This window comes from Pseudomonas putida, from assembly GCF_028682475.1.
Taxonomy (GTDB): domain Bacteria; phylum Pseudomonadota; class Gammaproteobacteria; order Pseudomonadales; family Pseudomonadaceae; genus Aquipseudomonas; species Aquipseudomonas putida_AG.
Genome location: NZ_JANHLE010000019.1, coordinates 57,672 through 112,940 on the forward strand (window position 1 = coordinate 57,672; position 55,269 = coordinate 112,940).

The following is a 55,269-nucleotide window of genomic DNA, read 5'->3' on the forward strand; positions in this document are numbered from 1 at the left end:
TCTACCGCTGGCTGCTGGCCGGTCTGTTGTTCACCCCGTTTCTGCTGCGACCGATGCTGCGCAGCTGGCCCGAGATCCGCCGCAACCTCGGCAAGATCTTCATCCTCGGCGTGCTGGGCATGGCGGTGTACCAAAGCCTGGCCTACTTCGCCGCCGCCATCACCAGCGCGACCAACATGGGCATCATCCTCTCGCTGATGCCATTGATGTCGCTGGCTCTGGCGATCATCAGCCTCGGCCAGCGCCTGACCTTCGGAGCGCTGATCGGTGCCGTGGTGTCCTTTGTCGGCGTGCTTGTGGTGGTGTCGGCGGGTGACCTGGGCGCCTTGCTGCAACACGGGGTCAATGGTGGTGATGCGCTGATGCTGATCGCCACCCTGGCCTACGCGCTGTACAGCACCTTGCTGAAGAAATGGCAGCTGCGCCTGGCTCCGCTGGTGCTGCTCTATCTGCAGGTGCTGGTGGCGATCATCGTGCTGTTCCCGCTGTTTTTGTTCTCCGAGAAGACCGGCCTTGGCCCGGGCAACATCGGCCTGGTGCTGTATGCCTGCGTGCTGGCCTCGATGGTCGCGCCGCTGGCCTGGATGCAGGCCGTCAGTCGTCTGGGCCCCAGCCGCACGACGCTGTTCTTCAACCTGTTACCTGCCATCACCGCGGTGATCGCTGCCCTGGTACTCGATGAGCAACTGGCGTTGTATCACCTGTTCGGCGGCCTGCTAACCCTGGCCGGGGTGATTCTGGCCGAACGCTGGAAAACCCCGATCCGCCCGCTCGCGGTTACAGCCCCGCAGCCTTGAGCCGCGCCGCATGTTCGGTGAACAGCCGTACCGGGTCAGCGCCCTTGCCCACCGCACCAAGTGACTGATTGACGATGTCCAGGTGGTCGAGCGGATAGTCATCGCCGATCACCTGGCCCAGGTGCGAGCTGTAGCGCCCGACCATGCCATCGCAGTGCCCGGCCTCATCGACGAAGGTCCGGGCAAACAGGCGACAGAAACGATTGCTGCCATCCAGGCGGTTCAGGCCCTGGTCGGTGAGCCCCGGCTGCAAGGTGCCGGACCAGGAGTAGTAACGCACACCGTTGACCTCGGCCGGTCCCTCTCCCCCCCAGGTGCTGGGCAGGCCCTGTGGATAAGCCTGATTGAACAAGGCCACGCCAGCGCGGGTCATCGAATGGTGCGAAGCGTGCACATCAATCGGCAGCGTTGGCCCGCGCCAGCCGGTTTCCAGCCAGCCCATCAATACCCCCAGGCCATGCAGCAAAGCCTTGAGCAAGCGCCCACGGGCGGAATCAGCGGGGTAATGCTCATGCAGATAGTCCGCCAGCTCCGAGCCGTGATTGGGCCCGGCAATCGACGTCACCGAGGCCACCCATTGCGGTCGCTTGGCCGCCGCATAACGCGCGGTCAGCGCGCCCTGGCTGTGGCCGAGCAGGTTGACCTTGTCGGCTCCGGTGCGTTGGCGGATGTCGGCGATGATCTGCAGCAACTGCTCGCCCCGCACCTCGGTGGCATTGAGCGGCGACACCTGAATGGCGAAGACCCTCGCCCCACCCCGGCGCAAAGCCGAAACGATGCCAAACCAGTAGGGATAAAGCAGCAGGCGGACGAAACCGAGCATGCCCGGCACCAGTACCAGTGGATACCGCGTAGCAAGCGCTTGGGCCATGGCTGCATTCCCCATTCCGTGGACAGTCGCCCCACCCTACAGGCACTTCGACTGCAATCGCAATCGAACTCCCGGGGCGTGCTGCGGTTCCAACCCTGTAGACCCTCAGCAAGGAGCTGGACCATGTACAGACAGACCCTGGCAATTCTCCTGACCACCACGGCCCTGAGTGCCTGCGGCAGCCGTCCGGAGAACCCGGTTGATTACGTCACCTACCGCGACGAGCCACTGGTCAAACAGGTGCAGGACGGCATGACCATGCAGCGGGTGATCGCCATCGGTGGCCGTCCGTCCACGGCCATCGACCTGCCCCACGGCGGCATCTGCAACAACTACATCCTCAACCGCGACGGTCATCAGCAGGCCTACTACGTGCGCTTCGACGCCACCGGCCATGTCGATGCCAAGGGTTTCAAGACCTGCGAACAACGCCAGACCGACGATAACGCCGTCGAGAAGGCCAAAGCCGGCGTATAGACAGCCAATGACGACATCCCGTGATCAACCTGGAGATGACAATGAGCACTGTTGAACTGACCGATGTGAAGACCTTGCGTGAACGCGCCCGCCACCATGTCGAGCAAGGCGCCGTGACCGAGGGCTACAACGCTGACCGGGAAAAGATCCTGCGCCTGCTCAACGAGTCGCTGGCCACCGAGTGGGTCTGCGCGCTGCGCTACAAACGCCACTACTACATGGCCAGCGGGATCAAGGCCAGTGTCGCCGCCGAGGAGTTTCTCGAGCATGCCACCCAGGAATTGGAACATGCCGACAAGCTGGCCGAACGCATCGTGCAGCTGGGCGGCGAGCCGGACCTGAACCCGGATCACCTGAGCAAGCATTCCCACGCCCAGTACGTCGAGGGCAAGAACCTCAAGGAGATGGTCCTCGAAGACCTGGTTGCCGAACGGATCGCCATCGACAGCTACCGCGAGATCATCCAGTTCATTGGCGAAGCAGACCCGACTACCCGACGTATTTTCGAAGACATCCTGGCTCAGGAAGAAGAGCACGCCGACGATATGGCGGATCTGCTCAAAGGGCTTTGAGTGTGACCTGTGGGAGCCGGCCTTGCCGGCGATGACATCGATGCACTGTCAGGTGTTGCGCGACGTCTGCATCGCTGGCAAGGCCAGCTCCCACAGTTAACCAGGTGGCAAAGGTTTAGCCCGCCTTCACCGTCCGCGGCGCCTTGCCGGCCTTCATCTGTTCAAGTAACGGCGTGCATTGATTCGGCACATCACCGCCAGGCGCCACCAGCGCCAGCAGCCCCGCCGCAGGACCGATCACCACCCCCAGCGCGACCATACCCGCACCGCGCAAGGCCAGCGGCACCGCCTGCACGCCCGCACTGGGCTTGGCAAACGGCCCACGCACATACAGCGGCGAACGCAACGAAAGCAGGCGCACGCCCTTGGACTCGGGATTGATCTTCAGGTCCAACTGCTCGCTGGCGAAGTTGGCGGTGCCATTGATGTAGATGATCGCGTTCTCGGTGTCGAAGACGAACAAGCGGGTAGTCGCCAGACCCTCCTTGATACCGAAATCGGCAGCGGCGCAGTTGATCTTCACTTCCTTGTCACCGAACAGCTGGCCCACAACATAATTGCCCACGTTCAACCCGGCAATTTCCATCAGGCCACGGCTGATGGCGCCATCGTTGATCAGCATCTTCAGGTCGCCATTGGCAGTGGCCAGCAACGCCGCCACCGAATTGCCCCGGCCGCTGAGGTCGGCGTCGCCATTGAGCTGGCCAAAGCTGGTTTTCATCGGTTCGAAGGTCGGGAACAACTGCTTGAGCTTGAAGCCCCGCGCGCTGAGTTGGGCGCGGCCTTGCAACGGCGCGGTGCGGCCATCCAGGCGAATCTGTGCATCGAGGGTGCCGCCTGCCACGCCAAAACGCAGCGGTTCCAGGCGCAGCACGCCATCATCGAGAACTAAGTGACTGGAGAGATCGTTGAACGGTAGCTCCTGACTGTGCACGATGCGCTTGCCACTGAAGGTCACGTCGGCGTCCATGCTCCGCCAGCGTTCGGTGCGAAACTCCTCGACCGGCAGGACCTTGCCTGCCGGTTGCTTGCTGGCGCCGCCACGGGCTTTCTGTGCGGCGTTGGAGTCGGCACCGATCAACGGCGCGAGGTCTTTGAACAGCAACTGATTGGACACCAGCTTGCCACTGAGCTTGGGCCGCGGCTGGCTGGAGACGAAGGTCAGATCGCCATGGATATCACTGTCGCCGATCTTGCCGTTGAAGCCTTCGTAGCGAAACAGTGCGCCACCGGGTTCATGCAGCTTGGCCACCAGGTGACCGTCGGTGGAGTACGCCGGTGAGTCCGGCAGGGTCACCCCGGTCAACGGATACAGATTACCCAGGCTCGCACCCGACAGGCGCAGGCGCAGGTCGAGGGCGCCCAGGTTGCGCGGGTCGGTCAGGGTGCCGGCCAAGGCGATGCGGGTATCGGCAATCTGCATGTCGGCCTGCAGCGGAAACGGCTGGCTGGCATCCTGCAGCGCCAGCAGTCCGCCGATCTTGCCGTCGCCTGCGAGTGGCTGGCCCTTGTAGCGTCCTTTGACCTTGAGGCCGAAGGCGTAGTCCTGGGCGGTACCGGCTTTCTGCGCCGTGGCCTTGCCGGCAATCTCGGCGAACGGAATCGGCTTGCCCAATGGATCAATGACCACATCCAGTGTGGTTTTCAACGTCTGGTCGTCAAGGCTGACCTGGCCTTTGTCGAAACCGATGGCACCGATGTCCAGCACCCATTTCGACGGTTCGGCCTGTTTATCCTGGGGGCCGAAATCAAACGTCCAGTTGGCCCGGCCATCGGCCAGACGTTTGAGCGTGGCGCTGGGCTGGTTGAGATCAATGCGCGGAATGACGATTTGCTGGAACAGCAGCGGCAACGGCGCCAGGCGAAATTCGACACGCTTGAGAGCAGCCATCTGTGGCTCCTTGAGCCAGTCCGGGTTGCCCAGGGTCAGGTCCTCGGCGATGAAGCGCGGCCAGGGAACCCAGGCCCGCCAACCACCCTGCTCCGGCTCGCGCTGCCAAACCACCGCAAGATTGCCGTTGATGGCGAAAGGTCGCTGCAGCGCTTCGGAGACCTTGGCATTGAGGGTCGGCTTGACCCGGTTCCAATCGAACGTCGCGATGACGATTACCAGCAAGGTCACGATCAGCAGCAGGCTGGCGAGGGTCCAGGTGAGGATTCTGGCGGGACGCGTCATTGCATGATTCTCCTGACGCCCACAAGGCACAAATGGGCGAATTGATGGCACTTGGTTATCGGACTGATGAAACGCCGAGGGGTTTAACTGATGATGAGAATTCCGGCGTTTTTTCCTCGTTTCCCATCACTACGCGCAGGGTCAGAACCCCGCAATCACGCCCGAACACGGCCTTGGAGCGCTCTGAAAGCATCGGTCTAGAGCCATCGCGCCAAAGCATCAATTCCATCGATTGTCACCATTATCTTTATGAACTTTTATCTGGCGCCCCCGAGCGTAGCATTGGCTCCGTACCCACTTTCCAGCCCCTCCAAGGAGCACCGAACCATGAAACGCCAATTGCTGCTGAGTCTGTCCCTGTCCATCCTGGCCGCCAACGCTTTCGCCATTCCGGCCAGCGAACAACGCCTGACCGCCGAGTCCCGTTCCAGCTCCACCGTGATCTCGCAACCGCTGAACACCCTGGCCGAAGGTGGCTCGGATCGTCTGCTGGAACGCAGCAACCGCGTAGCCGAAGGCGGCGCTGATCGTCTGCTGGAGCGCAACAATCGTGTAGCCGAAGGCGGATCTGATCGTCTGCTGGAGCGTAACAATCGCGTAGCCGAAGGTGGCTCGGATCGTCTGAAAGAGCGTTATCAGGTTGCCGAAGGTGGTTCTGACCGCCTGATCGAAAAGAACCAACGCGTGAGCTGAAGCCTATGCCAGACAATAAGAGATCCCAGCCTTGCAACGGTTCCCCTCCAAGCCCGGTCAATTGACCGGGCTTTGTTTTTCCTGGCGTAGGCTATTAGAGTGCAGGGCTGTTTCACTGCCGACCGATACTCGCCATGCTGCCGCGCGCCGAACAAAAGCAACAGACCCGCCAAGCCCTGCTGGATGCCGCCCGCCACCTGATGGAAAGTGGCCGAGGCTTCGGCAGCATCAGCCTGCGTGAAGTCAGCAAATGCGCGGGGATCGTACCCACCGGGTTCTACCGGCATTTTTCCGATATGGACCAGCTCGGCCTGGCGCTGGTCAATGAAGTCGGCGAAACCTTTCGTCAGACCATTCGCCTGGTCCGTCACAATGAACTCGAACTCGGCGGCATTACCGACGCCTCGGTGCGTATCTTCCTCGACGTAGTCACAGCCAATCGCCCGCAGTTCCTGTTTCTCGCGCGTGAGCAATACGGTGGCTCGCAACCGGTGCGTCAGGCCATTGCGACCTTGCGCCAGGGCATCAGCTCAGACCTTGCCACCGACCTTGAGCGCATGCCGCGCTGGCAGCACCTGGATAACGCCGCCCTCGCGGTGATCGCCGACCTGGTGGTGAAAACCGTGTTCGCCACCCTGCCGGAACTGATCGACGAGCCGGCTGACGACGCCGGACAAACGCTGAGCGCCCAGGACAAGATCACCCAGCAATTGCGCTTCATCTTCGTCGGCGCCAAGCATTGGCAGGGGCTCAGTAGCCTGTAATAGCGCCGTTTCCTGCTACCATGCGCGCAAACGCACCGATCGCGACGATTCTTCTCCATGCCCGACCTTCGTACTGCCCAGCCTGAACTGCCCGCCCTGCTCGAACAGGTGCAGACGCACTTTACCCAGCGCATCGTGCCACTCTGGCAAGGGCCAGGCTGGAATGCAGAAATGGCCCTGCCTTACGAAGCGCTGGATGCACAGCAGCAGCCGCTGCCGGTGCAACGCTACCGGGCCATGGCCTGCGCCCGTCAGCTGTACCTGTTCAGCAGCCGTATCGAGCAACCCGGCGCCCGTGAACGCGCAGCGGCGCTATTTCGTTCGCTGCAACGGCACTTCCACGATGCCGAGCATGGTGGCTGGTTCTACAGCATCGATGCCCAGGGCAAACCGCTGGATCGGCGCAAGGACCTCTACACCCACGCCTTCATCATCTTTGCCTGCGCCCACTACTGGGGGCAAGTTCGCGAGCAGCTGGTCGAGTCCACCCTCAATGCAGCACTGAGTGTGGTTGCCGAACGATTTGCCCGGGACGATGGTTTGTATGAAGCCAGCCTCGATGAAGACTGGTCGGACCTTGGCAGCGGCCCGTTGCAGAATCCGCTGATGCACTTGGCTGAAGCGTTCCTTGCGACCCTCTCGGTGCGCGAGGACGAAGCCGTACAAAATGCCCTGCAGACCTTGGCCAAAGCCATGCAGGAGCACTTCATCGATTCCGATCACGGGGTGATGCTGGAGAAACCGCGCGGCGCTGTGGATAACTGGTTCGAACCGGGCCACCAGTTCGAGTGGTTCTTCCTGCTGGAGTCTTCAGCGCTGCTGCACGGCAGCGAGTTGCACGCGTCCCTCGACCGGGCGTTCGCCTATGCCGAGCAATACGGGGTGAAAGACACTGCGGTGTTGGCCATGCTCGGTGCCGACGGTGAAGTCCGCGATGCCACCCAGCGCATCTGGGCCCAGGCCGAGTACTTGCGCGCCCTGGCTTTGCGCCCGGACACCGCCGCCAAGGTGCTCACCCAGCTACAGGCGCTGCAGCAGCGTTTCCTGCATGCCGGTGGCTGGTACGAGTGCCGTGACGCCAGTGGCGCAGTCAGTCGCAGCGATATGCCATCGACCACGCCTTATCATCTGGCGACCTGTCTGGAAGGCTTGCTGAAGCAATCGCGGGGCAAGCCCGCTCCCACAGAGTAAGGCCCGGTGGGAGCGGGCTTGTCCCGCGATTGGACACTCAAGCCTTGCCGGAACGATCTATCGAAAACCCGGCCCACGCCTGGCTCACCGGCATCAGCTCGAGGCTGTTGATATTGATATGCGCCGGCTGGTTCATGATCCAGAAGATGGTCTCGGCAATGTCCTGCGGCTGGATTGCCTCGGCGCCTGCATAGGTCGCGTCATAACGTGCCTGGTCACCACCAAAGCGCACCAGCGAAAACTCGCTTTCACACAAGCCGGGCTCGATGTTGCTGACGCGCACACCAGTACCTTGCAGGTCGCAGCGCAGACTCAAGGAGAACTGGCCGACAAAGGCCTTGGTGCCGCCATACACATGGCTGCCCGGATACGGATAGTTACCCGCCACCGAACCGACGTTGAGAATGGTCGCACCACGACCATGGGCGATCAGTCGTGGCAGCAACAGGCGGGTGCTGTACATCAGGCCCTTGATGTTGGTGTCGACCATGGTTTCCCAGTCATCCAGGTCGCACTTGGGCGCCGGGTCGGCGCCCAGGGCCAGGCCTGCGTTGTTGATAAGCCCGCGCAGCTTGGCGAACGACGGCGGCAGGTTGGCTATCGCTGCTTCCATGGCTTTGCGATCACGCACGTCCACCACCAGGCCGTGTACTTCGGTTTGCTTCGACAGCTCTGCACATAGCGCGTCCAGGCGCTCCTGACGGCGACCGGTCAGCACCAGCGACCAGCCTGCTTCGGCAAATCGACGGGCACAGGCTTCGCCGAAGCCGGAGGTCGCGCCAGTGATGAATACGGTGGAAGTCATCGGTTACTCCTTGCAAGGTCGAGATCTCGGATCAGCAGAATGCCCGCCAGTCCCCGCGCCAGCAAGCACAGATCCACTGTACAAAAAACAACCAAACGCGCCAACACCTTGATCCATATGGCCTGGAGCAAGCTTTGCTCACCTTATCCACAGGCTCTTGCACAAACTCTGGGGGCAACTCCGGGCCCAGCAGAAGCGGCTTGGCGCCTGGTTTTGCAAGTATTTTCCTTGACCACAGGCGTGCAGTTTGACCTCAGTGCGCTACGACTTGAGGTGGTCGTAATTCCCATGATGGCCCAAGGCCTGTGAGGACGGCGCTTGCAGCGTTCTTTCCAACGCTTGCCCACAGACTTATCTACAGGCTATAGCGCGTATTTCCAGGTCGGTTGCACCGACGACAAAGGACTTGACAACGGACGCTGAAAATCTTTATTGAACACTTGATCAAAAAACAACCACATGACTGAAAGCCTTGTAATCAAAGGCGTTCAGCAAAGTGCCACCAAGTTACCCACAGCCGCCTCCACACCAATGGTGGACAACTCGAATACCCGTAAAAACATCCGCTTGTAGCGACTTTGTGTCGCGCCCCAGAGAAAGTCCTCGTAAGGTTTTCCACAAAGCTGTGGACAAAAAAAAGGCCCTGCAATGCAGGGCCTTTTTGCCAGGTCGAATCAGTGCCCGCCCAGATAAGCGTTGCGCACCTCCTCGTTGACCAGCAGCTCCTGCCCGCTGCCGGTCATGCGGATCTGGCCGTTGACCATTACATAGGCGCGATCCGAGAGCTTGAGCGCATGGTTGGCGTTCTGCTCCACGAGGAAGATGGTCATGCCGGTCTGCGCCAGTTCGCGCAGGGTGGCAAAGATCTGCTTGACCACAATCGGCGCCAGCCCCAGCGACGGTTCGTCGAGCAGCAACAGCTTGGGCCGGCTCATCAACGCGCGGGCGATGGCGAGCATTTGCTGCTCGCCACCGGACATGGTCATGGCGCGCTGATTACGCCGCTCCTTGAGCCGCGGAAACAGCTCGAACATGCGCTGCATGTCTTCGTTGGCGAATTTGTCGCCGATGGGGATGGTGCCCATCATCAGGTTCTCTTCCACCGACATGTCCGGGAACACCCGGCGCCCCTCCGGCGACTGGGCGATACCGTTGGAGGCAATGTAGTGCGAGGACTTGTGGGTGATGTCGGTCCCGCGATAGACAATCTGCCCGCTCGCCGCCCGCGGTTGGCCGAAGATCGACATCAGTAGGGTCGATTTGCCGGCACCGTTGGAGCCGATCAGGCTCACCGTTTCGCCTTCATTGATGTGCAGCGAGACTTTTTTCAGGGCCTGGATCGGCCCGTAGAACACATCGATCTCTTTCATTTCGAGGATCGCTGAACTCATACCAGTTCCTCTTCATCGGCGCCCAGATAAGCCGCAATCACCGTCGGGTTATGACGGATCTCCTGCGGTGCGCCTTCGGCGATCACGTTGCCGTGGTCCAGGACCACAATATGGTCGGAGATGCTCATGACCATGCCCATGTCGTGCTCGATCAGCACCACGGTGATGTCGTGCTCGTCACGCAGCACGCGGATCATCTTGCTCAGCGCTTCGGTTTCCTGCGGGTTGAGGCCTGCCGCCGGTTCATCCAGGCAGATGATCTGTGGCCGGGTGCACATGGCCCGGGCAATCTCCAGGCGGCGTTGCTGACCGTAGGACAACTCGCCAGCCAGACGGTTGGCGCAGTCGACCAGGTCGACCACTTCCAGCCAGTAGAAGGCATGGTCCAGGGCATCGCTTTCAGCCTTGCGGTACGCCTTGGTGTTGAGCACACCCGACAGCAGGTTGCGGTTGACCCACATGTGCTGGGCCACCAGCAGGTTCTCCACCACCGACATTTCCCGGAACAGGCGAATGTTCTGGAAGGTCCGCGCCAGGCCTGCGCGGTTGACCAGGTGGGTACCGCCGAACATCTTGTAGTGCAGGCGGCTGATGAAGCGCTTGGGCGAGACGAAATCGCCGAGTTTGAAGCGCTCGCCCAGCAACTGGATCACGTTGGTGCGGGTACCGCGCATGTTCAGTTCGATCCTGCCGCCACTGGCTTTGTAAAAGCCGGTCAAGCAGTTGAACACCGTGGTCTTGCCCGCGCCGTTGGGGCCGATCAGGGCGAAGATGGAGTTGCGTTTGACCTTGAGGCTGACATCGCTGAGCGCCTTGATCCCGCCAAACTGCATCATCAGGTTGTCGACCGAGAGAATCACGTCATCGCTCATGGCGCTACTCCTTTACGTGGCACTACACCGGTACGGCTGATGCGAATCAGCCCGCGCGGTCGCCAGATCATCATCAACACCATGAGTACACCGAACAGCAGTACCCGGTACTCGGAGAAGCTGCGCAGCAGCTCCGGGGCCACGGTCAGGACGAACGCGGCGATCACCACACCGACGGTCGAGCCCATGCCACCGAGGACCACGATGGCGAGGATCAGCGCCGACTCGAAGAAGGTGAACGAGGACGGGTTCACAAAGCCCTGGTAGCTGGCGAAGAACACCCCGGCCAAGCCTGCGGTAGAAGCACCAATGGTGAACGCCGAGAGTTTGACCAGCACGTGGTTCAGGCCCATGGAGCGGCAGGCGATCTCGTCTTCACGCAGCGCTTCCCAGGCGCGACCGACCGGCATACGGGTCAGCCGGTGCTTGATGTACAGCACCGCCAGCACCACGAGGAACAGCACGATGTAGATGAACAGGAATTTCAGGTTGGGGTTGTAGTCGATGCCGAAGAACTCGTGGAACGGCACGCCGCCGTCCTTGGCCCGACGCCCGAACTCCAGGCCCATGAAGGTCGGCGATGGCACCGGCATACCGTTCGGACCGCCGGTGAACGACAGCCAGTTGTTGAGTATCAGCCGAATGATTTCACCGAAGCCCAAGGTCACGATCGCCAGGTAGTCACCGTGCATGCGCAGGACCGGGAAGCCCAATATGCACCCGGCCAACGCAGCGGCAAGCGCGGCCAGCGGCAACACGGTCCAGAAGCCCAGGCCCAGGTACTGGTAGCCCAGCGCCAGGCCGTAAGCACCGATGGCATAGAAGGCCACGTAGCCGAGATCGAGCAGGCCGGCCAGGCCCACCACGATGTTCAGGCCAAGCCCGAGCAGCACATAGATCAGGCCGAGGATGACTACCGTCAGCAGGTACTTGTTGGCAAAGAACGGGAAGACGATGGCGATCACGATCAGCGCCGGAATGATCCAGCGCAGCCGCGATTTGTAGTCCGGCGCCAACACGTGCACACCGGAGCCGCTACCCTCGAAACCCTGCAGGATCGCCTGGCCCTTGGGGGTCTGCAGGAACAGGCTGAGGAGGAAACGCCCGACCATCACCCCGGCCACCAGCCAGGCCACGCGGGTCGGTTGCATGTTGAAGCTGTAGCCATCGAGCACCACACCAACGATGGGGCCGAAGACAATCAAGGAAATCAGCCCGGCGAGAATCGCGTCAATCAGGCTGCGTTTGAGATCGAATGCAGTGGATTTGGCAGCAGACATACTTACACCTTCGCCACGAGTGGGCGACCCAGCAGGCCTTGGGGACGGAAGATCAGAATCAGCACCAGCAGGGAGAAACTGAACACGTCTTTGTAGTCGGAGTTGATCAACCCGGAGAACAGCGACTCGGAGATGCCGAGGATGATCCCACCGAGCATGGCGCCCGGCAGCGAGCCGATGCCACCCAGTACCGCTGCGGTGAAGGCCTTGATACCGATGATGAAGCCGGCATAGAAGTCGAAGGTGCCGTAGTTCATGGTGATCAGCACACCGGCCAGCGCGGCCATCACCGCACCGATGACGAACACGTAGGAGATCACCCGGTCAGTGTTGATACCGAGGATCGAGGCCATCTTGCGATCCTGCTGGGTAGCACGGCACATGCGCCCCAGTTTGGTGAACTTGATGATGTAGGTCAGCGCGGCCATACCGACGAACGCGGCAACCAGGATGAAGATCTTGGTGTAAGTCAGCTGGACGAAGCCGGTGCCCACTTCCAGGCGCCAGGCGCCTTCGAGCAGAGTCGGCACGCCTTGCTGGCGTGCACCCTGGCTGATCTGCGCGTAGTTCTGCAGGATCAGCGAGATGCCGATGGCACTGATCAGCGGCGCCAGGCGGGTGGAGTTACGCAGGGGTTTGTAGGCGATGCGTTCGATGGTCCAGCCATACACGCCCGTGACCACGACAGTGAAGATCAGCGTCCCGAGCATCAGCAGCGGGAAGGACTCGATACCGAAGTACGCCAGCAATGCCAGACTGATCGCCGCCAGGTAAGCGGAGATCATATACACCTCGCCGTGCGCGAAGTTGATCATGCCGATAATGCCATAGACCATTGTGTAGCCGATGGCGATCAGGCCATAGACAGACCCGAGGGTCAGCCCATTGACCAGTTGCTGCAGAAAAATACCATCCATAACGCAATCTCACGTATTTGAGATTGCACAAGCGCCGACTACGGTGAGCCCCGGATGAAGCGGCCCTCGCAGCGCAGGGTTGTGCAGATCTACGAGAAAAGACAGGTACGGCGCAGAACCGGGTAGCGACCCGGGCACAGGCCCGGGTCGGATACCGTTGTTATTTTTGTTTTTCCAGTTGGTGGTACTTGCCGTCTTTATCCCACTGGTAGACCACATAGTCGGAAACAGTCAGGTCGCCCTTGCTGTCCCATTTCTTCTCGCCCATCACGGTTTGTACCGGGTTGGCCTTGAGCCACTTGGCAGCGTCTTCACCCTTGTTCGACTTGGCGCCGTTGAAGGCGGCAGCCAGGGCCTGGACCGAGGCGTAGGCGTACAGGGTGTAGCCTTCAGGTTCAGTGCCGGCCTTGCGGAACTCCTCTACCACCGCCTTGCTGTCGGGCAGCAGGCGCGGGTCGGCGCCGAAGGTCATGTACACGCCATCGACGTACTGTGCGCCACCGGCGGTGGTGACCAGTTCGTCGGTAACGATGCCGTCATCGGACATGAACTTGGCGTCTTTCAGGCCTTGCTCACGCATCTGCCGAACCAGCGGGCCGGCCTCCGGGTGCAGGCCGCCGAAGTAGACCACGTCGGCGTCGGCGGCGCGGATCTTGGTGACCACGGCGCTGAAGTCTTTCTCGCCACGGGTCAGGCCCTCGTACAGCACGGGTTTTACCCCGCGTTTTTCAAGCTGGGCCTTGGTCGCGTCGGCCAGCCCCTGACCGTAGGTGTCCTTGTCGTGCAGGACCACAACCTTCTTGCCCTTGAGCACGTCGACGATGTAATCGCCGGCGACGATGCCCTGCTGGTCGTCGCGTCCGCACATGCGGAACATCGCGGTCAGGCCGCGCTCGGTAACCGCTGGGTTGGTCGAGCCCGGGGTGATGGCGATGACCCCAGCCTCGTCATAAACCTCCGAGGCCGGGATGGTATTGGACGAGCAGAAGTGCCCGACCACGCCGGCAACCTTGTCCTGGTCGACCAGACGGTTGGCCACGGCAACGGCCTGCTTGGGTTCGCAGGCATCATCGCCCTTGACCAGGACGATCTTCTCGCCGTTGATCCCGCCCGCGCTGTTGATTTTATCGGCTGCCGCCTGTGCACCTTTCATGTACTGCTCGCCAAACGCTGCGTTGGCACCGGTCATCGGGCCTGCTACACCGATCTTGATGTCGGCCTGAACATACGAAGAAACACCCAGCGCCGTAGCTACGGCAAGGGCCAGAAAGCCTTTCTTGTAAAACGTCTGCGACATGAGGTGGTGCTCCTTGGAATTTTTTTTGGTTGGCACTACAACTTTCAGCAATTGCTCTGAGCAAGGGCCGTGCCATTGGATTTTTATTCTGGAAAAACTCATGAAGAAGTTGCCGGGGCCTGGGCCGCGTCCTTTTTTTACTGGCTGTGCAACCGTCTGCGGCAAGCTAAGCGCCACCGCACCAGGAGAAAAAGAGCAACCACCGAGTGCCATCATTGCAACCCCGGCAAGTGTTTACGTGCAACTAGCCTGTAACAGGATGCGTAACCGAACTGCACATCCTTGGTGCGCGACTGCTACAGCGGGCACCACTACAGGCTAGCCGCTGACCGCCGAAAGCGCTGCTACCTGTAGGCTGCTACCGATGTACCCGGGGCCAGCCTGCCCACCTGCGGAAAAAGGCTGGCACAATGACGGGGTCTGTGCGTCGTTGCTGGCAATTGATGGCGCGCGCCCCTTACGGAGCCCTTTATGAGCGAGAGCGCCTTCGCCGATCGCATCGTGCAGAACCTGCTCGACACGGATTTCTACAAGCTGAGCATGATGCAGGCCGTGCTGCACAACTATCCCAATGTCGACGTCGAATGGGAGTTTCGCTGCCGCAATGGCGAAGACCTGCGCCCCTATCTGGCGCAGATACGCGAACAGATCGACGCGTTGTGTGAGTTGAGCCTGGCTAACGGCCAACTGGGCTTTCTCGAACAGATCAGCTTTATCAAGCCGGATTTCCTGCGTTTTCTCGGCCTGTTTCGCTTCAATTTACGTTACCTGCATCTGGGCATCGAAAACGATGAGCTGTACCTGCGCATACGCGGGCCGTGGCTGCACGTCATCCTCTTCGAGGTGCCGCTGCTGGCGATCATCAGCGAAGTGCGCAACCGCCATCGCTATCCCCAGGTCAAACTCAGCGAGGCGCGCGACCAGCTCTACCGCAAGTTCGACTGGCTCAAGGCCCACGCCAGCAGCGATGAGCTGGCTGAATTGCAGGTAGCCGACTTCGGCACCCGTCGGCGCTTCTCCTACAAGGTCCAGGAAGAAGTCGTGCGGGTACTCAAGGAAGATTTCCCGGCGCGTTTCGTCGGCACCAGCAACGTGCACCTGGCCCGCAAGCTGGATATCAAACCCTTGGGGACCATGGCCCACGAATGGATCATGGCCCACCAGCAACTGGGACCCCGCTTGATCGACAGCCAGATCGCCGCCCTCGACTGCTGGGTCCGCGAATACCGTGGCCTGCTCGGCATTGCCTTGACCGACTGCATCACCATGGATGCGTTCCTTGGCGATTTCGACCTGTTCTTCGCCAAGCTGTTCGACGGCCTGCGCCATGACTCGGGCGACCCGGTGCAATGGGCGGAAAAGGCCATCGCCCACTACCGCAAGCTCGGCATCGACCCGATGACCAAGACCCTGGTGTTCTCCGATGGCCTGAACCTGACCAAGTCGCTGGAGATCTTCCGTGCCCTGCGCGGGCGGATCAACGTCAGTTTCGGAATTGGTACCAACCTGACCTGTGACATTCCCGGGGTGGCACCGATGAACATCGTGCTTAAAATGACCGACTGCAATGGCCAGCCTGTCGCCAAGATTTCCGACGAGGCCGCCAAGACCCAATGCCGCGACGAAAACTTCGTCGCCTACCTGCGCCACGTCTTCAAAGTGCCCAAGGAGTAATTCATGCAAGCCGTCCAGCGAGAGATTGCGCAAGCGCTCAAGGTCCAGCCGCCGTTCGCCGACCGCGCCGCGCTCGATGCCGAAGTGACCCGGCGCGTGGCCTTCATCAAGCAGTGCCTGAACAATGCCAGGCTGAAAACCCTGGTGCTGGGCATCAGTGGCGGTGTCGATTCGCTGACCGCTGCGCTGCTGGCGCAACGGGCGATCAATGAGCTGCGCAGTGATACCGGCGATGCGGCCTATCGCTTCATCGCCGTACGTCTGCCTTACCAGGTTCAACAGGACGAGCACGACGCCCAGGCTTGCCTGGAAGTGATCAAGGCTGACGAAGTACACACCGTGGACATCGCCCCGGCCGTTCGCGCCCTGGCCGCCGAGGTCAAGGCGTTGGAAGGAGGCGCGCCAGCAATGGTCGACTTCGTGGTGGGCAACACCAAGGCGCGCATGCGCATGGTCGCCCAGTACACCATCGCTGGTGCGCGTCAGGGCCTGGTGATCGGGACTGATCACGCCGCCGAGGCGGTGATGGGTTTCTTTACCAAGTTTGGTGATGGTTCCTGCGACTTGGCGCCTTTGAGCGGGCTGGTGAAAAACCAGGTACGGGCAATCGCGCGCAGCTTTGGCGCCCCGGAATCACTAGTGGAAAAAGTGCCGACTGCAGATCTGGAAGACCTGGCCCCGGGCAAGCCGGACGAAGCCTCGCATGGCGTGACTTATGCGCAGATCGATGCCTTCCTGCACGGCGATCCGGTGAGCCAGGAAGCGTTCGACATCATCAGTGGCACTTACCGCAAGACCCAGCACAAGCGCGAGATGCCGTTCGCGCCCTGAAATGCATCGCGGGGCAAGCCCGCTCCCACCGGCTCTACATCAACCCGGTGGGAGCGGGCTTGCCCCGCGATTTACCGCCAACGCCTTACTTCAGCGTAACAGTGCCTTTCATCATCGAGATGTGGCCTGGGAACGAGCAGAAGAAGCCGTACTTCTCGTTCGCATCAAGCTTGGACACATCGAAGGTCACCGAAGCGGTTTCCTTGGCGCCGATCACTTTGGTGTGAGCAATCACGCGCGCATCGCCTTCCTTCAGGTAGTCCTTGTCGATACCTGCGCTCAGACCGTCAGTCGCGATCGGCTGCATGTCAGCTTCTTTGCTGATTACCAGGTTGTGGCCCATGACGTTCTTCGGCAAGGAACCGGAGTGAGTCAGTTCAACGGTGAAAGTCTTGCAGCTCTTGTCGATTTCGATGGCCTTGGTGTTGAAGGACATCTGGTCGGTGGAGTCGACAGTAACCTTGCACTCGGCGGCAAAAACCTGAGTGCTGGCGAGGGTCAGCAAGGATACGGCTACAACTTTGGCAAACATCGTGAATCTCCTTGGCAGGGTTTTGATCAGTTTGCAGACTGCCTGAATCCCTTCAGCCGTTCCCTGATATGCATCAAGGGGCTGGCCAAAGGCCAGGTAGTAGTATTGTTCTATCGATTGTATACAGCCAATCTAAGTGCACATCATGCGCCATTAATGGACGATGAGACAACCTCTCATTCAGGAGCACAAAACATGTTCTTAGGTAGCTTGATGAACAGCCTGCTGGCCGCCTACGCCTGTGGTGCCAGCGGTGCGACCTGCGAGTCTGCCCGAGCGGAGTAACAGGCAACCTGCAGTTAATGCCACATTACCGACTTGGAAGCTACCGGCCAGCCGCTTACTCTGTGTCCGCTTGTAACCGGAGAGAAGCAATGCCAGTACGTTCCATTTGTGTGTTCTGTGGCGCCAGCACCGGCGTCACCCCGGCCTACCGGGAAGCGGCCATCGCCCTCGGCCAGGCCATTGCCCAGCGCGGCCTGAACCTGGTCTATGGCGGCGGTGCCGTCGGCTTGATGGGTATCGTCGCCGACGCGGCCATGGCCGCTGGTGGTGAAGTGATCGGCATCATCCCTCAGGCCTTGAAAGATGCCGAGGTTGGCCACAGCGGCCTGACCCGCCTGGAAGTCGTCGATGGCATGCACGCGCGCAAAGCGCGCATGGCCGAGCTGAGCGATGCCTTCGTTGCCCTGCCCGGCGGCCTGGGTACGCTGGAAGAATTGTTCGAAGTCTGGACCTGGGGCCAGTTGGGCTACCACGCCAAACCGTTGGGCCTGCTCGACGTCAACGGTTTCTATAGCAAGCTGGGCAGCTTCCTTGACCACGTCGTGGAGGAAGGTTTCGTGCGCCCGCAGCATCGCGCCATGCTGCAACTGGCCGACAGCCCCGCCGAGCTGCTGGAGGCCATGGACAGCTACCGGGCACCGGTGCTGCCCAAGTGGGTCGACAAAAAACCTGACTAGTGGGAGCGGGCTTGCCCCGCGATGAGGCCCGCCCTGACAGCAGCAGATTGGCAGCCTGGACGGGCGTCTTCGCGGGGCAAGCCCGCTCCTACCGGGTCAGATCAGCGCGGCAGGACCGGTTGGCGGGCGGGCTTCTTCTTGCCCTTGCCGCCGCCCTTGGCAGCTTCCTTGCGCTCCTTGGCCGCCTGCTGGTTGCGGGCAAACGCCGCCGCCTTGGCCTGTTCGCGCTTGTCCCACGGATTGGAGCCATCGCTGCCACGGGGCGGCAAGCCGGTGTGCTGGGTGAGGATCTTCTGATCCTTGCCAACCTTGTGGCTGCCGGCCGGCGTCGAGTTCTTGCGCCGGGCACTCTGGTAGCTGTCGGTGGCAGGCTGATGCAGCGGAATCAGCTGGTGCTTACCCGGGCCGATCAGGTCGGCACGGCCCATGCGCTCCAGGGCTTCACGCAGCATCGGCCAGCCCTTCGGATCGTGATAACGCAGGAAGGCCTTGTGCAGGCGGCGCTGCTGCTCGCTCTTGACGATGGTCACCGGGTCGCTCTTGTAGGTGACCTTGCGCAGCGGGTTCTTGCCCGAGTGGTACATGGCCGTGGCCGAGGCCATCGGCGACGGGTAGAACGCCTGCACCTGGTCGGCACGGAAACCATTGCCCTTGAGCCACAGGGCGAGGTTCATCATGTCTTCGTCGGTGGTGCCCGGGTGCGCGGCGATGAAGTACGGGATCAGGTACTGTTCCTTGCCCGCCTCTTTCGAGTACTTCTCGAACATGCGCTTGAAGCGGTCGTAGCTACCGATGCCCGGCTTCATCATCTGATTCAGCGGACCTTCCTCGGTATGCTCCGGGGCAATCTTCAGGTAACCGCCGACGTGGTGGGTCACCAGCTCCTTGACGTACTCCGGCGATTCCACCGCCAGGTCATAGCGCAGGCCCGAGGCGATGAGGATCTTCTTCACCCCCGGCAAGGCACGCGCGCTGCGGTACAGCTTGATCAGCGCGGAGTGATCGGTGTTCAGGTTCGGGCAAATGCCCGGGAACACGCACGATGGCTTGCGGCACGCCGATTCGATCTCGGGGCTCTTGCAGGCGATGCGGTACATGTTCGCGGTCGGGCCGCCGAGGTCGGAAATGACCCCGGTAAACCCAGGCACTTTGTCGCGGATCTCTTCGATTTCGCGAATGATCGACTCGTGGGACCGGTTCTGGATGATCCGCCCTTCGTGCTCGGTGATCGAGCAGAAGGTGCAGCCGCCGAAGCAGCCACGCATGATGTTCACCGAGAAACGGATCATGTCGTAGGCCGGGATCTTCTCCTTGCCATACACCGGGTGCGGAATGCGCGCATAAGGCATGCCGAACACGTAGTCCATTTCTTCAGTGGTCATCGGAATGGGTGGTGGGTTGAACCATACGTCCACTTCACCGTGCTTCTGCACCAGGGCACGGGCGTTGCCCGGGTTGGTCTCCAGGTGCAGCACGCGGTTGGCGTGGGCATAGAGCACGGCATCACCGCGCACCTTCTCGAACGATGGCAGGCGAATCACCGTCTTGTCACGGGTCATGCGCGGGCTGGCCAGGATCTGCACGACCTTGGCTTCGTTCGGGTCCTCGACCGGGCCCTTCTCCTGCTCGATGGCGCAGGCCTGGGTGTCCTGGGTATTGACGTACGGGTTGATGATCTTGTCGATCTTGCCCGGACGGTCGATACGTGTGGAGTCGACTTCGTACCAGCCTTGCGGCGTGTCACGGCGAATGAATGCAGTACCGCGGATGTCGGTAATGTCTTCGATCTTCTCACCGAACGCCAGGCGCTGCGCCACTTCAACGATGGCCCGCTCTGCGTTGCCGTACAGGAGGATATCGGCGCAGGCGTCAATCAGGATCGAATGACGAACCTTGTCCTGCCAGTAGTCGTAGTGAGCGATCCGGCGCAGGGAAGCCTCGATGCCGCCGAGAACGATCGGCACATGCTTGTAAGCTTCTTTACAACGCTGGCTGTAGACCAGGCTGGCGCGATCCGGACGCTTGCCGGCCAGACCGCCCGGGGTGTAGGCGTCGTCGGAACGGATTTTCTTGTCGGCGGTGTAGCGGTTGATCATCGAGTCCATGTTGCCGGCCGCGACGCCGAAGAACAGGTTCGGCTCGCCGAGCTTCATGAAGTCGTCTTTGGACTGCCAGTTCGGCTGGGCGATGATGCCGACGCGAAAGCCCTGGGCTTCCAGCAGACGGCCGATGATCGCCATGCCGAACGACGGATGGTCGACGTAGGCATCACCGGTCACGATGATGATGTCGCAGGAATCCCAGCCGAGCTGATCCATCTCCTCCCTGCTCATTGGCAGGAAAGGCGCTGGTCCGAAGCATTCGGCCCAGTACTTGGGATAGTCGAAAAGTGGTTTGGCTGCTTGCATGTCAGTGACCGGTGGCTAATCGATGAAAAATCGCGGGCGCGGAATATAGCACAAAAATTGACCAATTCCGACGCTAAAGGTCGGAATAGGTCAATTTGCCTTATTCGTCGTCGTCGAAGTTGTAACTACCCGGCGCCAGGTTTTCGAAGCGCGTGTACTTACCGATGAAGGCCAAACGGATAAAGCCGATCGGGCCGTTCCGCTGCTTGCCGATGATGATCTCGGCGATGCCCTTGTGCTCGGTTTCCGGGTGATAGACCTCGTCGCGGTAAACGAACATGATCACGTCGGCGTCCTGCTCGATTGCACCGGACTCACGCAAGTCGGAGTTCACCGGACGCTTGTTCGGCCGCTGCTCGAGGGAGCGGTTGAGCTGCGACAAGGCCACCACCGGGCAGTTGAACTCTTTGGCCAGGGCCTTGAGCGAGCGGGAGATCTCGGAAATCTCGTTGGTGCGGTTGTCGCCGCTGGAACCGGGGATCTGCATCAGCTGCAGGTAGTCGATCATGATCAGGCCGACTTCGCCGTGCTCACGCACCAGGCGCCGGGTACGGGCGCGCATTTCCGACGGGCTGATGCCGGCGGTATCGTCGATGAACAACTTGCGGTCGTTGAGCAGGTTGACCGCCGAGGTCAGGCGCGGCCAGTCGTCGTCTTCGAGCTGACCGGAACGCACCTTGGTCTGGTCGATGCGGCCCAGGGACGAGAGCATACGCATGATCAGCGATTCACCTGGCATCTCCAGGGAGTACACCAGCACCGCCTTGTCGCTGCGCAACACGGCGTTCTCCACCAGGTTCATGGCGAAGGTGGTCTTACCCATGGACGGACGGCCGGCGACGATGATCAGGTCGGCCGGCTGCAGGCCGCTGGTCTTCTCGTCGAGGTCGGTGTAGCCGGTGGACAGGCCGGTGATCGCACTGTCGGTGTTGAACAGCGTGTCGATACGGTCGATGGCCTTGGTCAGCAAGTCGTTGACGCCCACCGGACCACCGGTCTTGGGCCGCGCTTCGGCGATCTGGAAGATCTGCCGTTCGGCTTCATCGAGGATCTCGGCGGCGTTACGCCCCTGAGGGTTGAAGGCGCTGTCGGCGATCTCGTTGCTGATGCTGATCAGCTGGCGCAGGGTCGCACGCTCGCGGATGATCGCGGCATAGGCCTTGATGTTGGCCACCGACGGGGTGTTCTTGGCCAGTTCGCCCAAGTAGCCGAGGCCACCGATTTGCGAGCTCAGCCCTTCCTTGTCCAGCTGCTCGTGCAGCGTCACCACGTCGAACGGGGCGTTCTGATCGGCGAGCTTGTGGATGGCGCGGAAGATCAAGCGGTGGTCATGCCGGTAGAAGTCGCCATCGGAGACTTGATCGAGCACTCGCTCCCAGGCGTTGTTGTCCAGCATCAGGCCACCGAGCACGGCCTGTTCGGCCTCGATGGAATGCGGCGGCACCTTCAGGGCAGAGGTTTGCAGATCATATTGCTCGGGGGCGGTTATCTCGTTCATGGCCACGCAGGAATCAGGGTGATGAAAAAGACAAAGGGCACGACCTGCAAAGCAGGATCGTGCCCGATGTTAACCGGCTGACACGCAGGGTGCCAGCCGATTGGTCCAGCTTAGGCTGCGACAACAACCACGCGAACGGTGGCTTCAACGTCGCTGTGCAGGTGCACGGCAACGTCGTATTCGCCGACGTTACGGATGGTGCCGTTCGGCAGACGAACTTCAGCTTTGGCCACTTCAACGCCAGAGGCGGTCAGGGCGTCAGCGATGTCGTGGGTGCCGATCGAACCGAACAGCTTGCCTTCGTCACCGGCGGTGGCAGTGATGGTCACTTCCAGCTCAGCCAGTTGGGCAGCGCGAGTTTCGGCCGAAGCTTTTTTCTCTGCAGCGATTTTTTCCAGCTCAGCACGACGCTCTTCGAACGCAGCCAGGTTGGCAGCGGTAGCAGCGGTGGCTTTGCCGAATGGCAGCAGGAAGTTACGACCGTAACCGGCCTTAACATTTACCTTGTCGCCCAGGTTGCCCAGGTTGGCGACTTTTTCCAGCAGGATCAGTTCCATTTGGTAATAACCTCTTAACTTTTAACCTTCACCGTTCGCGGAATCGTTATCGGCACCTTTTGGGGGCGCCTTGCGACCGCGAAAATCAATCAGGCTGTCGACAATGGCCAAAACCACGAGCAACGGATAAGTCAGCTGCATGAACAGCAGCAGCGTCACGTACATCCCGACCAACCAGAATTTGCCCAGTCGTCCTTGCGCCACCAGCCCATGCATCAGGGCAAGCCCTGCAAACATCAGCGGTACGCTGCACAGGGGCGTCAACATCGCCAGCTCAGGACCGAAATTCGGCCCCACCAGCATGAGCACCACCAGTACCAGCGTCGGCACCAGGGGAAGCCTGACCGCTTGAAACTCGCGACCAAAACCTCCCGGGTTATACAACACTGCCTGCCAGTAACGACCCAACATCAGGGCCAGCACACTGACGGCTTGCAACAATGCCGCTATCAGGCCGTTGAGCACCGGTGCGATCAGGCTGCCCAGGCGGGCCCGCTCCTCTACCGACAACTGCTGGTAGAGACCGTCGAGCATCTGCGGCAGGGCTTTTTCAAGCGCTCCAGCCAGAGCTTCGATCGGTTCGCGGAACACCGAACCCAGAACCACGCCATACACCAGGCCCATGGCGATGCTGAACAACAGCACCCGGTTCCAGGACTGCCCGGCGCGCAACAGCGCAGCCAGCCCCAGCGTCCCCAGCAACACCATCAAGGTGCGCGGCTCGCCGAAGAACCACCAGGCCATCGCCGGCAATAATGCCCAGGCGAGGACTCCGGAGGCGTCCTTGAAACCGCGCCGCAGGAACACCAGGCTCCCGGCGGCGGCACTCAACCAGAACAACAGCGGCAACGCCGCACAACCCACCACCACCAGGGTGGCTTGCACGCGACCGCGCATGATGAAATCAGCTAAGGCGCGCATGCATTCTATCCTTTGCTACTTGTCGACGACCCGGTCTCAGCGGCCGTGGCTGTCGGTGTAGGGCAGCAGGGCCAGGAAGCGGGCGCGCTTGATAGCGGTAGCCAGCTGACGCTGATAACGAGCTTTGGTACCGGTGATACGGCTTGGAACGATCTTGCCGGTTTCGGATACGTAAGCTTTCAGGGTGTTGAGATCTTTGTAATCGATCTCTTTCACGTCTTCAGCAGTGAAGCGGCAGAATTTACGACGACGGAAGAAACGTGCCATGTAATAGGCTCCTCAAAAGGTCCGTGGATTACTCGTCAGCGTTATCGCTGTTGTCGCTGTCATTGCTGTCGTCGCCATCGGCGCTGTCAGCATGCTCAGGACGGTCGCGACGCTCACGGCGCTCACTGCGGTTTTCTTCAGCCTTGAGCATCTCGGACTGGCCGGTGACGGCTTCGTCGCGACGGATGACCAGGTTACGGATCACGGCATCGTTGTAGCGGAAGTTGTCTTCCAGCTCGGCCAGGGCCTTGCCGGTGCACTCAACGTTCAGCATCACGTAGTGAGCCTTGTGAACATTGTTGATTGCGTAGGCCAGTTGACGACGGCCCCAGTCTTCCAGACGGTGGATCTTGCCGCCGTCTTCTTCGATCAGCTTGGTGTAACGCTCAACCATGCCGCCGACTTGCTCGCTCTGGTCAGGGTGGACCAGAAAGATGATTTCGTAATGACGCATGAATGCTCCTTACGGGTTGTAGTCTGCCACCAGAGTGGTCAGACAAGGAGTGAATGACACTGTATGTCTTGCCTTGGGTGAAGGCGCGTGAACGCCTGCCAACATGGCAAGGGGCGCAATTGTAGAGAAGCGCCAGGGGACAAGCAAGGGAATTGGTGAATTATTGAGCAGCACCGCGTTGATGCTATCGCCGGCAAGGCCGGCTCCCACAGGGGCAGGTGCAGCCCATTCTTGTGGGAGCCGGCATTGCCGGCGATGGGCTGCAAACGCAGCCCCGGGAAGATCAACCTTTGGCTTTGGCGTTACGCTGACGAACGGCTTCAAACAGGCAGACACCAGTCGCCACCGACACGTTCAGGCTGCTGACGCTACCGGCCATCGGCAGTTTGACCAGAAAATCACAGTGTTCACGGGTCAGGCGGCGCATACCCTTGCCTTCGGCGCCCATGATCAGGATGGTCGGCCCGGTCAGATCTTGCTGGTACAGCTCCTGCTCGGCCTCTCCTGCGGTACCGACAACCCACAGGCCACGTTGCTGGAGTTTCTCCAGCGTGCGTGCAAGGTTGGTCACGGCCACCAGCGGTATCACTTCAGCAGCGCCGCAGGCAACTTTGCGCACCGCCGGGGTCAGGGTTGCCGACTTGTCCTTGGGCACGATCACCGCCAGGGCACCAGCAGCATCGGCGGTACGCAAGCATGCACCAAGGTTGTGCGGGTCGGTTACACCGTCGAGCACCAGAATCAGCGGCGCGCCTTCGCTGCGATCGAGCAGCTCTTCAAGCATCGCCTCGCCCCACACCTGGCTCGGGCTGACCTCAGCCACCACACCCTGGTGCACGCCTTCGACCCAGGCGTCCATCTCACGGCGCTCGGCCTGACCAACGGCAACCCGGTTCTGCCCGGCCAGGTCAACAATGACCTGCACGCGCGGATCGCTACGCCCCTCCGACAACCAGATCTGCTTGACCCGCTTGGGGTGGTGACGCAACAGGGCTTCTACGGCGTGAACGCCGTAGATCTTTTCCAACTGACTCATGACTTGGCCTTGGGTTTACGGGATCCAGAGCCTGCCTTTGGCGGCCCCTTGCGATGCTTGCTCGGTTTCTCCGACGACTTGCCGCCTTTGGAAGCCGGCTTGCCGCTGGCGTGCTTGGCATCGGACATCAGCGCCTTCTTCATTTCCCGGCTTTTGCGTACTTCGGCGTTTTTCGCCGCGGCATGCGAAGGGAAGTAAGCTTCGGCGGTTTCGTTCTTTTTGCTCCGGCGCGCAGGCTCGGCCTTGGTCACTTCGGTCTTGTCGAGCACCGGCACAGACTTGCCGTCTTTCGGGCTCACGCCTTCAGCACGCTGCTTGCGGCCAATCGGCGCCTTCAGGGTGTTCTCGGCCATCTCGAAGTCGATCTTGCGCTGCTCGAGGTCGACGCGCATTACCCGCACTTCAACGGTATCGCCCAGGCGGAAGCTGCGACCGGTGCGCTCACCGGCCAGGCGGTGGTGCACAGGGTCGAAGTGGTAGTAATCGCCCGGCAAGGCGCTGACATGCACCATGCCTTCGACGTAGATGTCGGTCAGCTCGACGAACAGGCCAAAGCCGGTCACTGCGGTGATCACACCCGGGAAGCTCTCGCCAACGCGGTCTTTCATGTACTCGCACTTGAGCCAATTGACCACGTCGCGGGTGGCCTCGTCGGCGCGGCGCTCGCTCATCGAGCACTGCTCGCCGAGCTGCTCCAGGGTCGGCTCGTCGTACGGATAGATGCGTGCCTTGGGGATGCTCATGGCACCGGCGCGCTTGACGTGCGGGGTTTCCTGGCGCGAACGGATCACGCTGCGGATCGCCCGGTGGGTCAACAGGTCCGGGTAACGGCGAATCGGCGAGGTGAAATGGGTGTACGCCTCGTAGTTCAAGCCGAAGTGGCCGTTGTTCTCGGCGCTGTACACCGCCTGGCTCAGAGAGCGCAGCATCACGGTCTGGATCAGGTGGAAGTCCGGACGACCGGCGATACCTGCCAGCAGCGCCTGGTAATCCTTCGGCGACGGACCGTCTTTGCCTTTGTGCAGCGACAGCCCCAGCTCACCGAGGAAGGCGCGCAGTTTTTCCAGACGCTCCGGCGGCGGACCGTCGTGAACCCGGTACAGCGCCGGGATTTCGTGCTTCTTGAGGAACTCGGCGGTGGCCACGTTGGCCGCCAGCATGCATTCCTCGATCAGCTTGTGGGCGTCGTTGCGCACGGTCGGCCGAATTTCGGCAATCTTGCGCTCGGAGCCGAAGATGATCCGGGTTTCCTGGGTTTCGAAGTCGATCGCGCCACGGGTATGACGGGCCGCCAACAGCACCTTGTACAGCGCATAGAGCTGCTTGAGGTCCGGTACCACGTCGCTGTACTGCTCGCGCAGGGCTTTGCCTTCACGGGTACGGGCGTGCTCGAGCATGCTGCTGACCTTGTTATAGGTCAGGCGCGCGTGGGAGTGGATCACCGCTTCGTAGAACTGGTAATCAACCATCTGCCCGGACTTGTTGATGGTCATTTCACAGACCATCGCCAAGCGGTCGACGTGCGGGTTCAGCGAGCACAGGCCGTTGGAGAGTTCTTCTGGCAGCATCGGAATGACGCGCTCGGGGAAGTACACCGAGTTGCCACGCACCTGGGCTTCGGCATCCAGGGCCGAGCCCAGGCGCACGTAGCTGGACACGTCGGCGATCGCCACGTACAGGCGCCAGCCACCGGAGAACAGGCGCAGTTTGCCCAGGCTCTCGCAGTACACCGCATCGTCAAAGTCGCGCGCGTCTTCGCCGTCGATGGTGACGAACGGCAGGTGGCGCAGGTCGACGCGATGCTCTTTGTCTTTCTCTTCGACTTCCGGCTTGAGCTTGCGTGCTTCCTTGATCACGGCCTCTGGCCAGACATGCGGAATATCGTAGCTGCGCAGCGCAACGTCGATTTCCATGCCCGGCGCCATGTAGTTGCCGATCACTTCAGTGACATCGCCCTGGGGCTGGAAGCGCGGGGTTGGCCAGTGGGTGATCTTCACCTCGACGAACTGACCGATCTTCGCACCACCGTTACGACCCGGAGTGATCAGCACTTCCTGCTGAACCTTGGGGTTGTCCGGGGTGACGAAGCCGATACCGCCTTCTTCGAAGTAGCGGCCAACGATGCTTTCGTGGGCACGCGAGATCACTTCGACCACCACACCTTCGCGGCGGCCACGACGGTCCAGGCCGGAGACCCGGGCCAGGGCACGGTCGCCATCGAACACCAGGCGCATCTGTGCCGGGCTGAGGAACAGGTCGTCGCTGCCGTCATCCGGGATCAGGAAGCCGAAGCCGTCGCGGTGGCCGGCAATGCGGCCGAGGATCAGGTCGAGCTTGTCTACCGGGGCATACGTGCCGCGCCGGGTATAGATCAGCTGACCGTCGCGCTCCATCGCGCGCAGGCGGCGGCGCAGGGCTTCGATCTGGTCTTCGGTGGTAAGACCGAACTCTTCGACCAGTTGCTCACGGGCAGCCGGCGAGCCGCGCTCGTCCAGACGCTGCAGGATCAGCTCACGGCTAGGAATAGGGTTTTCGTATTTTTCCGCTTCACGAGCGGCCTCGGGATCGAGGGTCTGCCAATCGGCCATTAGGAGGGGTTCACCTTGTCTATATAAGGGTTAGTTTGGCATAGGCGTATTGAAACCGGAAATTTCAGGCTTGGACAGCCCTCTCAGAGCCCCCTGGATGCTGCCAAAACCATCATAAGGAACAACGACTTGAATTTTTTAAGATTTTTTTTGAACGGGGCTTTACAGCGCTCAGAGGCATCCGTATAGTGCGCACCACAACGACGGACACCGTCGTTATAGTTGAGATGCAACCTGATGTGAAGCATCATGTGACCTCAGCGAAATGCCCAGATGGTGAAATTGGTAGACACGCCAGCTTCAGGTGCTGGTGACCTTACGGTCGTGGAAGTTCGAGTCTTCTTCTGGGCACCAATTTCAAATCTTAGAACTGCCCCGCGCTTCTGAGATTTAATGCAACACGCTACACTGTTTTCGTTACAAGCTACACCGCTTCATTTTGCCCAGATGGTGAAATTGGTAGACACGCCAGCTTCAGGTGCTGGTGACCTTACGGTCGTGGAAGTTCGAGTCTTCTTCTGGGCACCAATTTAGATCAAACCCGCGAAAGCGGGTTTTTTCGTTTCTGCCCTCCGCATTTTCCTCCCTGTCGCTAGACACAAGCGGGCTTGCCCCGCGATTACCTGCTGCCCGTCACATCGCATCGCGGGCCAAGCCCGCTCCCACCGAAAGCCGATAGCCTGCTCATGAAATTCCTCTCATTCAGGCATCTGAGAAGCGATATCGTTTATCATTGTTTCCAGATATGTAGCCGCAAGCGAGGAAGTACCCGCATGACGTTCCGCAATGCCCCCCTATTGCGCGGCCTGGCCGTTTCTCTGTTGACCCTGCTGCTCGGCGCTCCTGCCGCCCTGGCTGCCGACCCCGTTTCTCTGACCCTGTACAACGGTCAGCACAAGGAAATCGGTGAGGCCATCGCCAAGGCCTACGAGGCCAAGACCGGCATTCACATCAATATCCGCAAGGGCAGCAGCAACCAGTTGGCCAGCCAGATCATCGAAGAAGGCGAGCGCTCTCCAGCCGATGTCATCTACACCGAAGAGTCGCCACCGCTGAATAACCTGGGTGAACTCGGCCTGCTGGCCAAGATCGACGATTCGACCCTGCAGGTACTGCCCAAGGAATTCGTGGCGGCCAACGGCACCTGGATGGGCGTAACTGCACGCACTCGCGTAGTTGCGTTCAACCCGAAAGTCATCGACGAAAAAGATCTGCCACCTTCGGTCATGGATTTCGCCAACCCCGAGTGGGAAGGCAAGATCGGCTTCGTGCCGACCAGCGGCGCCTTCCAGGAACAGGCCGTGGCCATTCTCAAGCTGCACGGCCGCGAAGCCGCCGAAGAATGGCTGACCGGCCTCAAGGCCTTCGGCAAGACCTACACCAACAACATGGTTGCCCTCAAAGCCGTGGAAAACGGTGAAGTGGCGGCGGTGCTGGTCAACAACTACTACTGGTACGCCCTGAAAAAAGAGCGTGGCCAGCTGGATTCGAAACTCTACTACCTGGCTGACGGCGATGTCGGCGGCCTGATGACCATTTCCGGTGCCGCTGCCGTGAAGGCCAGCAAACACCCGAAAGAAGCCCAGGCGCTGCTGGCCTGGATGGCCAGCGAAGAAGGCCAGCGGGTGATTACCCAGACCACCGCCGAGTACCCATTGCACAAAGGCATGGTCTCGGACCAGGGCCTGAAGCCGTTCGAAGACCTGCGCCCGCCGAAAATCACCCCGGCCGACCTGGGTAATGCCGAAGAAGCCCTGGAACTCGAACGCGAAGTTGGCCTGCTCTGATGAACGCAGCCGCACCCGCAGCAGCGCTGACCAGCCGCTACGTGCCCAAGCGCAAGCGCCCTTCGATCTGGGTCGTGCTACCGGTGCTGCTGCTGGTCGGCCTGAGCCTGCTGCCCCTGCTCTACGTCGCCCTGAAAGCCTGGGAAGCCGGCTGGCGGGAAGCCTTGCACCTGCTCTGGCGCCCGTTTGTCTGGGGCCTGATGCGCAACACCCTGATGCTGATGGCCGGCGTCACCCTGGCCTGCATGGCCCTCGGCGTGTCGCTGGCCTGGTTGCTGGAGCGCAGTGATCTGCCAGGGCGGCGCCTATGGGGCGTGATTCTGTGCCTGCCCTTCGCTGTCCCGGCTTTCGTCAGCGGTTTTACCTGGGTGTCCCTGAGCCCGCGCTTCGAAGGCCTGGGCGGTGCCATCCTGGTGATGAGCCTGTCCAAGTACCCGCTGGTGTTCCTGCCAGTGGCCGCGACCCTGCGCAATCTCGACACTTCCCTGGAGGAGTCGGCGCGCACCCTGGGGCAAAATCGCTGGGGCGTGTTCTTCAGAATCACTTTGCCGCTGCTCTGGCCATCGATTCTCGGCGGCAGCCTGCTGATCGCCCTGCACATGCTGGTGGAGTTCGGCGCCCTGTCGATCCTCGGCCTGCAGACATTCACCACGGCGATCTACCAGCAGTTTGAACTGGAGTTCAGCAATGCCAACGCGGCCATGCTGTCGGCGGTGCTGTTGTTCATGTGCCTGCTGATGCTCTGGTTCGAGCTGCGCGTACGCGGCAAGGCGCGGCATGTGCGCATTGGCCAGGGCGTGGCGCGACGCGGTGCTCCGATCCGCTTGCGCGCCTGGATGCCAGCAGGGCAACTCTACTGCCTGATCCTGGCTGTGCTGGGCAGCGGCATTCCGCTGGGCATGCTGGCTTACTGGCTGAGCGTCGGCTCGTCCGCAGCCTTCCCGGTGGCCGACATCAGCCGTGCGCTGTTCTCGTCGCTGTCACTGTCGCTGGGTGGCGCCGGCTTGAGCTTGCTGTTGGCGCTGCCAGTCAGCTTCCTGGTGGTGCGGTACAAAGGCCGCCTGGCGATCTGGGCCGAGCGCTTGCCCTACCTGCTGCACGCCCTGCCCGGCCTGGTGATCGCCCTGACCCTGGTGTATTTCGCCCTGCATTACGTGCCAGCGCTGTACCAGACCACGGGATTGTTGCTGCTGGCCTATGCCTTGCTGTTTCTGCCGCTGGCCCAGGCGCCGGTACGCACAGCTCTGAACAAGGCCGCGCCACAGCTTGAAGAAGCGGCACGCACCTTGGGGGCGACGCAGTTCACGGCGTTCTGCAGAGTCACCCTGCCGATTATCTTCCCGGCCCTGGCTGCGGCATTTGCCCTGGTGTTTCTCGACGCCATGAAGGAGCTAACCGCGACCTTGCTGCTCAGTCCGACCGGCATGACCACCTTGGCCACCGAGGTCTGGGCGCACACTGCCAACGTTGAGTTCGCGGCCGCGGCGCCTTATGCGGCGCTGCTGATTCTGGTGTCGGGGTTGCCGGTGTATCTGCTGACTACGCGGATGTATCTGAATCGAGCCTGAGGTTGTGGAAAAGCATCGCGGGGCAAGCCCGCTCCCACCGGGTTGTGTATAGCCACCCGGTGGGAGTGGGCTTGCCCCGCGATTGCCTTCAGGCGCGGAACTGCCCGAGGCTGGCCTTGAGCTGCGCCGCCAGGTCATCCAGCACCTTGCTACTGGCGGTAGTCTGCATTACCACCTCGGCAGCCCGCTCGGCCTGGGCATGAATGGTCTGCACCCGCCCGCGTACGGCCTGCGCACCTTGCGCCTGCTGCTCAGCCGCGCGGGTGGCCAGGCCAATCGCCGCATGCACCTGCTCGACCGAGGCCTGCACCGACTGCTGCAAGCGCGCATTGTCACGCAGCACCAACAGCCCTTCGCTGGCCTGACGCCCGGCCTGACTGATTGCTGCGACCGCTTCCTTCGCCCCTTGCTGCAGCGCACCGATATGCGCCTGGATATCGCCGGTTGAGCTCTGGGTCTTGCTCGCCAAGGCCCGCACTTCGTCGGCGACCACAGCAAAGCCGCGCCCGGTTTCACCGGCCCGCGCGGCCTCGATCGCGGCATTGAGCGCCAGCAGGTTGGTCTGCTCGGCAATACCGTGAATCACCGTCAGCACCACCTCGATCTGCTCGCTTTGCTGAGCCAGACGCTCGATGACCTTCGAGCCGGTTTCGACCTGCCCGGCCAGTTCTTCGATGAGCTTGGCCACCTGGGTCGAAGTACGGCTGTTTTCATCGGTGGCCTGGCGGATATCCACCACTTGCTGCAGCGCCGACTGCATGGCGTGACTCTCGGCCTGGGCTTCATCAGCCATGCTCGACAGGTCGCGCAGACTGGCCGCCACTTCGTCACGCTGCAATTCAGCCGCCGCATCGGCACCGGCATTGCGCTGAGCCATGACGCCAATCTCGACGCCCGTACGCTGCGCCACGTCGCCCGCTTCCCGGACAATTGGCTGCAACTTGTCGACAAACTGGTTGACCGCAGCCGCCATATCGCCAATCTCGTCGCGGCTGTCGATACTGACGCGCTTGGTCAGGTCACCCTCACCCGCCGCCAGATCATTGAGCGCAGCAATCAGCAGACGCAGCTTGTTGACCACCCGCCGCCCCAGCACCACGGCCACCACCAGCAGCACGCCAAGCCCAACCAGCGCCAGGCCTACGCCGATGTTCCAGCGCAGCGTTGCCGCCGCCTCCTGGACACTCTGCGAGGTGTTGGCCTGCATGCCGGCGGCACTGGTTTGTGCCGCCTCCAGACGCGCGCGCAAGGCCTTGTTACTGTCGGCTGCAGCGCCCACCAGGCTCTCGCCGACCAACTGGTCACCACTGGCGATCAAGGCCGCGAAGCGCTTATCGAGGGCGACCAGTTCGGCATCCACCGCCGCCGTGGAAACCCCCATCAGCACCTTGCCGATTTCGACCCCGTTAGGGCTGATCGGCGCCTCGACGAAGTACACCGAAGGATCCTTGCGCGCGGCCTCCAGGACCTTGTCCAGCGCCCGCTCACCCTGGCCCTTTTCCAGCAGCGCCTGGTTGATCGGGTTCTGCCGGTTCAGGTAGCGGGTCAGGTGCTGTCCCTGGGCATCGTCGTACACCACGAACAGCACGTTGGGATTGCGCTGGGCACGCCGGGAGAACTCGGACAGGGTCGGCACATCGTTGTCCCACATCGCCCGCGGGGCAACCGAGGCCAGCAGCTCAGCCATGTCATTGGCCGAGTCCTTGAGGTTTTTCTCCAGGGTCGCCCGCAACTGGGCCTGCTCTCCTTGCAGACGCGTCGAAAGCCCAGCGGTCAGACGCTGGCGTGTACTGGCGGAAAGGCTATCGAGCCCGGTACTGACTTCCTGCCCGGCCTGCTCAAGCTCGGCGGACAATTTCTGGCTGTCGCCAGCCAATCGTTTACCCAGATCGGCCTCAAGTGTGGTGACCGTGCTCCGGGTCAGCGCGACCGCGACCAGCACCTGCACCAAAAGAGCGATACCAAGGGCAACAAAGACTGGCCGCAACAGGCGGCTTCGTAACAGTGAGAGAACGGCAGACACGTAAGAACCCTCTTACACTGGGGCCATTAAAATGATGGCAGCCCGAAAGCGATTCTTACAGCAAAGGTTGTGCCGGACAGCAGGCAGAAACGACAAAGGCCCCTATGCAGGGGCCTTTGCTTTTACATCAATCGCGAATCAGGCGAACGGGTGACGCAGGACGATGGTCTCGTTGCGGTCCGGGCCGGTGGAGATGATGTCGATCGGCGCGCCGATCAACGCTTCAATGCGCTTGATGTAAGCACGAGCGTTGGCTGGCAGCTCTTCCAGGGTCTTGACACCCACGGTCGATTCGGTCCAACCCGGCACTTCTTCGTACACAGGCTGCAGACCCACGTAGCTGTCAGCATCAGTCGGAGCAACGTCGTTACCTTCTGCATCTTTGTAGCCGACGCAGATGTTGATGGTTTCCAGACCGTCGAGCACGTCCAGTTTGGTCAGGCAGATGCCCGAGATGCTGTTCACATCGATAGCGCGACGCAGGATAACGGCGTCGAACCAGCCGCAACGACGAGCACGGCCGGTCGTCGCGCCAAACTCGTGACCTTGTTTAGCCAGATGCGCACCTACCTCGTCGAACAGTTCGGTCGGGAATGGACCCGAGCCTACGCGCGTGGTGTAAGCCTTGGTGATGCCCAGGATGTAGTCCAGGAACATAGGGCCAACACCCGAACCGGTAGCGACGCCACCTGCGGTAGTGTTCGAACTGGTCACATAGGGGTAGGTACCGTGGTCGATGTCCAGCAACGAACCTTGGGCGCCTTCGAACATGATGTCTTTGCCAGCGCGACGCAGGTCGTGCAGCTCAGCGGTAACGTCCAGCATCAGCGGCTTGAGCAGCTCAGCGTATTCTTTGCATTCAGCCAGGGTCTTGTCGAAGTCAATGGCTGGCTCTTTGTAGTAACCGACCAGCATGAAGTTGTGGTACTCCACCAGCTCACGCAGCTTGTCTTCAAAGCGCGGCATGTTGAGCAGGTCGCCAACACGCAGGCCACGGCGCGCGACCTTGTCTTCGTAGGCTGGGCCGATGCCGCGACCGGTAGTACCGATCTTCAGCTCGCCACGCGCCTTTTCACGGGCCTGGTCCAGCGCAACGTGGAAGGACAGGATCAGCGGGCAGGACGGGCTGATACGCAGGCGCTCACGCACCGGTACACCCTTCTCTTCCAGCTTGTTGATCTCACGCAGCAGGGCGTCCGGTGCAACCACCACGCCGTTGCCGATCAGGCACTGTACGCCTTCGCGCAGCACGCCAGACGGAATCAGGTGCAGCACGGTCTTTTCACCGTCGATCACCAGGGTGTGGCCCGCGTTGTGGCCACCTTGGTAGCGCACTACGGCGGCAGCATGTTCGGTCAGCAGATCAACGATCTTGCCTTTGCCCTCATCACCCCACTGGGTGCCCAGGACTACGACATTCTTACCCATAACACTTGTCCTCATTCGCGCAAACTTGGCGCCGGCTCGTACCGGCGGGGAATCTCAAATGGCCAGCGGCAGTACCTGCCAAAGCCCGTTTTGCTGAATCAATTGCCGATCGCAATCCGCCTCGACGGCGGCAGTCAATGGTTGCCCAGGCAAGGCCTGAACCACCCGCTGACCTTCACTGCGCAATTGGCAGACCAACTGCCAGAGTGCTGCATCGCTGCTGTCGGGCATCCAGATCCCGCCAGACGGCAACACAACCTCGGCCCGCCCCAGTGTGACCAGGGTCTTCAAATCCGTGGAGAAACCGGTAGCCGGGCGCGCCCGGCCAAAGTCTGCTCCGATGTCGTCGTAACGACCGCCCTGGGCGATCGACTGACCGACGCCCGGGACGAAAGCGGCAAACACCACACCGGTGTGGTAGTGGTAGCCACGCAACTCGCCCAGGTCGAAATACAACGGCAGCTCGGGATAACGTGTGGCCAGCCGCTCGGCAATCGCCATCAGGTCATCCAGGGCCGCCAGTACCGCCGCCGGCGCACGACCCAGACGCACACGCGCCTCGGCCAGCACTTCACGACCGCCGCACAGCTCGGTCAGCGAGCGCAGCATGGCGGCCAGGTCTGCCGGCAGGTTGGCGGTCAGCTCGATCACTTCGTCGATCGCCTTGCGCTGCAGGGCATCGAACAGCTGCTGTTCGACCGCACCGGACAAACCGGCCGCACGCGCAAGGCCACGGTAGATACCGACATGCCCGAGGTCCATGTGCACATCCGGCACGTCGGCCAGTTGCAGCATGGCCAGCATCAGGCTGATCACCTCGACATCGCTGACCGGGCTGGCGTCGCCGTACAGCTCGGCACCGAGCTGGATCGGGCTGCGCGAAGTCGACAGCGCCCGCGGCAACGCGTGCAGCACGCTACCGGCATAGCACAGGCGGCTCGGACCTTCACGACGCAGGGTGTGCGCATCGATGCGCGCGACCTGCGGGGTGATGTCGGCACGAAAGCCCATCTGCCGGCCCGACTGCGGGTCAATGACCTTGAATGTGCGCAGATCCAGGTCCTGGCCGGCACCGGTAAGCAGCGATTCCAGGTACTCGATATGCGGCGTCACGACGAACTCGTAACCCCAGCTCTGGAACAGATCCAACACCTGCCGACGCGCGATCTCGATGCGCGCCGCCTCAGGTGGCAGTACTTCTTCGATGCCATCTGGCAGCAGCCAGCGGTCTACCGTTGCCATTACGCCATTTCCCCTTTGGTCCGGGCGGCCTGCCCGCAGGCTTGCCTTGAGTGAAGCAGGTATCGCCAAACTATGACGCGCAGCACTGATTCCAGCGCAACCGCCGTGCCGATACCCTCAAATACCTTGGCCTGCGCTGTAGACCGGAGACGGCTTGCGGCCGTTCAGTCTTGCAGACGCAAAAAAGCCGGGAATTTCCCGGCTGCCGCATCATACACCCGTTTTCTCGCAGGATCACCCCGCCAGGCATTTTAACCGCCCGGCGGGGTGCAACCTGACTACTTGGCTTTGTCCATGAAGCGGAAGAACTCGCTGCTCGGATCGAGCACCAGTACGTCGCTCTTGTTGGCAAAGCTTTCGCGGTAGGCCTTGAGACTACGGTAGAACGCGTAGAAGTCCTGGTCCTGACCATAGGCCTTGGCGTAGATCGCCGCCGCCTGGGCATCACCATCACCGCGGGTCTCTTCCGATTCCCGATAGGCTTCTGCCAGCAGGACACGGCGCTGACGGTCGGCGTCGGCACGAATACCTTCGGCCAGCTCGTTACCCTTGGCGCGGTGCTCGCGGGCTTCACGCTCACGCTCGGTGCTCATACGTTCGAACACGCTGCGGTTTACTTCCTTGGGCAGGTCGATGGCCTTGACGCGAACGTCGACCACTTCGATACCCAGTTCCTTGCTGGCCATGCGGTTCAGCGAGGCAGTGATGTCAGCCATCAGGGCGTCACGTTCACCGGAAACCACTTCGTGCAGGGTGCGCTTACCGAACTGGTCACGCAGGCCGCTTTCCAGACGGCGCGACAGACGTTCGTCGGCAATCTGCTTGAGGCCCGAGGTCGCGGTGTAGAAACGCTCGGCATCCTTGACCCGCCACTTGGCGTAGGCATCGACCATCACCGCTTTCTTTTCCAGGGTCAGGAAGCGCTGGGTCGGGGCGTCCAGGGTCATCAGGCGGGCGTCGAACTTGCGCACCTGGTTGACGTAAGGAACCTTCATATGCAGGCCAGGCTGAACATCGGCCTGAACCACACGACCAAATCGCAGCATTACCGCACGCTCGGTCTGGGACACGATGTAGAAGCTGTTCCAGGCCACGATCGCCAGCACCACGCCAACGATCAGGGCGATCAGCGATTTATTGCTCATCAGCGGCTCTCCCTAGTACGCAACTGTGATTGCTGCTGTTGCAGCTCCGCCGCCGCGCGATTGGCCGCGTCGTTGGCCGAAGCCGGGACGCTGACAGGAGCACTGCTGGTACGGCTGCCTTCAACCATCTTGTCCAGCGGCAGGTACAGCAGGTTGCTCTGGCCATCCTTACCGGAAACCAGGACCTTGCTGGTGTTGCTGTAGACTTCCTGCATGGTGTCCAGGTACAGACGCTGACGGGTCACTTCAGGTGCCTTGCGGTACTCGGCGACCAGCTTGGTGAAGCGATCGGCTTCACCCTTGGCGCGCGAGACGACTTCGTCGCGGTAACCGTTGGCGTCCTCGATGATCCGCTGGGCCTGACCACGCGCCTCTGGCACCACGCCATTGGCGTAGGACTCGGCCTGGTTGCGGGCACGCTGCTCGTCTTCACGGGCACGGATCACGTCGTCGAAGGCTTCCTGCACTTCACGCGGGGCTGCCGCGCTCTGTACGTTGACCTGGGTGACGGTGATGCCAGTACGGTAGGTATCGAGGAAACGCTGCAGGCGCTCCTTGATTTCCACGGCCATCTGCTCACGACCTTCGGTCAGTACCTTGTCCATGGCAGTGGAACCCACCACATGGCGCAGGGCGCTGTCGGTCGCATGCTGCAGGCTGACTTCAGGCTGATCGACGTTCAGCACGAAATCCTGCAGGTTGGTGATCTTGTACTGCACGGTCAGCGGCACTTCGACGATGTTCTCGTCTTCGGTGAGCATCTGCCCTTGCTTGGTATAGGCACGCTCACGCGTGACGTTTTCCATGTACTTGCGATCGATCGGCGGGAAGTAGATGTTCAGGCCCGGCCCTACGGTTTCGTAGTATTTACCGAAGCGCAGCACGACCGCCTGCTCCTGTTCGTCGACCACATACACGGCGCTGTACAGCCAGATAGCTGCGAGCACGGCCAGCCCGACGCCGAGCAGGCCGAAGCCACCGCCCTTGCCGATGCCGTTGTCGCCGCCGCGTTTCTTGCCACTGCCGAACATGCCGTTCAGGCTGTCCTGCAGCTTGCGGAAGGCCTCGTCGAGATCCGGCGGCCCTTTCTTGTCGCCACCACGGCGCCCGCCCCACGGATCCTGATTATTCGAGTTGCCACCCGGCTCATTCCAAGCCATAGCGCTCTCCATCTGATAAAGCAAAGACGCACCCACGGCGCGCCGTCCAATGCTACAGAATGCCTGTCACGGCTGCCCGACCGCGTCGCCGGGCTTTTATTGCAAAGTGTGTTGCTCGATGAACTCCGCCGGCTTCAAGCCTTCGCGAGTGACCAGGCGATTGAACTCGACCCGCGACACCCGAATGGCCAGAAGGCTGCTGCCTTCATCGTCGTGCTCTTCGCCCTGCACTGCGCCCAATGCAAAGAATTGCGCGCGCAATCGCGCGAAACGCTGTTCAAGGCGCAAGGTTCCGATAAACAGGTCATCCCCCAGCAACTCGGCGACTGCCTGCCCCACCAGTTCCAGGCCGCGTCCATCACGCGCCGAGACCCAGACCCGCTGCGGCTTGCCGTCGGCATCGCGCTGAATCTGTGGCTCGACACCCTCAAGCAGGTCGAGTTTGTTATAGACCTCGAGGATCGGCAAGCCTTCTGCACCAATCTCCCCCAGTACCGCCATGACCTGCTCGATCTGCTCCATGCGTTCAGGCTCATGGGCGTCGATCACGTGCAGCAGCAGATCGGAGTTGCTCGACTCTTCGAGCGTAGCCCGAAAAGCTTCGACCAGCTTGTGTGGCAGGTGGCGAATGAAACCCACGGTATCGGCCAGCACGATCGGCCCGACGTCGTCGAGCTCAAGCCGGCGCAGGGTCGGGTCGAGGGTCGCGAACAACTGGTCGGCCGCGTAGACCTCGGATTGGGTCAGGGCATTGAACAGGGTCGATTTGCCGGCGTTGGTATAGCCGACCAGGGACACCGACGGGATATCTGCCCGCTTGCGCCCGCGGCGAGCCTGCTCGCGCTGGCTGCGGACCTTTTCCAGGCGCGCCTTGATCTGGCGCAGACGCACCCGCAACAGGCGCCGGTCGGTTTCCAGCTGGGTTTCACCCGGGCCGCGCAGACCGATACCGCCTTTCTGCCGCTCAAGGTGCGTCCAGCCGCGCACAAGCCGCGTGCTCATGTATTCAAGCTGGGCCAGTTCGACCTGCAGCTTGCCTTCATGGGTACGCGCCCGCTGGGCGAAGATATCGAGAATCAGGCCGGTACGGTCAAGCACGCGACACTCGAAGACTCGTTCGAGGTTACGTTCCTGACTGGGGGTGAGGGTGTGATTGAAAATCACCAAGTCGACCTGCTCGGCGCTGACCAGGTCGCGTAACTCCTCGACCTTGCCACTGCCAATCAGGAATTTGGCGCTGGGCTGATGTCGCGCCACATTGGCGAACGCGACGATATCGGCCCCAGCCGACAGTGCCAGTTCCCGGAACTCCTGCGGATCTTCGCGCGCCTCAGGGTTCTGACCTTCCAAGTGAACGAGGACCGCCCGTTCACCACCACCGTGGCGCTCAAAGAACAAAGCAGACTCCTATCAGGCGTTACCTGGCTCAGCGTCGCCATGCTCGGATTCGGATGCGCTTGGCAGACGGATCGGACGCACAGGAACCACTGTCGAGATAGCGTGCTTGTAAACCATCTGGCTGACGGTGTTTTTCAGCAGGATCACGAACTGGTCGAAGGATTCGATCGTGCCTTGCAGCTTGATGCCGTTAACCAGATAGATCGAAACCCCAACTTTTTCTTTTCTCAAAGTATTCAAGTAAGGGTCTTGTAGCGAATGCCCTTTTGACATATGCCGCACTCCTGTAAGGATCAATAGTAAAAAAATCAAAGAAAAACTGATGGCTCAAGCCGCCCCACCCCAAGGATAGACGGCAATTACAAGGACTCAGCTCAATATGGAGACCGATCCCAGGTATTTCAAGGTGCGAGACAGATTGTCGCAAGCCAGGCTGTCCAACCAGTGCAGGTCAGCCCAACTACGCAACCAGGTGAATTGCCGTTTCGCCAATTGGCGAGTGGCAATAATGCCGCGCTCCCGCATTTCAACTGATGTTAACTTGCCATCAAGATGATCCCAGACCTGGCGATAACCAACCGCCCGTATAGACGGCAGTCCCGCGTGCAAGTCACTTCTGGCTCGCAGCAATCGGACCTCGTCAACGAAGCCCTGTTCCAGCATTTGCCCAAATCGTAGCGCAATCCGCTCGTGCAACACGTGACGGTCGGCAGGCGCGATGGCCAGGCTGGCGACAGTATAGGGCAAATGACCCGCCGCCGAAGGGCCTGCGACGCTACTTTCCGCGGATTGACGCTGACGATGCGCCGTCATGGTCAGGCCACTGACCCGATAAACCTCGAGCGCGCGGATCAGGCGCTGGGGGTCATTGGGGTGAATTCTCGCTGCCGACTCCGGGTCAACCGCCGCCAGCTGCTGGTGCAGCCCGTGCAGGCCGAGGCGTTCGGCTTCCGCTTCAAGTTCGGCGCGCACCTGCGGGTCGGCCGCCGGCATGTCGGCCAGGCCTTCAAGCAGGGCCTTGTAATAGAGCATGGTGCCACCGACCAGCAGCGGTATTTTGCCGCGGGCGGTGATATCGGCCATGGCCTCCAGCGCGTCACGACGAAAATCGGCAGCCGAATAGCTCTGGGCCGGGTCGAGGATATCGATCAGGCGGTGCGGATGGGCAGCCAGCACCTCTTTGGACGGTTTGGCCGTGCCAATGTCCATGCCCCGATAGACCAGCGCCGAATCGACACTGATCAACTCGCAAGGCAGTACCTTGGTCAGCTCGATGGCCAGATCGGTCTTGCCCGCCGCAGTCGGGCCCATCAGGAATATTGCGGGAGGTTTGCCACTCATTTCATCGACCGCGCAGGAACAGTTTGTCCAGATCGTCCAGGCCCAGCTGGGTCCAGGTCGGTCGGCCATGGTTGCATTGGCCACTGCGCTCGGTGTTTTCCATGTCGCGCAGCAGGCCGTTCATTTCTGCCAGCGCCAGGCGCCGGTTGGCGCGAATAGCGCCGTGGCAGGCCATGGTGCCGAGCAGTTCATTCAAGTGCGCCTGAATCCGGTCGCTGGTACCGTATTCCATCAGGTCGGCCAGTACATCCTGGACCAGACGGTTGGCCTCGGCCTGCTTGAGCAGGGCCGGGATCTGGCGGATCGCCAGGCTTTCCGGGCCCAGCCGCTGCAATTCGAAGCCCAGGCGCTGGAACCATTCGGCATGCTCTTCGGCGCAATCGGCCTCACGCTGGCTCAGCGCCAGGGACTCTGGCACCAGCAGCGGCTGGCCGCTGAGGCCTTCGCTGGCCATGGCCACTTTCAAGCGTTCGTACATGATGCGCTCATGGGCCGCGTGCATGTCTACCAGCACCAGACCCACGGCGTTCTCGGCCAGGATATAGATACCCTTGAGTTGCGCCAGCGCGTAGCCCAGCGGCGGGATATCCCCCTGGCTGTCGGGCAGTGCGGCAGGCGCGGCCTCATTCAGCGGCGCAAAGAACTCACGGTAGACACTCTGCGCCTCGGCAGCCGGGACCGCCTGGGCCGGGCGCGGGGTGTACTGATACTGGTAGGCGCCACCGCCACCAGTGCCGTTGCCCATGGGACGCACTCCCGGCTCGGCAACCGGCTGCTCGAGCAGGTTGGCCGCCAGGCGCATTTCACCCTGCGGGCCGAACTCGCCCGCCTGGATACCGCTGGGGCGAACGATTTCACCGGTCGCGGCGGGGGCAGCCAGCTGATCCTCCGGACGCACGTCGGCCAAGGCCCGGTGCAAGGTGCCATAGAGAAAGTCATGGACCATGCGCCCATCGCGAAAACGCACTTCATGCTTGGTCGGGTGCACATTGACGTCGACACCCGTAGGGTCGACCTCGAAGAACAGCACGAAGGTCGGGTGCCGGCCGTTGAACAGCACATCGCGATAAGCCTGGCGCACCGCGTGGGCAACCAGCTTGTCGCGCACCGCACGGCCATTGACGAAGAAATACTGCAAATCGGCCTGACTGCGCGAGAAGGTCGGCAAGCCGACCCAACCCCACAGGTGCAAACCGTTGCGCTCGACTTCGATCGGCAACGCCTGTTCAAGAAAGCCCGGGCCGCAGATTGCCGCCACGCGCCGGGCGCGCGCGGTGTCATCGTGGGCTTCGTGCAGGCTGAGGATGCTCTTGCCGTTGTGGCGCAGGTGAAACCCCACATCAAAGCGCGCCAGCGCCAGGCGCCGGATCACTTCCTGCAGGTGATCGAATTCGGTTTTCTCGGTCTTGAGGAACTTGCGCCGGGCCGGGGTGTTGAAGAACAGGTCACGCACTTCGACCGAGGTGCCGACCGGATGCGCCGCTGGCTGCACCCGCGGGGCCATGTCGCGGCCTTCGGTTTCCACCTGCCAGGCCTGTTCGGCATCGCGGGTTCGCGAGGTCAGGGTCAGGCGTGCGACCGAGCTGATCGACGCCAGCGCCTCACCACGGAAGCCCAGGCTCATGACCCGCTCGAGGTCTTCGAGGTCGCGAATCTTGCTGGTGGCGTGCCGGGCCAGGGCCAGCGGCAGATCATCGGCAGCGATACCACTACCATCGTCGCGGACCCGCAGCAGTTTGACGCCGCCCTGCTCGACTTCCACGTCGATACGCCGGGCACCGGAGTCGAGGCTGTTCTCCAGCAATTCCTTGATCACCGATGCCGGGCGCTCGACCACCTCACCGGCGGCGATCTGGTTCGCCAGCCGCGGGCTGAGCAGCTCGATCCGTGCGCTATCGGTCATTGCTGGGACGCCAGGGCAGTCGTTGGGATATGCAGGCTCTGGCCGACCTTCAGCTCATCGGTCTTGAGGTTGTTGGCCGAACGCAGGCTGGCCACGTTGACCTGATAACGCACGGCGATCATCGCCAGTGTCTCGCCCGGGCGCACGCTGTGCTCCCGCGGGCCCTGGGCGATCTTGCCGCTGTCACGCAGGAAGGCGATGTAAGTGCCAGGCGGCGGATTCTGCTGGAAGAACTGGCGCACGCCGCTATGAATCGAGCGTGCCAGCGATTGCTGGTGGCTCGGGGTGGCCAGTTTGGCCGCCTCGTTGGCGTTGGAGATAAAGCCGGTTTCCACCAGGATCGACGGGATGTCCGGCGACTTGAGCACCATGAAGCCCGCCTGTTCGACCCGGCGTTTGTGCAACGGTGTAACCCGGCCCATGTTGCCCAGCACCTTCTGCCCGACGTTAAGGCTGGAACTGAGCGATGCGGTCATCGACAGGTCGAGCAGCACCCCGGCCAGCATGCGGTCCTTGTCATCGAGACTGACGTTACCGGCACCACCGATCAGGTCCGAACGGTTTTCACTGTCGGCCAGCCAGCGGGCGGTTTCCGAGGTGGCGCCACGGTCGGACAGGGCAAACACCGACGCACCAAAGGCGGCCTTGGACGGTGCGGCGTCGGCGTGGATCGAGATGAACAGGTCGGCACCCTTCTTGCGGGCGATCTCGGTACGTTTGCGCAGCGGAATGAAGTAGTCGCCGGTACGCGTCAGCTCGGCGCGGAAGCCTTTTTCGCTGTTGATCTGACGCTGCAGCTCTTTGGCGATCGACAGCACGATGTCTTTTTCATGCTGGCCCTTGGAGCCCGAAGCACCCGGGTCTTCACCGCCATGGCCGGCATCGATGGCGATGACGATTTCACGCTTGCCACTGGGCACAGGCGTCAGCTTGATTGCCGGCTGTGCAGGCGTCACCGGCACGGCCGGAGCGGTAGCCACCGGAGGGGTTGGCGGCGGCGAAACAGCGTCGGCGGCCTGGTCGTAAAGATCGACGACCAAGCGATTGCCGTACTGGGCGTTAGGCGCCAGGGTGAAACTCTTGGGGGTCACCGACTTGCTCAGGTCGACCACTACACGCAGGTCGGTAGGCGTGCGCTGGGCCGAGCGCACACTGGTAATCGGGGTATTGGAGGTCGACACGGTCAAGGGTGCGGCCAGGGTCGCGCCATTGATGTCGATCACCAGACGATCCGGGGCGGTCAGGGTAAACACACTGTGTTGCACAGGCCCCGACAGGTCGAACACCAGCCGTGTGTTATCCGGCGCTCGCCACAAACGCACACTTTTAACTTGCGTAACGGCCAGAGCCTCAACAGTCACCGCCGTAAGCAGCAATCCTACGACCGCAACCAGTGCGCGAACGCGCATACCTATCCCCATTTTCTATTTGAATTCCAAGGCCAGAGCGGCACACCAGGCTTCGCCACGTGCCCCCTGCGGCGACAGGTTGAGCGAACGACCGCCCGCCTGGGGGCTTATGGTAATGGTCAGGTCGGGCTTTGGCAAAATACCCGCCCCTTTTTGGGGCCATTCGAACAGGCACAGGGCATCATTCTCGAAATAATCGCGAATACCGATGTACTCAAGCTCCTCAGGATCGACCAGACGGTAGAGGTCGAAGTGGAAGGCGCGAATTTCGCCAATCTCGTAGGGCTCGACCACAGTAAAGGTAGGGCTTTTCACTGCCCCCTTGTGCCCGAGACCACGGATGATGCCGCGCGACAGGGTGGTTTTACCCATCCCCAGGTCGCCTTCCAGAAAAATCACGCCGTGACCTTTGGTCACTTCGGCGATACGGGTGCCGAAGCGGACCATGGCCTCTTCGTCGGCCAAAAACAGGGTTACACCTGACACGCTGAATGCTCCTCCAATAAATGACGAATGGCCGGGACCAGATCACTGGCCGCCAGCCCCCGACCGTGCATGCCCAACCGCTCTCCGGCACAAGCATGCAGCCAGACGCCCAGGCAGGCGGCGTCCCAGCTCGACATACCCTGCGCCAACAACGCCCCCAGCACACCACTGAGTACATCGCCCAGGCCCGCGCCGGCCATCGCCGGATGCCCGCGGTTGCACAGGGCCAGCTGCCCGGCCGGATCAGCCACCAGGGTGCCGGCGCCCTTGAGCACACAGATGACCGCATATTTACGCGCAAGTTTGCGCGCCGCCCCGGCGCGGTCCGCCTGTACCGCTTCGGTGGACATACCCAGCAGCCTTGCCGCCTCCCCCGGATGCGGGGTAATGATCGAGCCCGCCGCCAGCGCCAACGGCGCCCGCGCCAGCAGATTCAAGGCATCGGCGTCCCACACCTGCGGCATCCGCGCATTGGCAACTGCCGACAGCAAACTGCGCCCCCAAGCCGCCTGGCCGAGGCCGGGACCGACCACCAGCACCGAAGCACGCTCGAGAGGGGTCATCAACTGGTTGGCCGAATGCACGCCCAGGCACATCACCTCTGGCAACCGCGCCAGGGCCGCAGGCACCTGTTCGCTGCGCGTGGCCAGGGAAACCAGCCCGGCGCCACAGCGCAAGGCGGCTTCGGCGCTGAGCAGAACCGCGCCGCCGGTACCACGATCGCCACCCACCACCAGGACATGGCCGAAATCACCTTTCTGCGCCGCAAGCGGGCGCGGCGCGAGTGGCGTCAAAGTGACACTGGTGAGGATTTGTACCTGGTTTGCAGGGTGTTTGGTCTGAGGCATGGGTCAAAGGCTCCGATGTCTGGCAGAATTATACGCACCTGAGTCTGCGTTGCCTTATTTCCCATGTCTGCTGCCACCCCCGATCTTCCCGCACTGGCCCAATCAATCAAGGATTGGGGCAAAGAGCTCGGCTTTGCCCATGTCGGCATCGCCGGGGTGGATCTGGGCGAGCATGAACAGCACCTGGAACGCTGGCTGCAGGCGGGCTATCACGGCGAAATGGACTACATGGGCGCGCATGGCAGCAAACGCTCGCACCCCGACGAGTTGGTGCCTGGCACCTTGCGCGTGGTCTCTCTGCGCATGGACTACCTGCCTGGCGACACGCGCATGGCCCAGCAACTGGCTCAGCCAGAGAAAGCCTACATATCCCGTTACGCCTTGGGTCGCGACTACCACAAGCTGATTCGCAAACGCGTGCAGCATCTGGCCGAACGCATCCAGAAAGAAATCGGCCCGTTCGGCTTTCGCGCCTTCGTTGACAGTGCCCCGGTGCTGGAGAAAGCTATCGCCGAGCAGGCCGGCCTGGGCTGGATTGGCAAGAACACCCTGCTGCTCAACCGCAAGGCCGGCAGCTACTTCTTTCTCGCCGAACTGTTTGTCGACCTGCCGCTGCCGGTCGACCCGCCCCAGGTCAGCGAGCATTGCGGACGCTGCACGGCCTGCCTGGACATCTGCCCGACCCAGGCCTTTGTCGGCCCTTACCTGCTCGACGCCCGGCGCTGCATCTCGTACCTGACCATCGAGCTGAAAAGCGCCATCCCTGAAGAGCTGCGCGCGCTGATCGGCAACCGGGTGTTCGGTTGCGATGACTGCCAGATCGTCTGTCCGTGGAACCGCTTTGCCAGGCCCACCGGCGAGAGCGACTTCAAGCCCCGGCATAACCTCAACAGCGCGGGATTGGCGGAGTTGTTCATGTGGGATGAACAGACCTTTCTCGACAGTACGGAAGGCTCGCCACTGCGGCGCGCCGGCTATGAGCGCTGGCTGCGCAACCTGGCGGTGGGATTGGGGAATGCGCCGTCGACCATCCAGGTGCTGGAGGCACTAAAAGCACGCCAGGATCATCCTTCAGAACTGGTCCGCGAGCATGTGGAATGGGCGTTGCGGCAACATTCATCGCGGGGCAAGCCCGCTCCCACCGCCTAAAAGAACCGGTGGGAGCGGGCTTGCCCCGCGATACAGTTGTCGACTCAATGCTCGTCGTTGTAATGAAACTTGGGCATTTCCCAGTGGAAACGAATCGCCAGCAAACGCAGGAGAAAGCCGCCAAACAAGGTCAGCAGGATCGCCTGCTCACCGGGCAATTTGAAGTAGACACAGCCCAGATAGAACCAGGCCGCCGCAAAAGACACACTCGCATACAACTCACGGCGGAAGATCAGCGGAATATCGTTACAGAAGATATCTCGAAGAATGCCGCCAAACACCCCGGTGATCACCCCGCTGATCGACGCCACCAGCATGCCTTGGCCCATTTCCAGCGCGGTCATGCAGCCAATCAGGGTAAAGGCGACCAGCCCCAGCGCATCGAGCACCAGAAACAAAGAGCGCAGGTGACGCATCAACGGCGCAATGAAGATGGTCATCAGCGCGGCAAAGCTGGTCAGCACCAGGTATTCCGGGTGCTTGACCCAGGTCAGCGGGTAATGCCCGAGCAACACATCGCGCACTGAGCCGCCACCCAGGGCGGTGATGCAGGCAATCAGCACCACACCGAACCAGTCCATGCCGCGGCGCCCGGCAGACAGCGCGCCAGTCATGGCTTCAGCAGTGATTGCAATGAGGTAGAGCATCAACAACATGGCGCAGATCCGTGCAATGGGGCGCGCAGTCTAACCAGTTGCCTCAGGCACCAAAAGGGGGCGCCGCACGGATTGTCTGTACAACCGTGCAGCGGCGTGATCAGAACTTGATGAAGTGTTCGCGGTAGTGGCGGAGTTCGTTGATCGATTCGCGAATATCGTCCAGTGCCAGGTGGGTGCCACCTTTCTTGAAACTGTCGCGCACTTGCGGTGCCCAGCGTGCCGCCAGCTCTTTGAGGGTCGAGACATCCAGGTTGCGGTAGTGGAAGTAGTTTTCCAGGCCACGCATATGGCGGTAGAGGAACCGGCGATCCTGGCAGATGCTGTTACCGCAGATCGGCGACTTGCCCTTCGGCACCCACTGCTCCAGGAAGGCAATGGTCTGCGCTTCGGCTTCGGCCATGCTGACCTTGCTGTCCTTGACCCGCTGGGTCAGGCCGGAGGCGCCATGGGTGCGGGTGTTCCACTCGTCCATGCGCGCCAGCACCTCGTCACTGTGGTGAATGGCGATCACCGGCCCTTCGGCCAAGGTATTGAGGTCGCTGTCGGTGACAATGGTGGCCATTTCGATGATGACATCGTGATCCGGATCCAGACCGGTCATTTCCAGGTCGATCCAGATCAGGTTCTGTGGGTTCTGCATGATTCTGCTCCTCGGTAGGTGCGCAGTTTAGCCTAGTGGAGCGTGCTAAACTCCTCGCCGTTTAATAATGCATGCCGAACACGGAACCCTCATGGCCAAACGCCAGCTCAATCGCCGCCAAAACTGGCGGATCGAAAAAATCCAGGGTGAACGCGCTGCCCGCGCCGCCAAACGCGAACAACAGACCCTGAAGGAGCTCGAAGGCGGTGACCTGGGCCCCGAGCAACTCGGCCTGGTAATCGCCCACTTTGGCGTGCAGGTCGAAGTCGAGGCCCAGGACGGCGAAGACGCCGGCCAGGTGTTCCGTTGCCACTTGCGCGCCAACCTGCCAGCACTGGTAACCGGCGACCGCGTGGTGTGGCGCGCGGGTAACCAGGGTATCGGCGTCATCGTCGCGCAAATGCCGCGCAACACCGAGCTGTGCCGCCCCGACAGCCGTGGCCAGCTCAAGCCGGTAGCGGCCAACGTCGACCTGATCGTGATCGTCTTCGCCCCGGCGCCGGAGCCGCATGCCAACCTGATCGACCGCTACCTGGTAGCCGCCGAACACGCCGGCATTCACCCGCTGCTGCTGCTGAACAAAGCCGACCTGATCAACGAACAGAACGCCCCGGCGCTCAACGCGCTGCTGGCGGTCTACCGCCAGCTGGGCTATCCGTTGCTGGAAGTTTCGGCCCATCACGGCGATGGCATGCAGCAGCTGCAAGCGCGCCTGGATGGCCATATCAGCGTCTTCGTCGGTCAGTCGGGGGTCGGCAAGTCGTCGCTGGTCAACAGCCTGCTGCCCGAGGTGCAGACCCGGGTCGGCGACTTGTCGGAGTGGTCCGGCCAGGGCACGCACACCACCACCACCGCGCGCCTGTACCACTTCCCGGGCGGCGGTGAACTGATCGACTCCCCGGGTATTCGCGAATTCGGCCTGGGTCACGTCAGCCGTGCCGACGTCGAAGCCGGCTTCATCGAGTTCAACGACCTGATCGGTACCTGCCGCTTCCGCGACTGCAAGCACGATCGCGAGCCGGGATGCGCGTTGCTCAAGGCCCTGGAAGACGGCCGTGTTCAGCAGCAGCGGATGAACAGCTACCGCTCGATCATTGCCAGCCTGCCGGAAGACAGCTACTGAGATGCAGGGTGAGGCTCGCAATGAGCCTCACTTTGTCGCCTTGTAGGACAACCCTGCAGGAAAAATTACCAAGCAATGTAAGACCCTTCTTTAACGCTGGTCGTCCCTTGCCGTCATAAAAGCTTTCATTGATTGTCACCTTTCAGATTCGCCACAACCCCGCGAATCAACTCCACGTTCTGAGTATGAAAGGAATCAACAATGACAATTCGATCCTTAGGCAACCGTTACCCGGCCTGCGCACCAGGAGGGCCCGCCTGATGCCAGTCGTTATCAGCTATCGCCACCCGCAACGTCTGGATGCCTACATCATCAGCGAACGCCTGAAACTCGAAGGCATTGCCACCCACCTGGATCTGTTCGGTGACGATGCCGCGCAGACCGCCGACGATATCAGCGGCCTGGTCTTTAACAACATCAGTAGCTGCACGCACCTGATCAGCGTGCTGCCCGAAGAGAATGCCGAGGCCTGGTGGGTGCCCTTCCAGCTCGGTGCCGCCACCCTCGGCAATCGCCGGATATCGCTGTTCCAATGCGCGCAGAGCACCTTGCCGGACTACCTGGACAAATGGCCGATCATGAGTTCACGCGAGCACATCGACCTGTTCGTCCTCGCCTACCATGACGAACAGACCTTCAAACGCGCGATCACCCAAGAAGAAGCGGGCGCCGACGCCACCAACCGCCTGAACGCCGGCTTCTTTCACGCAGACCTCAAGGCCAAGATCCGCCGCGGCTTCTGACGCCCACAAAGCACAACGCCCGTGGGCATCGCTGCACACGGGCGTTGTGATCAGAACAGGGGATTACTCCTTGCTCTCATCCATCTTCAGTACGCCATCCTCGAAGATGTTCAGCTTCTGGCGCAGCTCGCGCGGCTGCATCGGCTCGGCCTGGGGCGCCGGAGCCGGTGCTGCAGGCGCTGGAGCCGGCGCATTGGCGTCTGGCGCAGTGCCCTCAGGCGCAGCTGGCTGCTCACCTTCAAGGGTGCGCTGGGCTTTCTTGGTCAGGACAATGATGTCGATGCGCCGGTTGACCGGATTAAGCGGATTCGCCCGGTCAAACAACGATGACGAGGCATAACCAACCACCCGGGCAACCTGGGTATCCGGGTAGCCACCGGCAACCAGGGCGCGCCGCGCCGCGTTGGCACGGTTGGCCGACAGCTCCCAGTTGCCGAAGTCACCGGTGCCGGCATACGGCTTGGCATCGGTATGGCCGCTGATACTGATCTTGTTCGGCACCGCCTTGATGGTGTCGGCCATGGCCAGCAGGATATCTTCGAAGTACGGCTGCAAGCGGGCGCTACCCAGGTCGAACATTGGCCGGTTTTCAGCATCCATGATCTGGATGCGCAGGCCATCCTGAGTAATTTCGAAGAGGATCTGGTCCTTGAACTTCTGCAGCTGCGGGTTTTCTTCGACCTTGTTCTGCAATTCCTGCAGGAGCAACTCGAGACGCTCGCGCTCGACCTGCTCGGCCATGCTTTCAACCTGGTCCTGGCCCACCTGGATACTGGTGTTCGGGGTCGGTTCGGACTTCACTTCCGGATTGATGGTTTTTTCCGGCGCCAGCTGAGGCGAGCCCCCCAGGTCAATAATGTAGGGCGTGCCGCTTTCGGAAAAACCGATCGGGTCCTTGAAGTAGCCGGCAATGGCGATCTTCTGTTCCGGCGTGGCCGTCGACAGCAGCCAGAGCACCAGGAAGAACGCCATCATCGCCGTAGCGAAGTCGGCGAAGGCAATCTTCCAGGCGCCACCGTGGTGGCCGTCGCCAAAACGTTTGACGCGTTTGACGATAATGGGCTGGTTGTTCTCCATGACTCAGCGTCCGCGAACCGCTTGTTCCAGCTCGGCGAAGCTCGGACGGTGGGCCGGGAACAGCACCTTGCGTCCGAATTCCACAGCCAGCGACGGCGGCATGCCGGAAGCCGAGGCGACCAGCGAAGCCTTGATGGCTTCATAGACGTTGAGCTCTTCCCGGGCATCCTGACGCAGCGCGGTGGCCAGCGGGCCGAAGAAGCCGTAAGCGGCGAGAATACCGAAGAAGGTACCGACCAGCGCCGCACCCACGTGCAGGCCGATGGACTTCTGGTCGCCATCACCCAGCGAAGCCATGGTCACCACGATCCCCAGTACCGCCGCAACGATACCGAAGCCCGGCATACCGTCGGCGATACCGGTCACGGCATGGGACGGGTGATCGAGCTCTTCCTTCATGCTCAGCAGTTCCATGTCGAACAGGCCTTCGAGTTCGTGCGGAGCCATGTTGCCGGTGGACATGATGCGCAGGTAGTCGCAGATGAACGCGGTCATGCGCTCATCACCGAGCACCGCGGGGTACTTGGCAAAAATCGGGCTGGAGGCGGCGTCTTCGATATCGGCTTCGATCGCCATCATGCCTTCGCGCCGGCTCTTGTTGAGAATCTCGTAGACCAGCCCGAGCACCTCGATATAGAAGGTGTGGGTAAAGCGCGTACCAAACATCTTCAGCGACTTCTTGATTACATGCATGGTCATGTAACCGGGGTTCGCCTGCAGGAACGCACCAAAGGCCGCGCCACCGATAATCAGCACCTCGAAGGGCTGAATCAGTGCGGCAATTTTGCCGTGGGATAGAACATATCCGCCGAGCACACTCGCGAATACGACGATGATGCCGATAATTTTAGCCATAGATAGAAAGCACTTACTGTCGTGGTCAGGGTCGTGAGCGGAAGTTAATAAAACTCTTCTTCTACTTATCGGCAGATCTGCGCCAGACTATAGTCAGTCACGGCGAAAAGCCAGTTCGGCCCCCTCTAGCATACCTACTGAAACCATCGTGCCCGATCAGATACCTAAAACACTCGATGCCTGGGTCAAACTCCTCGACAGCGTTCGCCTGCCGGTTCCGCTGGCCAGCTACGAGCGGGTAAAAGCCACCATGGCCGACAACCGCAGTTCGCTGCGCGACATTGCCGAGGTGATGCAGGACAGCCCGGCGCTGGTGCTCAGCATCATGCGCGAGGCCAACCACCACACCCAAGCCAGCATCGGCGAACCCGCCGAAAGCCTGGAGGTCGCCCTCAATCGCCTGGGACTGGCACGCACCTCAGCGCTACTGGAGCGCTTGCCGGCGCTCCCCGAGGGTGAAATTGCGCTGACCCTTCGCCAATTGCAGCTGGTCAGCCAGCACGCCAGCCAGCAGGCCAACGGCCTGTTCGCCAGCCGCCTGGCGCGGCTCTGGCAGGAAATACACTGGGGCAGCCTGTTGTTTCTGGCGCCGTTATGGCCACTGGCCCTGACCTTTCCCAAGCTGCTCGACGACTGGGAACTGCGCGTGGTGCACAAAGGCGAATCGGCACCGCAGGTAGAAATCGAGCTGTTCGGGGTACGGCTGCTCAGCCTGTGCAAGGCTTTGGCCGAACACTGGCGCCTGCCGGACTGGGTCACTCGCGGCTATCACCTGCTGCAGGAGGAGCGGCGCTTGCTGGCCAAGGCACTGCACATCGCCCGTGATCGCAACAGCCTGCGCCAGCAACAGCGCCTGGACGACAACCCGAACCTGCGCCGCTGGTTCAATCAGCCCGCCAACACCGTACTCCTGGCCAATGGCCTGGCCCTGGCGGCACAGGTCGGCTGGACCAACCCGCATGTTCGGCGTTGGCAACTGCTCACCAGTCTGTACCTGCAGATTTCACTGGATGATGTGCAGCAACTAGTACACCAACAAGCGGCCATCAGCGCCCGCCACCATACCTGCCATGATTTGTTTCACCCCGCCGAAGCCTTGCTCTGGCCCTGGCAGCAGCGGCGCCTGCACCCAGGCCAGATCGCCCCGCCGCCGCCCTCGGCTCAGGCCCTGGGAGCCTGGCGCAAGCTGTGTGCCGAGCTGTTGATAGAGCCCAGCCCGTTCAGCAATGCCATTCACCTGACCACCGTAGCCCGAGATGCCTTGTTCGCCTGTGGCATGCAGCGGGTGATGCTGCTGATGACCGATAAGACCCTGAGTCAGCTGCGGGTGCATCAAATTGCCGGGCTTGCGCCTGATGCTGCCAGCCTGGCTCTGCCGATCGAGCAGAGCAAATTGCTCCAGCGCCTGTTGAGTTCGGCTGCGCAACTGCGCCTGACACCGGAAAATCATGCGCAGTTCTCAGCACTGCTCCCCGCCCAGCTGCGTGCGCTGTTTCCTAGCGAACACCTGCTATTGCGCTCACTCTCGAGCAATGGCCGCGTAGTAATGCTGCTGGTCGCCGATCAAGGCGGGAAACCGCTGGCCGACGTCAGCGTGCAAGCCTTTGGCAAGACCGCGCAATGTATCGAACGGGCCTTGTCCGCCTTCAGCACCCGCAGCGCCTGACCCATGCGCTACAATCGCCCCCTCTGTTCTGCTCTGGAGACTCTGGATGACTGACTTTTCTGGCTTGCCCCTGGTAATCGAGCCGGCTGACCTGCAAGCCCGGCTGGATGTGCCAGAGTTGATCGTGGTCGATCTGACCAGCGTCAATCGCTACGGTAGCGGCCATGTTCCGGGGGCTCGTTTCGTCGATCCCAAGCGCACCCAGCTGGGCCAGCCACCGGCACCGGGCTTGCTGCCGGCCAAAGCCGACCTGGAAAAGCTGTTCGGTGAGCTTGGCCACAACGCCAATGCGGTCTACGTGGTCTATGACGACGAAGGCGGCGGCTGGGCCGGACGCTTCATCTGGTTGCTCGACGTGATCGGCCACAAGCGCTATCACTACCTCAACGGTGGCATCCAGGCGTGGCCAGCGAGCACCCTCAGCACCGAGGTACCGGCCGCTGCCAGCGGTACGGTCAGCCTGACACTGCACGAAGAGCCCACCGCCACCCGCGAATACCTGCAAAGCCGCATCGGCGCTGCCGACCTGGCGATCTGGGATGCCCGTAGCCCGGCCGAATACCGCGGTGAGAAAGTCCTGGCCGCCAAAGGCGGGCACATTCCCGGCGCAGTCAATTTCGAATGGACCGCCGGCATGGACCTGAACGACGCCCTGCGCATCCGCAAGGACATGCCCGAGCTCCTCGAGCAGCTGGGCATCAGCAAAGACAAGGAAGTGGTCACCCACTGCCAGACTCATCACCGCTCCGGCTTTACCTACCTGGTGGCCAAGCATCTGGGCTACCCTCGGGTCAAAGCCTATGCCGGATCCTGGGGCGAATGGGGCAACCACCCCGACACCCCTGTAGAAGTTTAAGGAAACCTAATGAAATCCCGCTTGTTCATCATCAGTCAGTACCTGCTGCCTCATCACCTGCTGTCGCGCCTGGCCGGCTGCATCGCCGAATGCCGCGTGCGCTGGTTCAAGAATGCCTTCACCAGCTGGTTCGCCAAGCGTTACCAGGTCGATATGTCCCAGGCCCTGGTCGAAGACGTCAGCGCTTACGAGCACTTCAACGCCTTCTTCACCCGCGCCCTGAAACCCGGCGCCCGTCCGCTCGATGAAACCCCGGGTGCCATCCTCTGCCCGGCCGACGGTGCGGTCAGCCAGCTGGGTCCGATCGAGCACGGTCGCATCTTCCAGGCCAAAGGCCACAGCTTCAGCGCGCTTGAGCTGCTGGGCGGCGATCCGGCCAACGCGGCGCCATTCATGGGCGGCGAATTCGCCACCATCTACCTGTCGCCGAAGGACTACCACCGTGTGCACATGCCGCTGGCCGGCACCCTGCGCGAAATGATCTATGTGCCTGGCCGGCTGTTCTCGGTCAACCAGACCACCGCCGAAAACGTACCGGAGCTGTTTGCCCGTAACGAGCGCGTGGTGTGCCTGTTCGATACCGAGCGCGGGCCGATGGCCGTGGTTTTGGTCGGTGCAATGATTGTCGCGTCGATCGAAACCGTCTGGGCTGGGCTGGTAACACCACCGAAGCGTGAACTGAAAACCTTCCGTTACGACGAAGCCAGCCGCGCGCCGATCCACCTGGAAAAAGGGGCGGAACTGGGTCGCTTCAAGCTGGGTTCGACGGCTGTCGTGCTGTTTGGACCTGAGCAGGTCAAATGGGCCGAAGAACTCGGTGCCGGTTCGGCGGTGAGCATGGGCCAGCGTCTGGCCCTGCCTGCCCAGGCCTGAACATGCCCCCCCTGTGGGAGCGGGCTTGCCCCGCGATGCGATGTGACTGACACACTGCA

Annotated in this window: 50 protein-coding genes, 2 tRNA genes and 1 pseudogene (1 of these 53 cut by a window edge); 19 read left to right on the forward strand and 34 right to left on the reverse strand. The window is 61.6% G+C overall.

What is annotated here, in order from left to right; genetic code table 11:
- Positions 1–797 carry the 3' portion of a DMT family transporter gene (locus tag NPS47_RS16775; RefSeq protein WP_274295953.1) on the forward strand. It extends 100 nt beyond the left edge of the window, so only the last 797 of its 897 coding nucleotides appear in the window; the start codon falls outside the window, past its left edge; its stop codon occupies positions 795–797.
- On the opposite strand, the gene NPS47_RS16780 is transcribed toward NPS47_RS16775, so the two are convergent.
- Positions 778–1,668: a lipase family alpha/beta hydrolase gene (locus NPS47_RS16780; RefSeq protein WP_274295954.1), complete on the reverse strand. Its 891-nt coding sequence runs from the start codon at positions 1,666–1,668 to the stop codon at positions 778–780. The genes NPS47_RS16775 and NPS47_RS16780 overlap by 20 nt on opposite strands.
- A 123-nt stretch (positions 1,669–1,791) precedes the next feature.
- On the opposite strand from NPS47_RS16780, the gene osmE reads away from it, so the two are divergent.
- Both osmE and NPS47_RS16790 read left to right on the forward strand, forming a co-directional pair.
- A complete protein-coding gene (osmE, locus tag NPS47_RS16785; RefSeq protein ID WP_274295955.1) occupies positions 1,792–2,145 on the forward strand; it encodes an osmotically-inducible lipoprotein OsmE in 354 nt (117 codons plus the stop codon).
- 41 nt (positions 2,146–2,186) lie between these two features.
- A complete protein-coding gene (locus tag NPS47_RS16790; protein ID WP_274295956.1) occupies positions 2,187–2,717 on the forward strand; it encodes a ferritin-like domain-containing protein in 531 nt (176 codons plus the stop codon).
- 115 nt (positions 2,718–2,832) lie between these two features.
- On the opposite strand, the gene NPS47_RS16795 is transcribed toward NPS47_RS16790, so the two are convergent.
- Positions 2,833–4,893, reverse strand: a complete 2,061-nt coding sequence (locus tag NPS47_RS16795) for an AsmA family protein (protein WP_274295957.1) — start codon at positions 4,891–4,893, stop codon at positions 2,833–2,835.
- Positions 4,894–5,220: 327 nt separating this feature from the next.
- On the opposite strand from NPS47_RS16795, the gene NPS47_RS16800 reads away from it, so the two are divergent.
- From NPS47_RS16800 to NPS47_RS16810, 3 genes are all read left to right on the forward strand, one after another.
- Positions 5,221–5,586: a hypothetical protein gene (locus NPS47_RS16800; protein ID WP_274295958.1), complete on the forward strand. Its 366-nt coding sequence runs from the start codon at positions 5,221–5,223 to the stop codon at positions 5,584–5,586.
- A gap of 134 nt (positions 5,587–5,720) precedes the next feature.
- A complete protein-coding gene (locus NPS47_RS16805; protein ID WP_274295959.1) occupies positions 5,721–6,350 on the forward strand; it encodes a TetR family transcriptional regulator in 630 nt (209 codons plus the stop codon).
- A gap of 57 nt (positions 6,351–6,407) precedes the next feature.
- Positions 6,408–7,541, forward strand: coding sequence for an AGE family epimerase/isomerase (locus NPS47_RS16810; protein WP_274295960.1), 1,134 nt, complete (start codon positions 6,408–6,410; stop codon positions 7,539–7,541).
- A 37-nt stretch (positions 7,542–7,578) separates the two neighbouring features.
- On the opposite strand, the gene NPS47_RS16815 is transcribed toward NPS47_RS16810, so the two are convergent.
- The 6 genes from NPS47_RS16815 to NPS47_RS16840 form a co-directional block, all read right to left on the reverse strand.
- Entirely contained in the window at positions 7,579–8,346 is a 768-nt protein-coding gene (locus NPS47_RS16815) for an SDR family oxidoreductase (RefSeq protein ID WP_038615160.1), read from the reverse strand.
- Between the two features lie 674 nt (positions 8,347–9,020).
- Positions 9,021–9,737: an ABC transporter ATP-binding protein gene (locus NPS47_RS16820; RefSeq protein ID WP_157194409.1), complete on the reverse strand. Its 717-nt coding sequence runs from the start codon at positions 9,735–9,737 to the stop codon at positions 9,021–9,023.
- Positions 9,734–10,609 (reverse strand): ABC transporter ATP-binding protein, encoded by an 876-nt coding sequence (locus tag NPS47_RS16825; protein WP_274295961.1) that lies wholly within the window; start codon positions 10,607–10,609, stop codon positions 9,734–9,736. Before NPS47_RS16825 ends, NPS47_RS16820 begins: the two co-directional genes overlap by 4 nt.
- Positions 10,606–11,889, reverse strand: coding sequence for a high-affinity branched-chain amino acid ABC transporter permease LivM (gene livM / locus NPS47_RS16830; RefSeq protein ID WP_274295962.1), 1,284 nt, complete (start codon positions 11,887–11,889; stop codon positions 10,606–10,608). Before livM ends, NPS47_RS16825 begins: the two co-directional genes overlap by 4 nt.
- 2 nt (positions 11,890–11,891) lie before the next feature.
- A complete protein-coding gene (locus NPS47_RS16835) occupies positions 11,892–12,806 on the reverse strand; it encodes an ABC transporter permease subunit (protein ID WP_038997428.1) in 915 nt (304 codons plus the stop codon).
- A 160-nt stretch (positions 12,807–12,966) separates the two neighbouring features.
- Positions 12,967–14,103, reverse strand: a complete 1,137-nt coding sequence (locus NPS47_RS16840; protein WP_274295963.1) for a branched-chain amino acid ABC transporter substrate-binding protein — start codon at positions 14,101–14,103, stop codon at positions 12,967–12,969.
- A 471-nt stretch (positions 14,104–14,574) separates the two neighbouring features.
- Between NPS47_RS16840 and pncB the strand changes: the two genes are divergently transcribed.
- Positions 14,575–15,777 (forward strand): nicotinate phosphoribosyltransferase, encoded by a 1,203-nt coding sequence (pncB, locus tag NPS47_RS16845; RefSeq protein WP_274295964.1) that lies wholly within the window; start codon positions 14,575–14,577, stop codon positions 15,775–15,777.
- Between the two features lie 3 nt (positions 15,778–15,780).
- Positions 15,781–16,608 (forward strand): ammonia-dependent NAD(+) synthetase, encoded by an 828-nt coding sequence (gene nadE / locus NPS47_RS16850; RefSeq protein WP_274295965.1) that lies wholly within the window; start codon positions 15,781–15,783, stop codon positions 16,606–16,608.
- Between the two features lie 85 nt (positions 16,609–16,693).
- On the opposite strand, the gene azu is transcribed toward nadE, so the two are convergent.
- Entirely contained in the window at positions 16,694–17,140 is a 447-nt protein-coding gene (gene azu / locus NPS47_RS16855) for an azurin (RefSeq protein WP_038615177.1), read from the reverse strand.
- Positions 17,141–17,514: 374 nt separating this feature from the next.
- Here azu and NPS47_RS16860 point away from each other — a divergent pair, with 374 nt between their 5' ends.
- A complete protein-coding gene (locus NPS47_RS16860) occupies positions 17,515–18,102 on the forward strand; it encodes a TIGR00730 family Rossman fold protein (RefSeq protein WP_274295966.1) in 588 nt (195 codons plus the stop codon).
- Positions 18,103–18,203: 101 nt separating this feature from the next.
- Here the strand turns inward: NPS47_RS16860 and NPS47_RS16865 are convergent, their stop codons facing one another.
- From NPS47_RS16865 to rnr, 8 genes are all read right to left on the reverse strand, one after another.
- Positions 18,204–20,510, reverse strand: coding sequence for a YgiQ family radical SAM protein (locus NPS47_RS16865; RefSeq protein ID WP_274295967.1), 2,307 nt, complete (start codon positions 20,508–20,510; stop codon positions 18,204–18,206).
- Between the two features lie 100 nt (positions 20,511–20,610).
- Positions 20,611–22,008, reverse strand: coding sequence for a replicative DNA helicase (dnaB, locus tag NPS47_RS16870; RefSeq protein WP_038615183.1), 1,398 nt, complete (start codon positions 22,006–22,008; stop codon positions 20,611–20,613).
- Positions 22,009–22,118: 110 nt separating this feature from the next.
- Positions 22,119–22,565, reverse strand: coding sequence for a 50S ribosomal protein L9 (rplI, locus tag NPS47_RS16875; protein WP_010221607.1), 447 nt, complete (start codon positions 22,563–22,565; stop codon positions 22,119–22,121).
- 21 nt (positions 22,566–22,586) lie between these two features.
- Complete coding sequence (locus NPS47_RS16880; protein WP_274295968.1) at positions 22,587–23,486, reverse strand: hypothetical protein; 900 nt, start codon at positions 23,484–23,486, stop codon at positions 22,587–22,589.
- Between the two features lie 36 nt (positions 23,487–23,522).
- Complete coding sequence (gene rpsR / locus NPS47_RS16885; RefSeq protein ID WP_009403887.1) at positions 23,523–23,753, reverse strand: 30S ribosomal protein S18; 231 nt, start codon at positions 23,751–23,753, stop codon at positions 23,523–23,525.
- Between the two features lie 28 nt (positions 23,754–23,781).
- Positions 23,782–24,207 carry a 30S ribosomal protein S6 gene (gene rpsF / locus NPS47_RS16890; RefSeq protein ID WP_010221605.1) on the reverse strand — a complete coding sequence of 142 codons (426 nt, stop codon included), beginning with the start codon at positions 24,205–24,207 and terminating at the stop codon, positions 23,782–23,784.
- Between the two features lie 283 nt (positions 24,208–24,490).
- Positions 24,491–25,243 carry a 23S rRNA (guanosine(2251)-2'-O)-methyltransferase RlmB gene (gene rlmB, locus NPS47_RS16895; RefSeq protein ID WP_274295969.1) on the reverse strand — a complete coding sequence of 251 codons (753 nt, stop codon included), beginning with the start codon at positions 25,241–25,243 and terminating at the stop codon, positions 24,491–24,493.
- Complete coding sequence (gene rnr, locus NPS47_RS16900) at positions 25,240–27,831, reverse strand: ribonuclease R (RefSeq protein ID WP_274295970.1); 2,592 nt, start codon at positions 27,829–27,831, stop codon at positions 25,240–25,242. Before rnr ends, rlmB begins: the two co-directional genes overlap by 4 nt.
- 267 nt (positions 27,832–28,098) lie before the next feature.
- Here rnr and NPS47_RS16905 point away from each other — a divergent pair.
- The 4 genes from NPS47_RS16905 to NPS47_RS16920 all read left to right on the forward strand — a co-directional run bounded on the left by NPS47_RS16905 (position 28,099) and on the right by NPS47_RS16920 (position 31,186).
- Positions 28,099–28,185, forward strand: a tRNA-Leu gene (locus NPS47_RS16905).
- 87 nt (positions 28,186–28,272) lie between these two features.
- A tRNA-Leu gene (locus tag NPS47_RS16910) sits at positions 28,273–28,359 on the forward strand.
- Positions 28,360–28,604: 245 nt separating this feature from the next.
- Positions 28,605–29,618 (forward strand): extracellular solute-binding protein, encoded by a 1,014-nt coding sequence (locus tag NPS47_RS16915; protein WP_274295971.1) that lies wholly within the window; start codon positions 28,605–28,607, stop codon positions 29,616–29,618.
- On the forward strand, positions 29,618–31,186 hold the full coding sequence (locus NPS47_RS16920; protein ID WP_274295972.1) for an ABC transporter permease: 1,569 nt from the start codon (positions 29,618–29,620) through the stop codon (positions 31,184–31,186). The genes NPS47_RS16915 and NPS47_RS16920 overlap by 1 nt, the downstream gene beginning before the upstream one ends.
- Before the next feature lie 88 nt (positions 31,187–31,274).
- On the opposite strand, the gene NPS47_RS25780 is transcribed toward NPS47_RS16920, so the two are convergent.
- From NPS47_RS25780 to NPS47_RS16980, 13 genes and pseudogenes are all read right to left on the reverse strand, one after another.
- Entirely contained in the window at positions 31,275–32,159 is an 885-nt protein-coding gene (locus NPS47_RS25780) for a methyl-accepting chemotaxis protein (RefSeq protein ID WP_425313520.1), read from the reverse strand.
- Between the two features lie 21 nt (positions 32,160–32,180).
- Positions 32,181–32,873, reverse strand: a pseudogene (locus tag NPS47_RS25785) (methyl-accepting chemotaxis protein); the annotation flags it as partial.
- 474 nt (positions 32,874–33,347) lie between these two features.
- Positions 33,348–34,637, reverse strand: a complete 1,290-nt coding sequence (locus NPS47_RS16930; protein ID WP_274295974.1) for an adenylosuccinate synthase — start codon at positions 34,635–34,637, stop codon at positions 33,348–33,350.
- A 54-nt stretch (positions 34,638–34,691) separates the two neighbouring features.
- Complete coding sequence (locus NPS47_RS16935; RefSeq protein ID WP_274295975.1) at positions 34,692–35,879, reverse strand: ATP phosphoribosyltransferase regulatory subunit; 1,188 nt, start codon at positions 35,877–35,879, stop codon at positions 34,692–34,694.
- 278 nt (positions 35,880–36,157) lie between these two features.
- On the reverse strand, positions 36,158–37,024 hold the full coding sequence (gene hflC / locus NPS47_RS16940; RefSeq protein ID WP_274295976.1) for a protease modulator HflC: 867 nt from the start codon (positions 37,022–37,024) through the stop codon (positions 36,158–36,160).
- Entirely contained in the window at positions 37,024–38,184 is a 1,161-nt protein-coding gene (gene hflK / locus NPS47_RS16945) for an FtsH protease activity modulator HflK (RefSeq protein ID WP_274295977.1), read from the reverse strand. Before hflK ends, hflC begins: the two co-directional genes overlap by 1 nt.
- 96 nt (positions 38,185–38,280) lie before the next feature.
- Positions 38,281–39,582 carry a ribosome rescue GTPase HflX gene (hflX, locus tag NPS47_RS16950; RefSeq protein ID WP_274295978.1) on the reverse strand — a complete coding sequence of 434 codons (1,302 nt, stop codon included), beginning with the start codon at positions 39,580–39,582 and terminating at the stop codon, positions 38,281–38,283.
- Between the two features lie 12 nt (positions 39,583–39,594).
- A complete protein-coding gene (gene hfq, locus NPS47_RS16955; RefSeq protein WP_028945676.1) occupies positions 39,595–39,855 on the reverse strand; it encodes an RNA chaperone Hfq in 261 nt (86 codons plus the stop codon).
- A 96-nt stretch (positions 39,856–39,951) separates the two neighbouring features.
- Complete coding sequence (miaA, locus tag NPS47_RS16960) at positions 39,952–40,923, reverse strand: tRNA (adenosine(37)-N6)-dimethylallyltransferase MiaA (RefSeq protein WP_274295979.1); 972 nt, start codon at positions 40,921–40,923, stop codon at positions 39,952–39,954.
- A 1-nt stretch (position 40,924) separates the two neighbouring features.
- Positions 40,925–42,826 (reverse strand): DNA mismatch repair endonuclease MutL, encoded by a 1,902-nt coding sequence (mutL, locus tag NPS47_RS16965; RefSeq protein WP_274295980.1) that lies wholly within the window; start codon positions 42,824–42,826, stop codon positions 40,925–40,927.
- Entirely contained in the window at positions 42,823–44,247 is a 1,425-nt protein-coding gene (locus NPS47_RS16970; protein WP_274295981.1) for an N-acetylmuramoyl-L-alanine amidase, read from the reverse strand. The genes mutL and NPS47_RS16970 overlap by 4 nt, the downstream gene beginning before the upstream one ends.
- A gap of 3 nt (positions 44,248–44,250) precedes the next feature.
- Entirely contained in the window at positions 44,251–44,721 is a 471-nt protein-coding gene (gene tsaE / locus NPS47_RS16975; protein ID WP_274295982.1) for a tRNA (adenosine(37)-N6)-threonylcarbamoyltransferase complex ATPase subunit type 1 TsaE, read from the reverse strand.
- Positions 44,709–45,569 (reverse strand): NAD(P)H-hydrate dehydratase, encoded by an 861-nt coding sequence (locus tag NPS47_RS16980; protein WP_274295983.1) that lies wholly within the window; start codon positions 45,567–45,569, stop codon positions 44,709–44,711. Before NPS47_RS16980 ends, tsaE begins: the two co-directional genes overlap by 13 nt.
- Positions 45,570–45,632: 63 nt before the next feature.
- On the opposite strand from NPS47_RS16980, the gene queG reads away from it, so the two are divergent.
- Positions 45,633–46,718: a tRNA epoxyqueuosine(34) reductase QueG gene (gene queG / locus NPS47_RS16985; RefSeq protein WP_274295984.1), complete on the forward strand. Its 1,086-nt coding sequence runs from the start codon at positions 45,633–45,635 to the stop codon at positions 46,716–46,718.
- Positions 46,719–46,762: 44 nt separating this feature from the next.
- Here queG and NPS47_RS16990 read toward each other — a convergent pair whose 3' ends face one another.
- Together NPS47_RS16990 and orn are read right to left on the reverse strand one after the other, a co-directional pair.
- Complete coding sequence (locus NPS47_RS16990) at positions 46,763–47,374, reverse strand: trimeric intracellular cation channel family protein (RefSeq protein ID WP_274295985.1); 612 nt, start codon at positions 47,372–47,374, stop codon at positions 46,763–46,765.
- 100 nt (positions 47,375–47,474) lie between these two features.
- Entirely contained in the window at positions 47,475–48,017 is a 543-nt protein-coding gene (gene orn / locus NPS47_RS16995) for an oligoribonuclease (RefSeq protein WP_274295986.1), read from the reverse strand.
- 91 nt (positions 48,018–48,108) lie between these two features.
- On the opposite strand from orn, the gene rsgA reads away from it, so the two are divergent.
- On the forward strand, positions 48,109–49,140 hold the full coding sequence (rsgA, locus tag NPS47_RS17000; RefSeq protein WP_157194431.1) for a small ribosomal subunit biogenesis GTPase RsgA: 1,032 nt from the start codon (positions 48,109–48,111) through the stop codon (positions 49,138–49,140).
- Positions 49,141–49,400: 260 nt separating this feature from the next.
- The gene (locus NPS47_RS17005) at positions 49,401–49,883 is read left to right on the forward strand and encodes a molecular chaperone Tir (RefSeq protein WP_274295987.1); all 483 of its coding nucleotides are present in this window, start codon (positions 49,401–49,403) and stop codon (positions 49,881–49,883) included.
- A gap of 63 nt (positions 49,884–49,946) precedes the next feature.
- On the opposite strand, the gene motB is transcribed toward NPS47_RS17005, so the two are convergent.
- Both motB and motA read right to left on the reverse strand, forming a co-directional pair.
- The gene (motB, locus tag NPS47_RS17010) at positions 49,947–50,960 is read right to left on the reverse strand and encodes a flagellar motor protein MotB (RefSeq protein WP_274295988.1); all 1,014 of its coding nucleotides are present in this window, start codon (positions 50,958–50,960) and stop codon (positions 49,947–49,949) included.
- A 3-nt stretch (positions 50,961–50,963) separates the two neighbouring features.
- Positions 50,964–51,815: a flagellar motor stator protein MotA gene (gene motA, locus NPS47_RS17015; RefSeq protein ID WP_107024216.1), complete on the reverse strand. Its 852-nt coding sequence runs from the start codon at positions 51,813–51,815 to the stop codon at positions 50,964–50,966.
- A gap of 130 nt (positions 51,816–51,945) precedes the next feature.
- On the opposite strand from motA, the gene NPS47_RS17020 reads away from it, so the two are divergent.
- Genes NPS47_RS17020 through asd form a run of 3 tightly spaced genes read left to right on the forward strand, consistent with a single transcriptional unit; the run spans position 51,946 to position 55,210 of the window.
- Positions 51,946–53,481 carry an HDOD domain-containing protein gene (locus tag NPS47_RS17020; protein WP_274295995.1) on the forward strand — a complete coding sequence of 512 codons (1,536 nt, stop codon included), beginning with the start codon at positions 51,946–51,948 and terminating at the stop codon, positions 53,479–53,481.
- Between the two features lie 46 nt (positions 53,482–53,527).
- Complete coding sequence (locus NPS47_RS17025) at positions 53,528–54,337, forward strand: rhodanese-like domain-containing protein (protein WP_274295989.1); 810 nt, start codon at positions 53,528–53,530, stop codon at positions 54,335–54,337.
- Between the two features lie 9 nt (positions 54,338–54,346).
- Positions 54,347–55,210, forward strand: a complete 864-nt coding sequence (asd, locus tag NPS47_RS17030) for an archaetidylserine decarboxylase (RefSeq protein WP_274295990.1) — start codon at positions 54,347–54,349, stop codon at positions 55,208–55,210.
- Positions 55,211–55,269 lie beyond the last annotated feature (59 nt).

Coding starts and splice junctions, on each gene's coding strand:
- NPS47_RS16780 (WP_274295954.1), bottom strand. CDS start 1,668: ATGGCCCAAGCGCTTGCTACGCGGTATCCACTGGTACTGGTGCCGGGC.
- osmE (WP_274295955.1), top strand. CDS start 1,792: ATGTACAGACAGACCCTGGCAATTCTCCTGACCACCACGGCCCTGAGT.
- NPS47_RS16790 (WP_274295956.1), top strand. CDS start 2,187: ATGAGCACTGTTGAACTGACCGATGTGAAGACCTTGCGTGAACGCGCC.
- NPS47_RS16795 (WP_274295957.1), bottom strand. CDS start 4,893: ATGACGCGTCCCGCCAGAATCCTCACCTGGACCCTCGCCAGCCTGCTG.
- NPS47_RS16800 (WP_274295958.1), top strand. CDS start 5,221: ATGAAACGCCAATTGCTGCTGAGTCTGTCCCTGTCCATCCTGGCCGCC.
- NPS47_RS16805 (WP_274295959.1), top strand. CDS start 5,721: ATGCTGCCGCGCGCCGAACAAAAGCAACAGACCCGCCAAGCCCTGCTG.
- NPS47_RS16810 (WP_274295960.1), top strand. CDS start 6,408: ATGCCCGACCTTCGTACTGCCCAGCCTGAACTGCCCGCCCTGCTCGAA.
- NPS47_RS16815 (WP_038615160.1), bottom strand. CDS start 8,346: ATGACTTCCACCGTATTCATCACTGGCGCGACCTCCGGCTTCGGCGAA.
- NPS47_RS16820 (WP_157194409.1), bottom strand. CDS start 9,737: ATGAGTTCAGCGATCCTCGAAATGAAAGAGATCGATGTGTTCTACGGG.
- NPS47_RS16825 (WP_274295961.1), bottom strand. CDS start 10,609: ATGAGCGATGACGTGATTCTCTCGGTCGACAACCTGATGATGCAGTTT.
- livM (WP_274295962.1), bottom strand. CDS start 11,889: ATGTCTGCTGCCAAATCCACTGCATTCGATCTCAAACGCAGCCTGATT.
- NPS47_RS16835 (WP_038997428.1), bottom strand. CDS start 12,806: ATGGATGGTATTTTTCTGCAGCAACTGGTCAATGGGCTGACCCTCGGG.
- NPS47_RS16840 (WP_274295963.1), bottom strand. CDS start 14,103: ATGTCGCAGACGTTTTACAAGAAAGGCTTTCTGGCCCTTGCCGTAGCT.
- pncB (WP_274295964.1), top strand. CDS start 14,575: ATGAGCGAGAGCGCCTTCGCCGATCGCATCGTGCAGAACCTGCTCGAC.
- nadE (WP_274295965.1), top strand. CDS start 15,781: ATGCAAGCCGTCCAGCGAGAGATTGCGCAAGCGCTCAAGGTCCAGCCG.
- azu (WP_038615177.1), bottom strand. CDS start 17,140: ATGTTTGCCAAAGTTGTAGCCGTATCCTTGCTGACCCTCGCCAGCACT.
- NPS47_RS16860 (WP_274295966.1), top strand. CDS start 17,515: ATGCCAGTACGTTCCATTTGTGTGTTCTGTGGCGCCAGCACCGGCGTC.
- NPS47_RS16865 (WP_274295967.1), bottom strand. CDS start 20,510: ATGCAAGCAGCCAAACCACTTTTCGACTATCCCAAGTACTGGGCCGAA.
- dnaB (WP_038615183.1), bottom strand. CDS start 22,008: ATGAACGAGATAACCGCCCCCGAGCAATATGATCTGCAAACCTCTGCC.
- rplI (WP_010221607.1), bottom strand. CDS start 22,565: ATGGAACTGATCCTGCTGGAAAAAGTCGCCAACCTGGGCAACCTGGGC.
- NPS47_RS16880 (WP_274295968.1), bottom strand. CDS start 23,486: ATGCGCGCCTTAGCTGATTTCATCATGCGCGGTCGCGTGCAAGCCACC.
- rpsR (WP_009403887.1), bottom strand. CDS start 23,753: ATGGCACGTTTCTTCCGTCGTCGTAAATTCTGCCGCTTCACTGCTGAA.
- rpsF (WP_010221605.1), bottom strand. CDS start 24,207: ATGCGTCATTACGAAATCATCTTTCTGGTCCACCCTGACCAGAGCGAG.
- rlmB (WP_274295969.1), bottom strand. CDS start 25,243: ATGAGTCAGTTGGAAAAGATCTACGGCGTTCACGCCGTAGAAGCCCTG.
- rnr (WP_274295970.1), bottom strand. CDS start 27,831: ATGGCCGATTGGCAGACCCTCGATCCCGAGGCCGCTCGTGAAGCGGAA.
- NPS47_RS16915 (WP_274295971.1), top strand. CDS start 28,605: ATGACGTTCCGCAATGCCCCCCTATTGCGCGGCCTGGCCGTTTCTCTG.
- NPS47_RS16920 (WP_274295972.1), top strand. CDS start 29,618: ATGAACGCAGCCGCACCCGCAGCAGCGCTGACCAGCCGCTACGTGCCC.
- NPS47_RS25780 (WP_425313520.1), bottom strand. CDS start 32,159: ATGGCGGCTGCGGTCAACCAGTTTGTCGACAAGTTGCAGCCAATTGTC.
- NPS47_RS16930 (WP_274295974.1), bottom strand. CDS start 34,637: ATGGGTAAGAATGTCGTAGTCCTGGGCACCCAGTGGGGTGATGAGGGC.
- NPS47_RS16935 (WP_274295975.1), bottom strand. CDS start 35,879: ATGGCAACGGTAGACCGCTGGCTGCTGCCAGATGGCATCGAAGAAGTA.
- hflC (WP_274295976.1), bottom strand. CDS start 37,024: ATGAGCAATAAATCGCTGATCGCCCTGATCGTTGGCGTGGTGCTGGCG.
- hflK (WP_274295977.1), bottom strand. CDS start 38,184: ATGGCTTGGAATGAGCCGGGTGGCAACTCGAATAATCAGGATCCGTGG.
- hfq (WP_028945676.1), bottom strand. CDS start 39,855: ATGTCAAAAGGGCATTCGCTACAAGACCCTTACTTGAATACTTTGAGA.
- miaA (WP_274295979.1), bottom strand. CDS start 40,923: ATGAGTGGCAAACCTCCCGCAATATTCCTGATGGGCCCGACTGCGGCG.
- mutL (WP_274295980.1), bottom strand. CDS start 42,826: ATGACCGATAGCGCACGGATCGAGCTGCTCAGCCCGCGGCTGGCGAAC.
- NPS47_RS16970 (WP_274295981.1), bottom strand. CDS start 44,247: ATGGGGATAGGTATGCGCGTTCGCGCACTGGTTGCGGTCGTAGGATTG.
- NPS47_RS16980 (WP_274295983.1), bottom strand. CDS start 45,569: ATGCCTCAGACCAAACACCCTGCAAACCAGGTACAAATCCTCACCAGT.
- queG (WP_274295984.1), top strand. CDS start 45,633: ATGTCTGCTGCCACCCCCGATCTTCCCGCACTGGCCCAATCAATCAAG.
- NPS47_RS16990 (WP_274295985.1), bottom strand. CDS start 47,374: ATGTTGTTGATGCTCTACCTCATTGCAATCACTGCTGAAGCCATGACT.
- orn (WP_274295986.1), bottom strand. CDS start 48,017: ATGCAGAACCCACAGAACCTGATCTGGATCGACCTGGAAATGACCGGT.
- rsgA (WP_157194431.1), top strand. CDS start 48,109: ATGGCCAAACGCCAGCTCAATCGCCGCCAAAACTGGCGGATCGAAAAA.
- NPS47_RS17005 (WP_274295987.1), top strand. CDS start 49,401: ATGCCAGTCGTTATCAGCTATCGCCACCCGCAACGTCTGGATGCCTAC.
- motB (WP_274295988.1), bottom strand. CDS start 50,960: ATGGAGAACAACCAGCCCATTATCGTCAAACGCGTCAAACGTTTTGGC.
- motA (WP_107024216.1), bottom strand. CDS start 51,815: ATGGCTAAAATTATCGGCATCATCGTCGTATTCGCGAGTGTGCTCGGC.
- NPS47_RS17025 (WP_274295989.1), top strand. CDS start 53,528: ATGACTGACTTTTCTGGCTTGCCCCTGGTAATCGAGCCGGCTGACCTG.
- asd (WP_274295990.1), top strand. CDS start 54,347: ATGAAATCCCGCTTGTTCATCATCAGTCAGTACCTGCTGCCTCATCAC.